The organism is Goodfellowiella coeruleoviolacea (assembly GCF_024171785.1).
GTDB lineage: Bacteria > Actinomycetota > Actinomycetes > Mycobacteriales > Pseudonocardiaceae > Goodfellowiella > Goodfellowiella coeruleoviolacea.
Genome location: NZ_JAMTCK010000005.1, coordinates 434,293 through 478,942 on the forward strand (window position 1 = coordinate 434,293; position 44,650 = coordinate 478,942).

At 68.5% G+C, this 44,650-nt stretch carries 52 protein-coding genes (1 of these 52 cut by a window edge); 5 read left to right on the plus strand and 47 right to left on the minus strand.

All coding sequences use genetic code 11. The features are described from left to right. The 3 genes from LX83_RS13480 to eccB form a co-directional block, all read right to left on the minus strand. Positions 1-356, minus strand: the 5' end (the start) of a protein-coding gene (locus LX83_RS13480) for a WXG100 family type VII secretion target (RefSeq protein ID WP_253770974.1). 1,087 nt of this gene lie to the left of the window's left edge; the window shows 356 of its 1,443 coding nt (coding positions 1-356); it begins with the start codon at positions 354-356; the stop codon falls past the left edge of the window. Between the two features lie 23 nt (positions 357-379). Next, complete coding sequence (locus LX83_RS13485; protein ID WP_253770975.1) at positions 380-763, minus strand: type VII secretion target; 384 nt, start codon at positions 761-763, stop codon at positions 380-382. Between the two features lie 168 nt (positions 764-931). Continuing rightward, positions 932-2,545, minus strand: coding sequence for a type VII secretion protein EccB (gene eccB / locus LX83_RS13490; protein ID WP_253770976.1), 1,614 nt, complete (start codon positions 2,543-2,545; stop codon positions 932-934). Between the two features lie 283 nt (positions 2,546-2,828). Here eccB and eccE point away from each other — a divergent pair, with 283 nt between their 5' ends. The 3 genes from eccE (at position 2,829) to LX83_RS13505 (ending at position 6,498) form a co-directional block, all read left to right on the plus strand. Beyond that, positions 2,829-4,058 carry a type VII secretion protein EccE gene (eccE, locus tag LX83_RS13495; protein ID WP_407649546.1) on the plus strand — a complete coding sequence of 410 codons (1,230 nt, stop codon included), beginning with the start codon at positions 2,829-2,831 and terminating at the stop codon, positions 4,056-4,058. Then, the gene (locus LX83_RS13500) at positions 4,055-4,786 is read left to right on the plus strand and encodes a hypothetical protein (protein ID WP_253770978.1); all 732 of its coding nucleotides are present in this window, start codon (positions 4,055-4,057) and stop codon (positions 4,784-4,786) included. Before eccE ends, LX83_RS13500 begins: the two co-directional genes overlap by 4 nt. A gap of 455 nt (positions 4,787-5,241) precedes the next feature. Continuing rightward, entirely contained in the window at positions 5,242-6,498 is a 1,257-nt protein-coding gene (locus tag LX83_RS13505; protein ID WP_253770979.1) for a S8 family peptidase, read from the plus strand. Positions 6,499-6,851: 353 nt separating this feature from the next. Here LX83_RS13505 and truA read toward each other — a convergent pair whose 3' ends face one another. The 12 genes from truA to LX83_RS13565 all read right to left on the minus strand — a co-directional run bounded on the left by truA (position 6,852) and on the right by LX83_RS13565 (position 15,327). Continuing rightward, complete coding sequence (gene truA / locus LX83_RS13510) at positions 6,852-7,649, minus strand: tRNA pseudouridine(38-40) synthase TruA (RefSeq protein ID WP_253770981.1); 798 nt, start codon at positions 7,647-7,649, stop codon at positions 6,852-6,854. 62 nt (positions 7,650-7,711) lie between these two features. Continuing rightward, positions 7,712-8,293 (minus strand): 50S ribosomal protein L17, encoded by a 582-nt coding sequence (gene rplQ, locus LX83_RS13515; protein ID WP_253770994.1) that lies wholly within the window; start codon positions 8,291-8,293, stop codon positions 7,712-7,714. Between the two features lie 93 nt (positions 8,294-8,386). Continuing rightward, positions 8,387-9,436, minus strand: a complete 1,050-nt coding sequence (locus tag LX83_RS13520; RefSeq protein ID WP_253770996.1) for a DNA-directed RNA polymerase subunit alpha — start codon at positions 9,434-9,436, stop codon at positions 8,387-8,389. A gap of 189 nt (positions 9,437-9,625) precedes the next feature. Further along, the gene (gene rpsD / locus LX83_RS13525) at positions 9,626-10,231 is read right to left on the minus strand and encodes a 30S ribosomal protein S4 (protein ID WP_253770998.1); all 606 of its coding nucleotides are present in this window, start codon (positions 10,229-10,231) and stop codon (positions 9,626-9,628) included. Between the two features lie 23 nt (positions 10,232-10,254). Beyond that, positions 10,255-10,662: a 30S ribosomal protein S11 gene (gene rpsK, locus LX83_RS13530; RefSeq protein ID WP_253771000.1), complete on the minus strand. Its 408-nt coding sequence runs from the start codon at positions 10,660-10,662 to the stop codon at positions 10,255-10,257. A 32-nt stretch (positions 10,663-10,694) separates the two neighbouring features. After that, a complete protein-coding gene (gene rpsM / locus LX83_RS13535; protein ID WP_253771002.1) occupies positions 10,695-11,075 on the minus strand; it encodes a 30S ribosomal protein S13 in 381 nt (126 codons plus the stop codon). A gap of 249 nt (positions 11,076-11,324) precedes the next feature. Continuing rightward, positions 11,325-11,438: a 50S ribosomal protein L36 gene (gene rpmJ / locus LX83_RS13540; RefSeq protein ID WP_010148647.1), complete on the minus strand. Its 114-nt coding sequence runs from the start codon at positions 11,436-11,438 to the stop codon at positions 11,325-11,327. Positions 11,439-11,496: 58 nt separating this feature from the next. Beyond that, positions 11,497-11,718, minus strand: coding sequence for a translation initiation factor IF-1 (gene infA, locus LX83_RS13545; RefSeq protein ID WP_009948665.1), 222 nt, complete (start codon positions 11,716-11,718; stop codon positions 11,497-11,499). A gap of 299 nt (positions 11,719-12,017) precedes the next feature. Continuing rightward, entirely contained in the window at positions 12,018-12,812 is a 795-nt protein-coding gene (gene map, locus LX83_RS13550; protein WP_308203964.1) for a type I methionyl aminopeptidase, read from the minus strand. Between the two features lie 43 nt (positions 12,813-12,855). Continuing rightward, positions 12,856-13,413, minus strand: coding sequence for an adenylate kinase (locus LX83_RS13555; RefSeq protein ID WP_253771005.1), 558 nt, complete (start codon positions 13,411-13,413; stop codon positions 12,856-12,858). Further along, positions 13,413-14,723: a preprotein translocase subunit SecY gene (secY, locus tag LX83_RS13560; RefSeq protein WP_253771007.1), complete on the minus strand. Its 1,311-nt coding sequence runs from the start codon at positions 14,721-14,723 to the stop codon at positions 13,413-13,415. The genes LX83_RS13555 and secY overlap by 1 nt, the downstream gene beginning before the upstream one ends. A gap of 364 nt (positions 14,724-15,087) precedes the next feature. Further along, entirely contained in the window at positions 15,088-15,327 is a 240-nt protein-coding gene (locus LX83_RS13565) for a hypothetical protein (RefSeq protein WP_253771009.1), read from the minus strand. Positions 15,328-15,483: 156 nt separating this feature from the next. On the opposite strand from LX83_RS13565, the gene LX83_RS13570 reads away from it, so the two are divergent. Both LX83_RS13570 and LX83_RS13575 read left to right on the plus strand, forming a co-directional pair. After that, positions 15,484-16,353: a helix-turn-helix domain-containing protein gene (locus tag LX83_RS13570; protein WP_253771011.1), complete on the plus strand. Its 870-nt coding sequence runs from the start codon at positions 15,484-15,486 to the stop codon at positions 16,351-16,353. 4 nt (positions 16,354-16,357) lie between these two features. Next, entirely contained in the window at positions 16,358-16,552 is a 195-nt protein-coding gene (locus tag LX83_RS13575) for a DUF397 domain-containing protein (RefSeq protein WP_253771013.1), read from the plus strand. An 81-nt stretch (positions 16,553-16,633) separates the two neighbouring features. Here the strand turns inward: LX83_RS13575 and LX83_RS13580 are convergent, their stop codons facing one another. From LX83_RS13580 to LX83_RS13735, 32 genes are all read right to left on the minus strand, one after another. Next, positions 16,634-16,981 (minus strand): AbrB/MazE/SpoVT family DNA-binding domain-containing protein, encoded by a 348-nt coding sequence (locus tag LX83_RS13580; RefSeq protein ID WP_253771015.1) that lies wholly within the window; start codon positions 16,979-16,981, stop codon positions 16,634-16,636. 459 nt (positions 16,982-17,440) lie between these two features. Then, positions 17,441-17,737 (minus strand): AbrB/MazE/SpoVT family DNA-binding domain-containing protein, encoded by a 297-nt coding sequence (locus LX83_RS13585; protein ID WP_407649555.1) that lies wholly within the window; start codon positions 17,735-17,737, stop codon positions 17,441-17,443. 176 nt (positions 17,738-17,913) lie between these two features. Further along, a complete protein-coding gene (gene rplO, locus LX83_RS13590; RefSeq protein WP_253771019.1) occupies positions 17,914-18,357 on the minus strand; it encodes a 50S ribosomal protein L15 in 444 nt (147 codons plus the stop codon). A 1-nt stretch (position 18,358) separates the two neighbouring features. Then, positions 18,359-18,541 carry a 50S ribosomal protein L30 gene (gene rpmD, locus LX83_RS13595; protein ID WP_253771021.1) on the minus strand — a complete coding sequence of 61 codons (183 nt, stop codon included), beginning with the start codon at positions 18,539-18,541 and terminating at the stop codon, positions 18,359-18,361. Positions 18,542-18,546: 5 nt separating this feature from the next. Further along, complete coding sequence (gene rpsE / locus LX83_RS13600) at positions 18,547-19,149, minus strand: 30S ribosomal protein S5 (protein WP_253771023.1); 603 nt, start codon at positions 19,147-19,149, stop codon at positions 18,547-18,549. A gap of 49 nt (positions 19,150-19,198) precedes the next feature. Then, positions 19,199-19,606: a 50S ribosomal protein L18 gene (rplR, locus tag LX83_RS13605; RefSeq protein ID WP_301328125.1), complete on the minus strand. Its 408-nt coding sequence runs from the start codon at positions 19,604-19,606 to the stop codon at positions 19,199-19,201. Positions 19,607-19,608: 2 nt separating this feature from the next. Further along, positions 19,609-20,148 carry a 50S ribosomal protein L6 gene (rplF, locus tag LX83_RS13610; RefSeq protein WP_253771027.1) on the minus strand — a complete coding sequence of 180 codons (540 nt, stop codon included), beginning with the start codon at positions 20,146-20,148 and terminating at the stop codon, positions 19,609-19,611. A 17-nt stretch (positions 20,149-20,165) separates the two neighbouring features. After that, complete coding sequence (rpsH, locus tag LX83_RS13615) at positions 20,166-20,564, minus strand: 30S ribosomal protein S8 (RefSeq protein WP_253771029.1); 399 nt, start codon at positions 20,562-20,564, stop codon at positions 20,166-20,168. A gap of 139 nt (positions 20,565-20,703) precedes the next feature. After that, positions 20,704-20,889 (minus strand): type Z 30S ribosomal protein S14, encoded by a 186-nt coding sequence (locus tag LX83_RS13620; protein ID WP_253771031.1) that lies wholly within the window; start codon positions 20,887-20,889, stop codon positions 20,704-20,706. Between the two features lie 35 nt (positions 20,890-20,924). Next, positions 20,925-21,488, minus strand: coding sequence for a 50S ribosomal protein L5 (rplE, locus tag LX83_RS13625; protein WP_407649557.1), 564 nt, complete (start codon positions 21,486-21,488; stop codon positions 20,925-20,927). 11 nt (positions 21,489-21,499) lie between these two features. Continuing rightward, a complete protein-coding gene (gene rplX / locus LX83_RS13630; protein WP_253771035.1) occupies positions 21,500-21,814 on the minus strand; it encodes a 50S ribosomal protein L24 in 315 nt (104 codons plus the stop codon). After that, on the minus strand, positions 21,814-22,182 hold the full coding sequence (gene rplN, locus LX83_RS13635) for a 50S ribosomal protein L14 (protein WP_253771037.1): 369 nt from the start codon (positions 22,180-22,182) through the stop codon (positions 21,814-21,816). Before rplN ends, rplX begins: the two co-directional genes overlap by 1 nt. 170 nt (positions 22,183-22,352) lie before the next feature. Continuing rightward, positions 22,353-22,628 carry a 30S ribosomal protein S17 gene (gene rpsQ, locus LX83_RS13640; protein WP_308203965.1) on the minus strand — a complete coding sequence of 92 codons (276 nt, stop codon included), beginning with the start codon at positions 22,626-22,628 and terminating at the stop codon, positions 22,353-22,355. Beyond that, the gene (gene rpmC / locus LX83_RS13645; RefSeq protein ID WP_253771039.1) at positions 22,625-22,873 is read right to left on the minus strand and encodes a 50S ribosomal protein L29; all 249 of its coding nucleotides are present in this window, start codon (positions 22,871-22,873) and stop codon (positions 22,625-22,627) included. Before rpmC ends, rpsQ begins: the two co-directional genes overlap by 4 nt. Then, on the minus strand, positions 22,873-23,292 hold the full coding sequence (gene rplP / locus LX83_RS13650; protein ID WP_253771041.1) for a 50S ribosomal protein L16: 420 nt from the start codon (positions 23,290-23,292) through the stop codon (positions 22,873-22,875). The genes rpmC and rplP overlap by 1 nt, the downstream gene beginning before the upstream one ends. A 3-nt stretch (positions 23,293-23,295) precedes the next feature. After that, on the minus strand, positions 23,296-24,150 hold the full coding sequence (gene rpsC / locus LX83_RS13655) for a 30S ribosomal protein S3 (RefSeq protein WP_253771043.1): 855 nt from the start codon (positions 24,148-24,150) through the stop codon (positions 23,296-23,298). Continuing rightward, positions 24,150-24,581 carry a 50S ribosomal protein L22 gene (gene rplV / locus LX83_RS13660; RefSeq protein ID WP_253771045.1) on the minus strand — a complete coding sequence of 144 codons (432 nt, stop codon included), beginning with the start codon at positions 24,579-24,581 and terminating at the stop codon, positions 24,150-24,152. The genes rpsC and rplV overlap by 1 nt, the downstream gene beginning before the upstream one ends. A 38-nt stretch (positions 24,582-24,619) precedes the next feature. Then, positions 24,620-24,901 (minus strand): 30S ribosomal protein S19, encoded by a 282-nt coding sequence (gene rpsS / locus LX83_RS13665; RefSeq protein WP_093155222.1) that lies wholly within the window; start codon positions 24,899-24,901, stop codon positions 24,620-24,622. An 18-nt stretch (positions 24,902-24,919) separates the two neighbouring features. Continuing rightward, positions 24,920-25,753 (minus strand): 50S ribosomal protein L2, encoded by an 834-nt coding sequence (rplB, locus tag LX83_RS13670; protein WP_253771047.1) that lies wholly within the window; start codon positions 25,751-25,753, stop codon positions 24,920-24,922. A gap of 43 nt (positions 25,754-25,796) precedes the next feature. Then, on the minus strand, positions 25,797-26,096 hold the full coding sequence (rplW, locus tag LX83_RS13675) for a 50S ribosomal protein L23 (RefSeq protein WP_253771048.1): 300 nt from the start codon (positions 26,094-26,096) through the stop codon (positions 25,797-25,799). After that, complete coding sequence (gene rplD, locus LX83_RS13680) at positions 26,093-26,824, minus strand: 50S ribosomal protein L4 (protein ID WP_253771050.1); 732 nt, start codon at positions 26,822-26,824, stop codon at positions 26,093-26,095. The genes rplW and rplD overlap by 4 nt, the downstream gene beginning before the upstream one ends. Further along, positions 26,824-27,474 (minus strand): 50S ribosomal protein L3, encoded by a 651-nt coding sequence (gene rplC / locus LX83_RS13685; RefSeq protein WP_253771052.1) that lies wholly within the window; start codon positions 27,472-27,474, stop codon positions 26,824-26,826. Before rplC ends, rplD begins: the two co-directional genes overlap by 1 nt. 53 nt (positions 27,475-27,527) lie before the next feature. Next, a complete protein-coding gene (rpsJ, locus tag LX83_RS13690; protein WP_003938093.1) occupies positions 27,528-27,833 on the minus strand; it encodes a 30S ribosomal protein S10 in 306 nt (101 codons plus the stop codon). Positions 27,834-28,380: 547 nt separating this feature from the next. Next, the gene (gene tuf / locus LX83_RS13695; protein WP_253771054.1) at positions 28,381-29,574 is read right to left on the minus strand and encodes an elongation factor Tu; all 1,194 of its coding nucleotides are present in this window, start codon (positions 29,572-29,574) and stop codon (positions 28,381-28,383) included. A gap of 188 nt (positions 29,575-29,762) precedes the next feature. Further along, positions 29,763-31,865, minus strand: coding sequence for an elongation factor G (gene fusA, locus LX83_RS13700; RefSeq protein WP_253771056.1), 2,103 nt, complete (start codon positions 31,863-31,865; stop codon positions 29,763-29,765). 80 nt (positions 31,866-31,945) lie between these two features. Further along, complete coding sequence (rpsG, locus tag LX83_RS13705; protein ID WP_253771085.1) at positions 31,946-32,416, minus strand: 30S ribosomal protein S7; 471 nt, start codon at positions 32,414-32,416, stop codon at positions 31,946-31,948. Next, a complete protein-coding gene (gene rpsL / locus LX83_RS13710) occupies positions 32,416-32,790 on the minus strand; it encodes a 30S ribosomal protein S12 (RefSeq protein WP_253771087.1) in 375 nt (124 codons plus the stop codon). Before rpsL ends, rpsG begins: the two co-directional genes overlap by 1 nt. A 719-nt stretch (positions 32,791-33,509) precedes the next feature. Further along, positions 33,510-37,406, minus strand: a complete 3,897-nt coding sequence (locus tag LX83_RS13715; RefSeq protein ID WP_253771089.1) for a DNA-directed RNA polymerase subunit beta' — start codon at positions 37,404-37,406, stop codon at positions 33,510-33,512. A gap of 94 nt (positions 37,407-37,500) precedes the next feature. Next, positions 37,501-41,010, minus strand: a complete 3,510-nt coding sequence (rpoB, locus tag LX83_RS13720; RefSeq protein ID WP_253771091.1) for a DNA-directed RNA polymerase subunit beta — start codon at positions 41,008-41,010, stop codon at positions 37,501-37,503. 478 nt (positions 41,011-41,488) lie between these two features. Beyond that, on the minus strand, positions 41,489-42,466 hold the full coding sequence (locus LX83_RS13725; protein WP_253771093.1) for a hypothetical protein: 978 nt from the start codon (positions 42,464-42,466) through the stop codon (positions 41,489-41,491). 326 nt (positions 42,467-42,792) lie between these two features. Beyond that, positions 42,793-43,365 carry a hypothetical protein gene (locus LX83_RS13730; protein WP_253771095.1) on the minus strand — a complete coding sequence of 191 codons (573 nt, stop codon included), beginning with the start codon at positions 43,363-43,365 and terminating at the stop codon, positions 42,793-42,795. Between the two features lie 36 nt (positions 43,366-43,401). Then, positions 43,402-44,649: an MCE family protein gene (locus tag LX83_RS13735; RefSeq protein ID WP_253771097.1), complete on the minus strand. Its 1,248-nt coding sequence runs from the start codon at positions 44,647-44,649 to the stop codon at positions 43,402-43,404. Between the last annotated feature and the right edge of the window lies 1 nt (position 44,650).

Sequence of the window (44,650 nt, forward strand, 5' to 3'; positions counted from 1 at the left end):
GCCACCGCGGGCCGCACCGCCGCCGATCCAGCCACGAGGGACTGCCCGGCAGGCGGCCCACCGTCCACAGCGGACCCGCCGACCAGTGGCTCGCCCACCGGTGGCCGCCCGGTCAGCGGCTCCTCGCCCAGCCGCTGGTCGACCAGGGACCTGTCGTCGGGAAACGGCCGGCCGTCGAACCGCTGCCCGGCCAGGGACTCGTTGCCGATCACCGCCTGGCCGAGCACGGACTGACCGACCACCGGCTGACCGACCACCGGCTGGTCGAGCACCGAGTCGGCACCCACCGAGTCAGCACCGAACAACCGGTCGGCCACGGACCGGGGAGTCTGATCGGGGTTGGCCTGGGATCTCATGACGCCCTCCTACCTCGCCCTGATCAGCGGTGGTCAGACTTGGCGATGACAGCGGCGCTGTCCTGGTCGTGGCCCTGGTAATGGGTGACCACGTCACGCAGACCGGTGGCCGCCGCGGCCAGCACCTCGCTGGCCCGGTCGAGCTGCTCGCGCAGCACCTGCGCGGCTCGCTGGTAGGCGGCGCCGGACTGGATGGACCGGCCCAGCTCGCCGAAGCTGTCCGCGGTCAGCGGTGTCTCGTTGAGCGCGCCACGGGCGCTGTTGAGTTCCTCGGCCGCGTCGTCGACCCGGTCGGCGTAGTCCAGCAGCCAGTCCGGGTCGATCTCGACCCGGCCGGTGGAGGTGCGGGGCGCCGCCGTCGCCGGCCGGACCGGCTGGCCGCGCAGGACACCGCTCGTCCCGCTCATCGGCGAGTTCACCACTCGTCCTCCTCACGCCAACCGCTGTGTCCGGTCTGACGGTGGCCGCCCCCACATGGTTCCGGACGAACTACCCGAAAACCAGCGACGCCGCCCAGCGGATGCCCACTGGGCGGCGCGCGCCGCTGGTCGCTCCGACCGCTGGTTGCCCGACCGCTAGTTGCCCTGACCGCCCGGCTGGACGCTCGGGTAGGTGCCGTTGAGGTCGGCCGAGGACACGCCGTCGTAGCTCATCTGCGCGTCGTTGCGGTTGAGCTGCGCGCCCGAGGGCAGCAGCCGCACGATCGACTCGGGCGCCGGCACGTAGTCCTTGCCCAGGCCGAGTGCGGTGGCCGTGGTCGGGTCCGGGACGCCGTACTTCACGCCCCGCTCGGAGATCAGCTGGATCGGGCCGGTCTTGAAGTCCTCGGGCGAGGCCGCGCTGCGCACCACACCGCTCTTGCCCGGCGGCATGTAGAACTCGTCGACCACCTCGCCGGTGGCGCCGGTCTGGTTGAGCTTGACCGTGGTCTGCCCGGTCGGCACCGGAACCCGGCTGCCGTAGGTGACCGAGGTCTTCTCGGTGCTCTCGTCGCTGGCCGTCCAGGACAGGCAGGTCACCGGGTGCTGCGCGGCCTCCAGGATCTCCGGCACCATGTCCGGGAAGTCCCGCACGTCGACCTGCTTGTCGCTGGGCGCGGTCGGCGCCTGGTTGAACTCCTCGACGTTGACCTTCTTGAAGTCGTTCTCGTCGTTGGAGAACTTGATCAGGTCGGCGACCGCCCTGGTGACCTCCTGCAGGCCGTCCTTCAGCACGAGGTGGTAGCTGGCCGTGCCGGCCCGGCTGACCTCGACCACGTCCCCGACCTTGATGCCGGAGCCGGACAGGTAGCTGGCGGCGCTGCCCTTGCCGGCCACGTCCGGCGCGCTGATCTTCTTGCCCTCGGGGATCGCGCTGAGCAGGCCCGCGGTGACCGCCCTGGGCGTCTTGCCGCTGAGCTTGAACGCGGCGGCCACGCCCGCGTCGGTCAGGTCGATCTCGGCCCGCAGCGCCGAGGCGTTGGTCTGGTTGGCGTTCTTGGGGCGCTTGTAGACCAGGTAGGTCTTGTTGGTCGGGGCCTTGACCAGCAGCGCGGTGTTGTCGGCCAGTTCCTGCCCGGCGGTGCCGCCGGCCAGGCCGGCCAGCACGGTGGTGGTCACGCCGCCAACGCTGGTCGGGTCCCTGCGGTCCCGGTCCAGGGTGACGTTGTCACACACCATCCAGTCCGAGCCGATCCGCTGTTCCGGCTTCTCCGGCAGGGACTGCGGCGCGTCGATGATGCCGGTGAGCCGGTCCTTGCTGACCGTGCCCAACGCGGCCTCGTCAACGACCGTGGCCTGGGCGGCCTGGTCGCTGACCGGCGCACCCGCCGCGGCCTCGCTGCCGGCCGCGCCCTGCGCCGCGCCCCGGTCCGGGTTCTGCTGCGCCAGCAGGTACAGCCGGGCGGACGCCAGGTTGGTCATGGGGATCAGACGCTTGGGGTCCTGGCGCATCACGTACACCGCGCCCGTCTGCTTGCTGATCACGATGCCCGAGTCGGGGAGTTTCGGCGCGGGCGAGAAGAGCCCCCACACGACGAACCCCAGCAAGCCAAGGCAGGCGAGGATCACGCCGACACCTGTGGCACGCGAGTGAGTGCGCATCGGATCGTGCAGCATCACAGCGTCGCGTCGAACCAGTGCGGACTGCATGCGACGCAGGACGAAGCGATATGCCTGGACCTGTGACTTGGTGGTAGGTGTTGATGCCATTCTCGGCCTGCTGCTCTCCCAGTCGCGGTACGGTTCGGCAGGATAGCCGCACAAGGGGGGCTCCCGGGGCTGGTTCCGCAAGACCCGTTCCACCCCTCTTCCACGCAGCATCCTCCACGCCCACCCGAGGAGCACCAACCACCGAGGGGAAGAGACCGAACAGATGGCCGTGACCACACCACCTCCGGCGCCGCCAAGGCCGGGCCCGCCGGGTGGCGCTCCCGTGGGGCCGCCGGGGAGGCCGGTCGGTGGCCCACCACAGCAGGCACCGCGGCGGGTCAGTGTGAACGCCCGCCGCAGAACGATCGGCGCGAGCCTGGGCGCGCTTCCGGTCGCGAACCTGGTCGTCATCGAGGTTGGCCTCGCCATCGCCCTGGTGCTGCTGGCGACCAGCCCGTCGATGCGCTACGTCGGCGCCGGCGTCCTGGTCGTGGCGCTGATCCTGGCGTTCACGCGGTCCCGGGGCCGCTGGCTGACCCAGTGGATCGCGCTGACCACCCAGTACACCTTCCGCTCGCACGGCAGGGTGGCCGACCGCAGCGAGCCCACCGAGGTCAAGCCGCCGTCGGAGGAGGAGTCCTCGGTCATCGGGCCGGACGACTCCCGGGTCGCGCTGCTCCGCCTGGTCGTGCCCGACCTGGTGGTGGCCCAGACCATGGACCACGAGCGGCGCCCGGTCGGCCTGGCCTGGCACGAGGGCAGCTGGACCGCGGTGCTGCTGGTCGACCCGGCGCCCCCGCTGATCACCCCGGTGGGCAGCGCGCCGAACCTGCCGCTGGGCGCGCTCGCCCCCTGTCTTGAGGACCGGGGCGTGGTGCTGGACGCCATCCAGGTCATCTGGCACTGCTACCCGGGCAGCGCCGCGCTGCCGCCGTCGGCGCCGGCGCTGGCCTCGTACATGGAGGTGCTCGGCCCGCTGCCGGCCGCGGCCCGGCGCACCACGTGGATCGCGGTGCGGCTGGACCCGAAGCGCTGCCCCGCGGCCATCCGCGAGCGCGGCGGCGGCGTCGTCGGCGCGCACCGGGCGATGATCGGCGCGCTGTCGCGCATCCGCAACGCCCTGGACACCCGGGGCGTGCCGATCCGCCCGCTGGACCCGGACGAGCTGCTGCGGGCCGGGATCTCCGCGGCCGAGCTGACCTCGGTGGCCGGCCGCAACACCCGGGTCAGCCTGCGGGAGCGGTGGAGCGGGGTCACCGCCGGCGGTGTCGGCCACGCCAGCTACGCGATCACCGGCTGGCCGCACAAGGGCATGACCAACAACCTGAACGCGCTCACCGGGGTGCGGGCGCTGTCCTCCACCCTGGCCATGTCCATCTCCCCGGGCGCGGAGGAGGGCCAGGTCGGGCTGCGCAGCATGGTCCGGGTGAGCGCGCGCACGCCCAGTGAGCTGGAGCGGGCTGACACGCGGCTGCTCGCGCTCGGCAACGAGCTGGGCATCACGCTCACGCCGCTGCGCGGCCTGCAGCTGTCCGGGCTGGCCGCGACGATGCCGTTCGGGGGTGCGGTGTGAGCGCCACCAGTCGGCTGGCCGACAACCAGGGCAAGGCCGCGGGCATCGCGCCGGAGTTCCTGATCTCGCCCGAGGTGCTGGACTCGATCAGCCCCTCGGGTGATCGGGGCGGCATGGTGCTGGGCTCGGGCATGCAGGGTGAGCCGCTGACCATCTCGGTGCTGCGGCCGGCGCCCACCAGGGTCGCGGTGATCGGCGGGCTGTACCTGGCCCGCCAGGTGGCGCTGCGGGCCATGGCCACCGGCGCGTGGATCGTGATCGGCACCGGTCGGCCGGCGGCCTGGCAGATGATCGCCAGGGCCGCGGGCGAGGGACCGGACGGGCGCCCCTCACCGCTGGTGCAGCTGCGTCGGCTGAGCCCGGTGGAGCTGCCCCGGCCGTCCGAGGACGGGCCGCTGCTGGTGGTGCACGACGGTGGGCACGTGCCGCAGGAGCTGTTCCCGCCGCGCTCGCCCTGGCAGACCACCATGTACGTGCTGCCCTACCTGCACCCGCAGGCCGGCGGCCTGGTCAACACGGCCGACCTGGTGCTGCTGCAGCGGCTGCCGATCGGCCAGGCCCAGTTGGCCGGCCGGATCTGGCGGCTGCCGCCGCCCATGGTCCAGCAGCTGACCACGCTGAAGGACGACCAGGTGATCGCGCTGGGCCGCAACCTGTGGCGGCCGCTGCGGTTGATCACCACCCCGGGCGAGCAGCAGATCCTGGGCCCGGTCCGGCGGGGTGACTGACCGCCGGCCACCGAGGTGGTCGAACCGGGTGGTCATCCCTGAATCAGCCGGTCACCGATCCGCCGGGTACACCTGACCCGAATTCCCGGATCGGGACGCCGGATTCACCCGGGGCCCGTAAGTACCGCTTACGGGCCCCGGTCTTTTTCGGTCTTTTTCCCTCATCACCTGGTGGCCGACAACGACCGTGTCCACCCGACCGGCGGCGCGTCGACTACGCCTGGTAGCCGTATTCATGCCGCTGAACAGGCGCTTCCAGCCCTGCCGAAGAAAACTGTGGACAAGCAACCAGGTGATTCCGTTACCGTTTCTTGCCCTTCCGCTGTTCTGGCATAACTCTGGAAGGCAGTTCGCGCGAACCCCGTATTTCTCCTGGCGCTGGCAGCGGAACACCCCCGGCGGATCCCCTCGGGGCTCGGCTGTCCTGCGCGCCCCTGCACTGAGGAGATTCCGCGATGGGAGAAGTTCGTGCCCCCCGGTCCGCTGGCTGGCCCCGACGAACGACCTGGCTCGGTCTGACCGCGGCAGCGGCCGCCTGCGTACTCACCAGCACGGTGGCCACACCGGTGTCCGCGGCGGCCGAGGGCGACGTCCTCGGCACCGGCACCATCACCGCGATTCCAGGCAGTTACCTGGTCGTGTTGAAGAACGACGACGGCCTGCTCAGCGGCGGCACCCCGCTCGACCAGGCCGTGAGCCTGCTCGCCGAGTCACTGGGTGACCAGTACGGCGCCCAGGTCAGGCGCACGTACCACTCGGCGCTGACAGGTTTCTCGGCCTGGACGTCGGACACGGCCGCGCGGCGACTGGCCGCCGACCCCCGGGTGAAGTTCGTGGCGCAGAACCAGATGCTGACCGTCCAGGACGTGGGCTCGTGGGGCCTTGACCGGGTCGACCAGCGGACGCTGCCGTTGGACGCCGCCTACGTGCCGGCGAACAGCGGTGCCGGGGTCAACGCCTACGTCATCGACACCGGCATCCGGGTCGACCACCAGAGCTTCGGTGGCCGGGCGGTCAGCGAGTACGACGCGGTGGACAACGACACGAACGCCGACGACTGCCACGGCCACGGCACGCACGTGGCCGGCACGATCGGCGGCAACGAGTGGGGTGTGGCGCGCTCGGTGCGGCTGCACGCCGTGCGCGTGCTCGACTGCGACGGCTCGGGCACCACCGAGGAGGTGGTCGACGGCATCGACTGGGTCACCGAGCACGCCCAGCTGCCCGCGGTGGCCAACCTGAGCCTGGGCGGCGGCGCCGACCCGGCGCTGGACGAGGCGGTCCGCGGGTCGATCAACGCGGGCGTGGTCTACTCGGTGGCGGCCGGCAACGGCGACATCTTCGGTTTCCCGCAGAACGCGTGCGCTGCCTCACCGGCCCGGGTGACCGAGGCGATCACGGTCAGCGCGACCAACCGGTCGGACATGCGGGCGATGTGGGCGAACTACGGCCCGTGCGTGGACGTGTTCGCGCCGGGCGTGGACATCACCTCGGCGTGGATCGACAGCGACACCGACTCGACCACGCTCAGCGGCACGTCCATGGCGGCACCGCACGCGACCGGAGCAGCCGCGATCTACCTGTCGGAGCACCCAACGGCCACCCCGGCCGAGGTGTCCGCCGAACTGGCCGCGGCGGCCACGCCCAACGTGGTCGGCAACGCCGGTCTCGGCAGCCTCAACCGACTGCTCTACGTGGGCCCTCAGGCCTGATCAGCACGACACCGCGGCAGCCGTGGTGGGCACGCCGCGCTGGCGTGCCCACCGTGCCGTCCGCACGCCCCGCACCCCCCGCGCCAGCCCACACATCCCCCGGCAAAGCCCCGCCAAGCCAGCCCCCGCCCTCCCTGGGGGGCGACCCCTTGGCCAGCCTACCCAGCCCCCACCTGCGGAAACAGTCCTGCGGCGTCGCCTGTGGACAACCCCTGTGCCTGTGGACAACTGTCGCCACGATCGGGTGAATCTGGCTCCACCGACGCGACCCGCTGGGACAATCCTGCGCCGCAGGGCGAACGCCACACCGGTCGCCCCAGCACGCCGTCGGGCCACCCAGACGGGTGATCAGCTCACCGGGACAGCGTCCGCACGTTCCGGGTGATCGCCGCCCGGTCGGCCAACTCGTCCACCCCCGGGTAGTCGACCCGCACCAGGGTCAACCCGTGCGCCGGAGCCACGGTGATCGTGCTGGTCCGCTCCGTCGCGCTGAGCAGCGACGCCGGCCACTCCACCGGCTTGCGCCCCTCGCCCACCGCCAGCAGCGCGCCCACCAGGCTGCGCACCATCGAGTGGCAGAACGCGTCCGCGGACACGTGCGCCACCAGCACCCCGTCCGCGCCCCGCACCCAGTCCAGCCGCTGCAGCTCCCGGATGGTGGTGGCACCGTCGCGCCGCCGGCAGAACCCGACGAAGTCGTGCTCGCCGAGCAGCAGCGCGGACGCCTGGTTCATCGCGGTCTCGTCCAGCGCGGCGGGCCAGGCCAGGGTGTCCAGCCGGCGCAGCGGGTGCGCGCCGAACGCCGCGTCGGTCACCCGGTACTCGTAGTGCCGGCACAGGGCCGAGAAGCGCGCGTCGAACTCACCGGGCACCCGCTCAACACCGAACACCCGCACATCCGCTGGCAGCACCCGGGCCAGCCGCCGGACCAGCGTGGCCGGCGGGTGCTCGGCCAGCACCCGCTCGGGCAGGTCGGTGTGCGCCACCTGGCCGGTGGCGTGCACCCCGGCGTCAGTCCGACCGGCGACGGTCAGCCGCACGTCCTCCCGCAGGACCAGCGACAGCGTGTCCTCCAGCACCCCGCACACCGTGCGGCGGCTGGGCTGTCGGGCCCACCCGGAGAAGTCCGTGCCGTCGTAGCCGATGTCCAACCGAACGCGGACGAGCCCGCCGTCCCGGTGCGGGACGGCGGGCTCGCCAACAGCACGAGTTGTCAGGACTCGTCCTTCTTGTCCTCGGCCTTCTCGGCCAGGTCGGCCTCGACGGTCTCCACCGAACCCTCGGCCTGCTCCTGAGCGGAAGCGGCCTCGGTGGTCTTCGGCGCCTCGGCGTCGGTGTCCTCGGCAGCGGCCTCAGCAGCCTGCGCCGGGGCCTCGGCCTTCTTCTCGTCCTTGGCGAAGCGGGTCTTGCGCGCCGCCTCGGCCTCGGCCGTCACGGTCTTCTCCGTGATCAGCTCGATGACGGCCATCGGAGCGTTGTCGCCCTTGCGCGGCAGCGTCTTGATGATCCGCGTGTACCCGCCGTTGCGGTCCACGAAGAACGGGCCGATCTCGGCCAGCAGCTTGTGCACGACGTCCTTGTCGCGGATCACCTTCATGATCTCGCGACGGTTGTGCAGGTCGCCGCGCTTGGCCTTGCTGATCAGCCGCTCAGCGTAGGGACGCAGCCGCTTGGCCTTGGCCTGGGTCGTGGTGATCCGACCGTGCTCGAACAGCGCGGTGGCCAGGTTGGCCAGCATGAGCCGCTCGTGGGCCGGCGAGCCCCCGAGACGGGGTCCCTTGGTAGGGGTGGGCATCGATTGCTCCTCTTGCGATTCTCAGCTCCGGCCCGTCTCCAACGTCCACTGCGGACGTCCGGTGTGGACGTCCACAGTGAACCGCGGAGAACCTCAGAGCTGCTCAGTCTCTGCGTAGTCCTGGCCGTCGTCGTGGTTGTCCGCAACGCTCTCGGACCAGCCCTCGGCCGGGTAGTCCGACGCCGCAGCCGACGGGTCGAATCCGGGCGGGCTGTCCTTCAGCGCCAGGCCGAGGCCGACGAGCTTCATCTTGACCTCGTCGATCGACTTGGCGCCGAAGTTGCGGATGTCCAGCAGGTCGGCCTCGCTGCGCGAGACGAGCTCGCCGACCGTGTGGATGCCCTCCCGCTTGAGGCAGTTGTAGGAGCGCACGGTGAGGTCGAGGTCCTCGATCGGCATGGCGAAGGCGGCGATGGTGTCCGCCTCGGCCGGCGAAGGCCCGATCTCGATGCCCTCCGCGTCCACGTTCAGCTCGCGGGCCAGGCCGAACAGCTCAACCAGCGTCTTGCCGGCCGACGCGACCGCGTCCCTGGGCGTGATCGACGGCTTGGTCTCCACGTCCAGGATCAGCTTGTCGAAGTCGGTCCGCTGCTCGACACGGGTGGCCTCGACCTTGTAGGTCACCTTCAGCACCGGCGAGTAGATCGAGTCGACCGGGATCCGGCCGATCTCGGCGCCGGCCTGCTTGTTCTGCACGGCGGGGACGTAGCCGCGGCCGCGCTCGACGACCAGCTCGATCTCCAGCTTGCCCTTGCCGTTCAGCGTGGCGATGTGCAGATCCGGGTTGTGCACGGTGACGCCGGCCGGCGGCACGATGTCACCCGCGGTGACCGCACCCGGCCCCTGCTTGCGCAGGTACATGGTCACCGGCTCGTCCTCCTCGGAGCTGACCACCAGCTCCTTGAGGTTCAGGATGATGTCGGTGACGTCTTCCTTCACCCCGGGGACGGTGGTGAACTCGTGCAGCACGCCGTCGATGCGGATGCTGGTCACGGCCGCACCCGGGATCGAGGACAGCAGCGTGCGCCGCAGCGAGTTGCCGAGGGTGTAGCCGAAGCCCGGCTCCAACGGCTCGATCACGAACCGCGAGCGGGTCTCGTTGACGGACTCCTCGACGAGCGAGGGTCGCTGTGAGATAAGCACTGTCTTTCTTTCCTTTCCTGCCGGCGCCCGCCATATGACGCCGAAAGGGTGGCGAGCCCGGCGCCGTCCACCGGTGGAACGCGACCGTCCCGGGTGGACTCGTCCGGGCACTGCGGCGACACACCCTGCGTGCCACCACGCTGAACCGGTGACCGGGGCGGCCACCAGCGGTGGCCGCCCCGGTGCGGGTCACTTCGAGTAGAACTCGACGATCAGCTGCTCCTGGACGGGCGTGTCGATCTGCGCCCGCTCCGGGAGCTGGTGCACGAGCACCCGCAGCGTCGACGGCACGACCTGCAGCCAGGCCGGCACCGGACGGTCGCCGAAGGTCTCCTTGGCGACCACGAACGGCAGCGTCGGCAGCGACTTCGGCCGCACGTCGATGATGTCGAACTTGGACACCTGGTAGCTGGGGATGTTCACCTTCTGGCCGTTGACCAGGAAGTGGCCGTGGCTGACCAGCTGGCGGGCCTGCCGCCGGGTGCGGGCCAGGCCGGCGCGGTACACCACGTTGTCCAGCCGGGCCTCCAGCAGCTGGAGCAGGTTCTCGCCGGTCTTGCCCTGACGACGAACAGCCTCGTCGTAGTAGCGGCGGAACTGCTTCTCCAGGACGCCGTAGGTGAAGCGGGCCTTCTGCTTCTCCTGCAGCTGCAGCAGGTACTCGCTCTCCTTGACCCGGCCGCGGCCGTGCTGGCCGGGCGGGTAGGGGCGACGCTCGAACGCCTGGTCACCGCCGACGAGGTCGACCTTGAGCCGGCGCGACTTGCGCGTAACAGGGCCGGTGTAACGAGCCATCTGTGCTTACTCCTCCCCGTGCCTCAGACCCGGCGCCGCTTGGGCGGGCGGCAGCCGTTGTGGGGCTGCGGGGTCACGTCCTGGATGGTGCCGACCTCGAGGCCGGCGGCCTGCAGCGAGCGGATCGCGGTCTCCCGGCCGGAACCGGGGCCCTTCACGAACACGTCAACACGACGCATGCCGTGCTCGGCGGCCTTGCGGGCGGCGTTCTCAGCGGCCATCTGCGCGGCGAACGGCGTGGACTTGCGCGAGCCCTTGAAGCCCACGTGCCCGGCGGAGGCCCAGCTGATCACGTTGCCGGTCGGGTCCGTGATGGACACGATCGTGTTGTTGAACGTGCTCTTGATGTGCGCGTGACCGTGCGAGACGTTCTTCTTCTCCTTGCGCCGGACCTTCTTGACCCCGGCGCCAGCACGACTCTTGGGTGGCATGTCTTCAGTGATCTCCTAGCTAGCGCGAGGTCTTACTTCCGCCCGGCCTTCTTCTTGCCGGCGACCGTCTTCTTCGGGCCCTTGCGGGTGCGCGCGTTGGTCTTGGTCCGCTGGCCACGCACCGGCAGGTTGCGGCGGTGCCGCAGACCCTCGTAGCAGCCGATCTCGACCTTGCGGCGGATGTCGGCCTGCACCTCGCGGCGGAGGTCACCCTCGACCTTGAAGTTGTTCTCGATGTAGTCGCGCAGCTTGACGAGGTCGTCGTCGCTGAGATCCCTGACGCGCAGGTCCGGGCTGATGCCCGTCGCGGTCAGCAGCTCCTTGGAGCGGGTACGGCCGATGCCGTAGATGTAGGTCAGCGCGATCTCCATCCGCTTTTCGCGGGGGAGGTCAACGCCAGCGAGTCGTGCCATAGTGGCGGTTGCTCCTCACTGTCTGTCTCCAGGTCTTCTCCTCGCCCATCCCGGGACCGACTCGCTTGTCGCCGTTCCTGGCGCTCTCGCGCCAGGACGTCCCGGCCCCGGCCTGGAGCCCGGGGGTGAACCGAGCGGCACGCATCGCATGTCCCTCGGCAGGTACGAAGAGGCTTCTGGTTGTGGTCATCGTGAACCGCGACAAGCGCGGTGACACTGCGACCATCCCCGCGCGGATGGCGGGGATGGTCAGCCCTGGCGCTGCTTGTGGCGCAGGTTCTCGCAGATCACCATGACCCGGCCGTGACGCCGGATCACCTTGCACTTGTCGCAGATCTTCTTGACGCTCGGCTGGACCTTCACGGTCGTGCTCTCCTGCTCGGCCGCGTGCCCGGTGACACTGTCCCGGACACCGTGGAGGTCACTTGTAGCGGTAGACGATGCGGCCGCGGGACAGGTCGTAGGGCGACAGCTCCACGACAACCCGGTCCTCTGGCAGGATGCGGATGTAGTGCTGTCGCATCTTGCCGCTGATGTGCGCCAGGACCTTGTGACCGTTCTCCAGCTCGACGCGGAACATCGCGTTGGGTAGCGGCTCGATCACACGGCCTTCGACTTCAATGGCCCCGTCCTTCTTGCCCATGTCCTCCGCGTTTCGTGACGGTGTTGGTTCTCCTGCACCGGGCGCCTGATCTGCGGGCGCTCGGCCGGGCACACGCCACCTCGACTCCGAGGGCCCACCAACACGGGAACGCGGCAGTTCAGCAGCACAGCGTGTCGCTCCTGCTACCACGGGCACGACGGAACCGGCGTGACGAGTACGCCGATGTGACAGTCTACGTGCTGCTGTGCTATTGCCCAAATCCGGGGGTGCCCCACGCCCACTCGCAGCGGATCCGGGGCCCGCGGGCCCCGGATGAGCCGGTGGATCGCGGACTCAGCTCAGTCCTCGTCCAGGGCGGTGAGGATCCACGGCCCGTCCTCGGTCACCGCGACGCTGTGCTCCCAGTGCGCGGCGCGCGAGCCGTCCTCGGTGATGACCGTCCAGCCGTCGTCCAGCTCCACGGTCTGGTCGCCGCCCAGCGTCAGCATGGGCTCCACGGCCAGGGCCATGCCCGCCTTCAGCTTGGGCCCCTTGCCCGGCTTGCCGTAATTGGGCAGGAACGGCTCCATGTGCATCTGGGTGCCGATGCCGTGCCCGCCGTAGTCGGCCACGATGCCGTAGTCGATGCCGTTGGCCTCGCCGGCCGCCACGGCCGCGGACTCCACCGCGAACGAGATGTCGGTCAGCCGACCGCCCACCCGAATCGCCTCGATGCCGGCGAACATGGCCTTGCGGCACGCCTCGGACAGGGCCGCGTCGGCCGGGCTGATCTGCCCGACGCCGATGGTGACGGCCGAGTCGCCGTGCCAGCCGTCCAGGATGGCCCCGCAGTCCACGGACAGCAGGTCACCCTCGGCGAGCACCTGGGAACGCGCGGGGATGCCGTGCACGACCTGCTCGTTGACCGAGGCGCAGATGCTGGCCGGGAAGCCGTGGTAGCCCTTGAACGAGGGGATGGCCCCGGAGTCCCGGATGTTCTGCTCGGCCAGCTCGTCCAGCTCGGCGGTGCTCACCCCGGGCTTGGCGTGCTCGGTCACCAGCGCCAGGGTGCGGGCCACCACCAGGCCGGCGGCCCGCATGGCCTCCAGCTCGCCACGGCTCTTGATCTCGATCTTGCGATTGCTTGCCAACACGTCTCTCAGTCGTTCGACCAGGCCACGGCCTGTCGGGGACACGTCACGAAACGCCGCGGTCGCGCAGGGCGGTCAGCGCGCGCTCGGTGACCTCCTCCACGTCACCGACGGCGTCGATGGTGAGCAGGATGTCCCGGTAGTAGTCCAGCAACGGTGCGGTCTCCGAGCGGTAGATCTGCTGCCGCCGCCGGATGACCTCCTCGGTGTCGTCGGTGCGGCCCCTGGCCAGCAGCCGTTCGACCACCACGTCCTCGTCCACGGCGAACTCCAGGACGGCGTCCAGCGCCTGCCCCTTCTCGGCGAGGATCTTGCCCAGCACGTCGGCCTGGGCCACGTTGCGCGGGAACCCGTCGAGCAGGCAACCAGGCTCGGCGTCGGGCTCGCGGAGCCGCTGGCGGACCATCTCGTTGGTCACCGCGTCCGGCACCAGCTCGCCCGCGTCCAGGTAGCGCTGTGCTTCCTTGCCCAGGTCAGTCTGCTGCGCCACGTTCGCCCGGAACAGGTCGCCGGTCGAGATGTGCGGGATGCTGAGCTTCGTGCTCAACACGGCCGCCTGGGTACCCTTGCCCGCTCCTGGCGGGCCAATGAGGACGAGTCGCACTACCGGAGGAACCCTTCGTAATTGCGCTGCATCAGCTGGCTCTCGATCTGCTTCACCGTGTCAAGGCCGACACCGACCATGATCAGCACCGCGGTGCCGCCGAACGGGAAGTTCTGGTTCTGCCCCTGACCGGTGATGTCCAGGAACAGATTCGGCAGGATCGCGATGATGCCGAGGTAGATCGAGCCCGGAAGGGTGATCCGACCCAGGACGAAGCGCAGGTACTCGGCGGTGGGGCGACCGGGGCGGATGCCCGGGATGAACCCGCCGAACTTCTTCATCTCGTCAGCACGCTCGTCCGGGTTGAACGTGATGCTCACGTAGAAGTACGTGAAGAAGATGATGAGCAGGAAGTACAGCGAGATGTGCACCCAGCTCGACTGGCTCACCAGGTACTGCGCCACCCACTGCTGCCACCCCGAGGGCTCGGAGGTGGTGCTGGTGGTCAGCCGGGAGATCAGGTCGGGCAGGTAGAGCAGCGAGGACGCGAAGATGACCGGGATGACGCCGGCCTGGTTCACCTTCAGCGGCAGGTAGGTCGAGGTGCCGCCGTACATGCGGCGACCGATCATGCGCTTGGCGTACTGCACCGGCACGCGGCGCTGGCCCTGCTCCACGAAGACGACGCTGCAGATGATGGCCAGGCCGAACACGCAGACCACGAAGAAGACCAGGCCGCCCTGACTGTTCAGGATGTTGCCGCCCTCGGCCGGGATGCGGGCCGCGATGCCGGTGAAGATCAGCAGCGACATGCCGTTGCCGATGCCGCGCTCGGTGATCAGCTCGCCCAGCCACATGATGACCGAGGTGCCCGCGGTCATCGTGATCACGACGACGATCAGGTTGAACACGCTCTGGTCCGGGATCACCGGGTCGGTGCAGCCGGCGAACAGCTGTCCGCGCACGGCCAGCGCCACGATGCCGGTGGCCTGGAGGATGGCCAGGGCGATGGTCAGGTAGCGGGTGTACTGGGTCAGCTTGGCCTGACCCGACTGCCCCTCCTTGCGCAGCTGCTCGAACCGGGGAATCACCACGGTGAGCAGCTGGATGATGATGCTGGAGGTGATGTAGGGCATGATGCCCAGCGCGAAGACCGACAGCTGGAGCAGCGCGCCACCGCTGAACAGGTTGATCAGCGAGTAAATACCCTGCTGGTCAACCTGGTCGTAGCACTTCTGCACGTTCACGTAGGACACGCCCGGCGAAGGCAGCGTGGTACCGAAGCGGTACAGCACCAGGATGCCGAGTGTGAACAGGATCTTGCGACGCAGGTCCGGCGTCGCAAGAGCCGAGCGGAAGGCGCCGAGCACGCGAGACCTCCTGAGCGTCGCCGACCCCACGGAGGCCGGCGTCCTGCGGGTACCGGACTGGAACCGGCACTGGCCTTACCACCGACGTTTGCCGGTGGCTCTGTTGGTTCTTCGGGTGGGTGCCCGAAACGTACCCGGCACAGCCGGGTACAGCCAGCGACTCTAACAGCAGTGCGCCACTCTGCCGTAGTCGCCGGTGATCCGAAGTTCGCCTAGCCACTTCGCGCTATCCGACAGGTAGCCCGAACGGCGGCAGCAACATCACCCAATAGTCCGAGAAACCGCAGTATAAGCCGGCCCCAGCCCGATGCGCACCCGCAGCGACACCCGACCGCACTACCCCCGACCGGGTGAAGCCAGGCCTTCAGCCCTCAGCAGAATCCGCCGACGCGGCCCGCACCGCCGCCATCTCCGCCAGCGCCCGGTCGAGCAGGTCCCGACAGCGCCGCGCCGCCGCCTCGGACATCCCCAGGGTCACGTCCACCGCCCCACCGAAGGTGACGTCGGCGAACTCCCCGCCGTCCTCGATCTTGTACTTGATCCACTCCGCGTCGACCGCCCCGATCCACATCCCGCCCACCGTCACCGGCTGCCCCTGACTCATCCCCACGGTTTCCTCCCATCACTCCGGATCGAAACTGACGACGCCGAAGCTATCTTACGTATGTAACTTCCACAGCTAACCGAAAGAGTGAATGCCGGTACGTAGCCAAGGTGGAACACTGGGTGCGGCTTTCGGGTGACTGGTGGGAGGTTCGACGTGGGCGGCAAGCAGGCACCGAAGATCGAGCACGTGCAGGTGGCGGCAACCCTGCGCCGAATGCGCGAGGAGGCCGGTATCAGCCGTGAGCGCGCGGCGGACATGCTCGCCTGCACGGTCTCGAAGATCAGCGACCTGGAGACCGGACGCTCCAAACCGAAGCCGGTCGAGTTGGAGAAGCTGCTCAACGAGTACGGGGTCGCCCCGGAGGAACAGGCTGACCTGATCGAGTTCGCCAGGACCTCACGAGGCAGGCGTCCGCGTGGCCCCTTCAGCGCTCCTGCCCTGCCAGGGCACCATCGACGAGCCGCTGACCTGGAGGCGCAGGCGACATCGATCGTCTTCTACTCGTCGGAGATCATTCCCGGCATCCTCCAGGTCCGGCCGTACGCCGAGGCGATGGTCAGCTGGGGCAAGGAAGGCCGGTCCGACGAGGTGAGCAACCTGGTGACCACGCGGATGCAGCGCGCCGCGGCCCTTTCCCGCACCAACCGTGCTCCGCTGCGCTACTGGTGCGTTCTGGGCGAGGCAGCGCTGTGGACCAACATCGGCGGGCCAAAGGTCATGTGCGAGCAGCTCGCGCACCTGATCCAGCTCAACCTCACCATGGAGAACGTGGTCATCCAGATCCTGCCACTGGGCTCGGGCCCACACGCCTTCCTCGGCATCACGGCGACCCTCTACCAGCTACCTGACCCCGCCCCGGACATCCTCATGATGGACACCCATTCCCGAATGGTCTTCCAGGATCGATCGTCAGATGTCGAACTGGCCAAACACCACCTTGAGCTGATCAAAGCCAAGGCTCTCGGGCGCGAGGACAGCACCGAGTTCATGCAGCAACGCCACCAGGAACTGCAAGTAGGGTGACCTCATGCCGCTGAAGACGAACGAGTGGTTCACCCCGCGCCGCAGCTACAACGGCACGCACTGCGTGGAAACCAAGTTCACGTCGGACGCGGTGTACGTGCGGAACAACCAGCGGCCCGAGGCCGGCACCGCCGTCTTCACCCACGAGGAGTGGGCGGTCTTCGTCGCGAGCGTCAAGGACGGCGACTACGACGTCTGAGCCCTGGCCGTCCGAGCCTGGCGGGACGGCTGGTGAGCCCGCTGGCCGCCCACCGCCGGCATGGACGGCTCGTCGGGCCGGTCAGTGCTGGGGTGCCTCAGCGGCGGGGCTGGTGGCCGACTGGGCCTGTTCCTTCAGGCGTTCCAGGTCTTCCAGGTAGCGGAACAGGTCCTCGTCGGTGTCCAGGCAGGACGGGTCGGGCAGCGCGGGCTGCTTGGTGTTCTCGTCCTTCTCGACCCGCCACTCCGGCTTGCAGAACCACCGCTTCTCCGTGGCGTCGTCGGTCATCGTGTGCAGGACGACCTTGCCGTAGTCGGTGACGGTGAACTCGATCTCGTCGCCCTCGACGATCCGCAGGGCCTGGCGGATCGGGGCCGGCAGCATCAGCTGGCCGCCGTGCCCCAGTTTGGCCCGGTACTGCGCTGCCATGGTCACGCCCCCTTGCCGGGCTGATACAGCCGAAAAAGATCTCCTACTGGGGGCTTCGGCATGAACGACAGAACCTTGACTACCCGATCGGGTAAACGTTCCAGAAAAGAACACGACGGCCGACAGGGGTGTCCCAGCCGGCCGCCTGCGGTCACGTCATGGCGGACCAGGGTCGAAAATCGAGTGATCACCGACCCTACGCCAAACGACGTGCGGGCTTCCCCGCTGTCGTTCCGGGCCGTACTCCCAGGTTGCCCGTCCGTCGGGGGCCCACGTCATCTCATAGACACCAGGAGCGCTCTGCACGCGCTTCACTCGAAGCCCAGGACGAAACCGGCCCGCGTCCAGATCGGGTACGAACTCCTGTTTCACCACTCGCTCGAAGCGCTCCCTGAGCTGAGGAGACAGCTTGTGGTAGTCACGCTGAAAGCGTGGTGTCGTCTCGAAGGTTGGCACGTCCTACTGCTCACTGCCCCGCTTGAGATAGTCGAACATCTCGTCAACGTTCTCGTGAAACGTCACGTCGCCGGCCGCGATCTGTTCGCTGGCCTCCCGCTCGCCCGCCTGCCATTCGGGTGTCCAGAACCAGCGCTGGTCAGCCGGGATGGTCGTCAGTCCGCGCAGCAGCACGTCACCAGAGTCAGTGATGGTGAACTCGACCTCGTCATCCTCGGTCACGTGCAACGCCTGCCGAACGGGGCCAGGCAACGTCAGCTGTCCCTTGTTCCGCAGCTTTGCCCGGTGCTGGCTCGCCATGGTGATCACGCCTCCTTGCCTCCCCTCCAGTATGAGTCCGAAAATCTCACTTTCCAACTGTCGGCGAGTGAAGCAGTCACCTTGCTCACCTGATTGAGCGAAAAGCGTCCAGACAGAACACGACGGCCGGCAGGGGGTGTCCCTGCCGGCCGTCGTGGTGTTCGGTTGTGCTCAGGTCACAGCGTGGTGGTGGTGCCACCCGCCGCGGCGATCTTCTCGGCCGCGCTGCCCGAGAAGGCGTGCGCGGTGACGTCCAGCTTGACGCCGCCGAGGTCGCCGTTGCCGAGGACCTTGACCAGCTGGCCCTTGCGGACCGCGCCGGCCTCGACCAGCTGCTCCGGGGCGATGGCGCCGCCCTGGGGGAACAGCCGGGCCAGGTCACCGACGTTCACGACCTGGTACTCGGTGCGGAAGCGGTTCTTGAAGCCCTTCAGCTTCGGGAGCCGCATGTGGATCGGCATCTGGCCGCCCTCGAAGCCCGCCGGCACGTTCTTCCGGGCCTTGCTGCCCTTGGTACCGCGGCCGGCGGTCTTGCCCTTGGAGCCCTCACCGCGACCCACGCGGGTCTTCTCGGTCTTGGCGCCGGGGGCAGGACGCAGGTGGTGGATCTTGATGGTCACGTCAGTCGACCTCCTCGACAGCCACCAGGTGGCGGACGGTGTGGATCAGGCCGCGGACCTGGGGGGTGTCCTCGCGCACCACAGCCTGGCGGATCTTGCGCAGGCCAAGGGTGCGCAACGAGTCACGCTGGTTCTTCTTGGTGCCGATGGTGCTCTTGACCTGGGTCACCTTGAGCTGTGCCATGGTCGTCACACCCCCTGCCCAGCGCGCGCCCGCAGCATGCCGGCGGGGGCCACGTCCTCCAGCGGCAGACCGCGGCGAGCGGCCACCTCCTCGGGACGCTGCAGCGACTTCAGCGCCGTCACCGTGGCGTGCACGATGTTGATGGCGTTGTCGCTGCCGAGCGACTTGCTCAGCACGTCCTGGACACCGGCGCACTCCAGCACGGCGCGCACCGGGCCACCGGCGATCACACCGGTACCGGCGCTGGCCGGGCGGAGCAGCACCACACCAGCGGCCTCCTCACCCTGGATCGGGTGCGGGATGGTGCCGGCGATCAGAGGCACGCGGAAGAAGTTCTTCTTCGCCTCCTCAACGCCCTTGGCGATGGCGGCCGGCACCTCCTTGGCCTTGCCGTAGCCAACGCCGACCATCCCGTCGCCGTCGCCGACGACCACCAGCGCGGTGAAACTGAACCGGCGGCCACCCTTGACGACCTTGGAGACGCGGTTGATCGCGACAACCTTCTCGAGATGCGGGGTCTTCTCCTGGGCCGCCCCGCCGCGGCCACCGTCCCGGCGGTCGCGGCGTTCGCCGCGCTCCCCGCCGTCACGACGCGTGCGTCCTGGCATCAGGCGTCCCTCTCGTTCGTCTTCGTGCTGTACATCGCGTACATGTCTCTCAGAACTCCAGCCCCGCCTCGCGTGCCGCATCGGCCAACGCGGCGACTCGGCCGTGGTAGTCGTAACCGCCCCGGTCGAAGACGGCCTTGGCAATGCCGGCCTGCTTCGCCCGGGCGGCGACCAGCTCGCCGACCTTGGCGGCGCGTGCCTTCTTGTCCCCGTCCAGCGCCCGCACGTCCGCCTCCAGGCTGGAGGCCGACGCGATGGTGTGCCCGGCCAGGTCGTCGACCAGCTGCGCCACGATGTGCCGCGAGGACCGGTTGACCACCAGGCGGGGACGCTCCGGGGTTCCGCTGACCTTCTTGCGGATCCGGAAGTGACGACGTGCACGGGCGATGCGACGCGTGGTGGAGACGTCCTTGCCGACCGTGCGGCGCTTGGTAGCGGTAGCAGTGGACTCGCTCATGCTCACTTACCCGTCTTCCCGACCTTGCGGCGGATCTTCTCGCCCGCGTAGCGCACGCCCTTGCCCTTGTACGGGTCCGGCTTGCGCAACTTGCGGATGTTGGCCGCGACCTCGCCAACCCGCTGCTTGTCGATGCCGACGACGGAGAACCGGGTGGGGGTCTCCACGACGAAGGTGATGCCCTCCGGCGGAACGACCTTCACCGGGTGGCTGTAGCCGAGCGCGAACTCCAGGTCGGAACCCTTGAGCTGCACGCGGTAGCCGACCCCGTGGATCTCCATCTTCTTCTCGTAGCCCTCGGTCACCCCGACGACCATGTTGTGCACCAGGGTGCGGGACAGCCCGTGCAGAGCCCGGTTGCGGCGCTCGTCGTCCGGGCGCTTCACCTCAAGGGCGCCGTCCTCGGCCCGCTCGATGGTGATCGGCTCCGCGAGGGTGTGCGCCAGGGTGCCCTTGGGCCCCTTGACGCTGACGGTCTGGCCGTCGATGTTGACGTCGACCCCGGAAGGAACGGAGATCGGCAGCTTTCCAATGCGCGACATGCCCTAATCCCCCTTCCTCACCACACGTAGGCGAGGACTTCCCCGCCCACACCCTGCTTGCTGGCCTGCTTGTCAGTGAGCAGCCCGGACGACGTCGAGATGATCGCCACCCCAAGGCCGCCGAGCACCTTCGGCAGGTTGGTCGACTTCGCGTACACCCGAAGACCGGGCTTGGACACGCGCCGCAGACCCGCGATGCTGCGCTCGCGGTTCGGCCCGTACTTCAGCTCCACGACCAGGTTCTTGCTGACATCGCCCTCTTCGCTGCGGAAACCAGCGATGTAACCCTCGCGCTGGAGGATCTGGGCGATGTTGGCCTTCAACTTGGAGTGCGGCATCACGACCTCGTCGTGGTATGCCGAGTTCGCATTCCGCAGACGCGTCAACATGTCTGCGATGGGATCGGTCATCGTCATGGTGACCTAACAACCTTTCTCGCCCCGGTTCCACCCGGATCCTCGAGGTCCTGTCCTCTGATCTGCCGGGCGGCCTGTGGCGAAGTGGGGGTCAGCAGGGTGGGGCTGGCCGGGGTGCGTCAGCCGGTGGACTGGTGGGTCACCAGCTGGACTTGCTCACTCCGGGCAGCTCACCGCGGTGTGCCATCTCACGCAGGCACACCCGGCACAGGCCGAACTTGCGGAACACCGAGTGCGGGCGTCCGCACCGCTGGCAGCGGGTGTAGGCCCGCACCTTGAACTTCGGCTTGCGCGCGGCCTTCTCGATCAGCGCCTTCTTGGCCATGCTTCGTTCTCCTTAGGACCACCGCTGGTCGGTGGTCACTGCTCCTTGAACGGGAAGCCGAGCAGCTTGAGCAGCGTACGGCCTTCCTCGTCGTTGGTGGCGGTGGTGACCACGGTGATGTCCATGCCGCGCGGGCGGTCGATCGAGTCCGGGTTGATCTCGTGGAACATCGACTGCTCGTTCAGGCCGAACGTGTAGTTGCCGTTGCCGTCGAACTGCTTGCCCGACAGGCCGCGGAAGTCGCGGATACGGGGCAGCGCGATGGTCAGCAGCCGGTCCAGGAACTCCCACATGCGGTCGCCGCGCAGCGTGACGCGCGCGCCGATCGGCATGCCCTCGCGCAGCTTGAACTGCGCGATGGACTTGCGGGCCCGCCGCACCTCGGGGCGCTGGCCGGTGATGACCGACAGGTCGCGCACGGCGCCCTCGATCAGCTTGCTGTCGCGAGCGGCGTCGCCGACGCCCATGTTCACGACAACCTTGACCACGCCGGGCACCTGCATGGGGTTGGCGTAGCTGTACTGCTTCTTCAGCGCGTCGACGATTTCCTCGCGGTAGCGGGTCTTCAGCCGAGGCACGATCTTCTCGGTGCTCTCCACGGTGGTCATGCTCAGATGTCCTTACCGTTGCGGCGGGACACCCGGACCCGGCGCCCCTCGTCGTTCGTGCGGTACCCAACCCTGGCCGGCTTGCCATCGGAGTCGACGACCATCACGTTGCTCACGTGGATCGGCGCCTCCTGCGTGACGATGCCGCCGGACTGCGCGCCCCGCTGGGTCTGGGTGACCCGCGTGTGCTTCTTGATCCGGTTGACACCCTCGACCAGGACCCGCTGCTTGTCCGGGTACGCCTGGATCACCTTGCCCTTGGCGCCCTTGTCCTTGCCGGCGATGACGACGACCGTGTCGCCCTTCTTCACCTTCATCACAACACCTCCGGCGCGAGCGAGATGATCTTCATGAACTTCTTGTCGCGCAGCTCCCGGCCGACCGGGCCGAAGATGCGGGTGCCGCGCGGCTCGTTGTCGTTCTTGATGAGCACTGCGGCGTTCTCGTCGAACCGGATGTAGGAACCGTCAGGACGGCGGCGCTCCTTGGCGGTGCGCACGACGACGGCCTTGACCACGTCGCCCTTTTTCACGCCGGCACCGGGGATCGCGTCCTTGACGGTGGCGACGATGATGTCGCCGATTCCCGCGTAGCGCCGCCCCGAACCACCGAGCACCCGGATGCAGAGGATTTCCTTCGCACCGGTGTTGTCGGCGACGCGCAGCCGCGACTCCTGCTGGATCACTTCAACTCCTGACCCTTGCTGGCACGCCAGATTTCCGACCTGACGCGCGCGGTCGTTTGGTGGGAGATTCGGGTCGCCCGGTGTCCGGTGGCACGGTGTCCCGCGCCAGCCGTGTCCCGTGTGGACGGTTCACGGCGCACCGTTCCACCGGGCGGCCCCGGCCTCTCCAACTACTTGGCCTTCTCCAGGATCTCCACCAGCCGCCAGCGCTTGGTCGCCGACAGCGGACGGGTCTCCATCAGCAGTACGCGGTCGCCGACGCCAGCGGTGTTCTGGTCGTCGTGCGCCTTCACCTTGGTGGTGGTGCGCAGGACCTTGCCGTACAGCGAGTGCTTCTTGCGGTCCTCAAGCTCGACCACGATCGTCTTGTCCATCTTGTCGGACACGACGTAGCCCTCGCGGACCTTGCGGTAGTTACGCGTGGTGGCGTTCTGGCTCTCGCTCACGCCGCACCCTCCCCACTAGGAACCTGATCGGGGGACACGGACAAACCGAGCTCCCGCTCACGCATCACGGTGTAGATCCGGGCGATGTCGTGCCGGACCGTGCGCAGTCGCCGGTTGTTGTCGAGCTGACCGGTGGCCATCTGGAACCGGAGGTTGAACAGCTCCTCCTTGGCCTCCTTCAGGCGCAGCACCAGCTCCTCGTCGGTGAGCTCACGCAGCTCTGCCGCGGTGGTACCCGCCGCCATCAGAAGTCACCACCCTCACGCGTGACGATCCGGCACTTCATCGGGAGCTTGTGGATCGCCCGGCGAAGCGCCTCCCGAGCCACGGCCTCGTTCGGGAAGCTCATCTCGAACAGCACCCGGCCCGGCTTGACGTTGGCCACCCAGTACTCCGGCGAACCCTTACCGGAACCCATGCGGGTCTCGGCCGGCTTCTTGGTGAGCGGGCGGTCCGGGAAAATGTTGATCCAGACCTTGCCGCCACGGCGGATGTGCCTGGTGATGGCGATACGAGCGGACTCGATCTGCCGGTTGGTCACGTAAGCCGGCTCCAGAGCCTGGATGCCGAGCTCACCGAAGGTGACCCGGGTACCGCCCTTGGCAGCACCGGACCGCTGCGGCGAGTGCTGCTTGCGGTGCTTGACCTTGCGCGGGATGAGCACTACTCAGCCCTCCGTCTTCTCTGCGGCGGCCGGCGTGCTGACCGCCGGTGCGCTGTCCACCGCCGCGTCGCTCACACTCTGGTCGGACTGGCCCTCAGCGGCCGCCCGGCCGGCGTCGGTGCTCGCCGGGGTGGTCCCGGAGGAACCCGACCGGCGAGGCCGGCTCGGCCGCTCGCGGCGCGGCGGACGGGACTCCGCGGTGGTCTCCCGCTCGCGCTTGGCGCTCAGGCCACCGACCACGTCGCCCTTGTAGATCCACACCTTGACGCCGATGCGACCGAAGGTGGTGCGAGCCTCGAAGAAGCCGTAGTCGATGTCCGCGCGCAGCGTGTGCAGCGGCACGCGGCCGTCGCGGTAGTGCTCGGAGCGGGACATCTCAGCCCCACCCAGGCGGCCACCGCACTGCACCCGGATGCCCTTGACCTGCGGGGAACGCATGGCCGACTGGATGGCCTTGCGCATCGCGCGGCGGAAGGAGACCCGGTTGGACAGCTGCTCGGCCACGCCCTGGGCGACCAGCTGCGCGTCCGACTCGGCGTTCTTGACCTCGAGGATGTTCAGCTGGACCTGCTTGGCGGTCAGCTTCTCCAGCTCGCCGCGGATCCGGTCGGCCTCGGCGCCACGGCGGCCGATGACGATGCCCGGACGGGCGGTGTGGATGTCGACGCGGACCCGGTCGCGGGTGCGCTCGATCTCCACCTTGGAGATGCCGGCACGCTCCATGCCCTTGGAGAGCATGCGGCGGATCTTGACGTCCTCCGCCACGTACTCGGCGTACTGCTTGTCCGCGTACCAGCGGGACTTCCAGTCGGTGGTGATCCCCAGCCGGAAGCCGTGCGGGTTGATCTTCTGACCCACTACCGGGCACTCCCCTTCGACTTGCTCTGGCGACCCTTGCCGCCCTTGCGGTCGTCCGCCGGCCTGGACTCAACCTCAACGGTGATGTGGCTGGTCCGCTTGTTGATCCGGTACGCACGACCCTGGGCACGCGGCCGGAATCGCTTGAGCGTCGGCCCCTCGTCCACGTACGCCGCGCTCACCCACAGGGTGTCGGGGTCGAGGGAGAGGTTGTTCTCGGCGTTGGCCACGGCGCTGGCGAGCACCTTCGCCACCGGACCGCTGGCGGCCTGCGGCGCGAACTGGAGCACGGCCAGGGCCTCGCTGGCGCTACGGCCCCTGATGAGCTCGACCACCCGCCGCGCCTTCATCGGCGTGGTGCGGACGTAGCGAGCCCGAGCCACAGCGCGCGGAAGCTGTTCCGCGGTCGCGGCGTTGTTGCGGGCGTTCATCGCTGCTACCCCTTGACTCTTCCTAGTTCGTCACCCGCTCAGCGGCGGCGCGACTTCCGGTCTTCCTTGACGTGGCCCTTGAAGGTGCGGGTCGGGGCGAACTCGCCCAGCTTGTGCCCGACCATCGCCTCGGTGACGAACACCGGGACGTGCTTGCGGCCGTCGTGCACCGCGAAGGTGTGGCCCAGCATGTCCGGGATGATCGTCGACCGGCGGGACCAGGTCTTGATCACGGTCTTCTTGCCCGACTCGTTGAGGGCGTCCACCTTCTTGAGCAGGTGGTCGTCCACGAAGGGGCCCTTCTTGAGGCTACGCGGCATCCTTCACTCCCTCCCTGCTCAGCGCTTCTTACCGGCGCGGCGACGCCGGACGATGAGCCGGTCACTTTCCTTGCGGCGGCGGGTACGACCCTCGGGCTTACCAGCCGGGTTCACCGGGTGGCGACCACCGGAGGTCTTGCCCTCACCACCACCGTGCGGGTGGTCCACCGGGTTCATGGCCACACCGCGGACGGTCGGGCGCTTGCCCTTCCACCGCATGCGGCCGGCCTTGCCCCAGTTGATGTTGGCGTGCTCGGAGTTGCCGACCGAGCCCACCGTGGCGCGGCAGCGCACGTCCACGTTGCGGATCTCGCCCGAGGGCATCCGCAGCTGGGCGAACGCGCCCTCCTTGGCCACCAGCTGCACGCTGGCACCGGCCGAGCGGGCGATCTTGGCGCCACCACCGGGCCGCAGCTCGATCGCGTGCACCACGGTGCCCAGCGGGATGTTGCGCAGCGGCAGGTTGTTGCCCGGCTTGATGTCCGCCTTGGGGCCGTTCTCCACCTGGTCGCCCTGGCGCAGCTTGTCCGGGGCGAGGATGTAGCGCTTCTCGCCGTCGGCGTAGTGCAGCAGCGCGATGCGCGCGGTGCGGTTCGGGTCGTACTCGATGTGCGCGACCTTGGCCGGCACGCCGTCCTTGTCCACCCGGCGGAAGTCGATCAGGCGGTAGGCGCGCTTGTGCCCGCCGCCCTTGTGCCGCGTGGTGATCTTGCCGTGCGCGTTGCGGCCGCCACGGCCGTGCAGCGGGCGAACCAGCGACTTCTCCGGCGTCGACCGAGTGATCTCGGCGAAGTCGGACACGCTCGCGCCACGACGTCCCGGCGTCGTCGGCTTGTACTTGCGAATGCCCATCTCTTAAGCAGTCCTCGTCCTGTCAGCAGTCCTGCCGGCGCCGTCAGGCGGCCGGGCCGCCGAAGATCTCGATCGGCTTGCTTTCCGGCGACAGCGTGACGACGGCGCGCTTGGTGTCCTTGCGCTTGCCGTAGCCGGTCCTGGTCCGCTTCCGCTTGCCCTGGCGGTTGATCGTGTTCACGCTCACGACCTTCACGCCGAAGACCTTCTCGACCGCGATCTTGATCTCGGTCTTGTTCGCGCCCGGGGACACCAGGAAGGTGTACTTGTGCTCTTCGAGCAGCCCGTAGGACTTCTCGGAGATCACGGGCGCGAGCAGGATGTCGCGCGGGTCGGGGATCACTTGTCACCCTCCTCAGCGGCCACCGAGGACTTGGCCTTCGCCTTGGCGGCGATCGGGCCGGCCAGGAACAGCTCCAGGGCGTCCTTGGTGAACACCACGTCGTCGTTGACCAGCACGTCGTAGGTGTTGAGCTGGTCCGGGCCGAGCACGTGCACCGAGTCCAGGTTGCGCAGGCTCAGCCAGGCGAGCTCGTCGGTCCGGCTCACCACGGCCAGCACTCGCCTGGCCTGGCTGACGTGCCCGAGCGTCTTCTTGGCCTGCTTGGTGGACGGCGCCTCGCCGGTGACGACACCGGTGACCACGTGGATCTGGTTGGCGCGCGCCCGGTCGGACAGCGCTCCGCGCAGCGCGGCGGCCTTCATCTTCTTGGGGGTCCGCTGCGTGTAGTCGCGCGGCGTGGGCCCGTGCACCGTGCCACCGCCGGTGAACTGCGGGGCGCGGGTCGAACCCTGGCGGGCCCGGCCGGTGCCCTTCTGCCGGTACGGCTTCTTGCCGCCACCGGAGACCTCACCGCGGGTCTTGGTGTCGTGGGTGCCCTGGCGGGCCGCGGCCTGCTGGGCCACCACGACCTGGTGCATCAGCGCGATGTTCGCCTGGACGTCGAAGACCTCGGCGGGCAGCTCGACGGTGCCGTCGGTGGTGCCCTCGGGGGTGTAGACGTCAACGGTGCGGACCGTGGTGCCCACGGCGGTGATCTCCTCGGCGTTCGCCTGAGTGTTCTCGCTCATCACGCACCACCCTTCGCGGCGCTACGAACGAACACCAGGCCGTTCTTCGGGCCGGGGACGGCGCCCTTGATGAGCAGCAGCCCGGCCTCGGCGTCAACCCGGTGCACGGTCAGGTTCTGCGTGGTCACGCGCTCGTGGCCCATGCGGCCGGCCATGCGCACGCCCTTGAACACGCGGCCGGGCGTGGCGCAGCCGCCGATCGAGCCAGGCGAGCGGTGCTTGCGCTGGGTGCCGTGGCTGGCGCTGAGGCCCTTGAAGCCGTGCCGCTTCATGACACCGGCGGTGCCCTTGCCCTTGCTGGTGCCGGTCACGTCCACCACCGCGCCGGCCTCGAACACCTCGGCGGTGATCTCCTGGCCGACCTCGTACTCGCTGGCGTCCGTGGTCCGCAGCTCGGCCAGGTGGCGCCGGGGCGTCACACCCGCCTTGCTGAAGTGCCCGGTCACCGGCTTGTTGACCTTGCGGGGGTCGATGGCCCCGTAGGCCAACTGAACGGCCGCGTAGCCGTCTTTCTCCTCGGTGCGGACCTGGGTGACCACGTTCGGCTCGGCCCTGACGACGGTCACCGGCACGATGCGGTTGTTGTCGTCGAAGACCTGGGTCATGCCGAGTTTGGTGCCCAGAATCCCCTTGATCTGCCTGTCAGACATGGGTCTCGTTACTCTCCGCCGCTGAAGTCGACGCTCGATGACGCGCCCAACGCTTACTGGATGTTGACGTCGACGCTTGCCGGCAGGTCGATGCGCATGAGCGCGTCCACCGTCTTCGGCGTCGGGTCGAGGATGTCGATCAGACGCTTGTGCGTGCGCATCTCGAAGTGCTCGCGCGAGTCCTTGTACTTGTGCGGCGAGCGGATGACGCAGTAAACGTTCTTCTCGGTGGGCAGCGGCACCGGCCCAACGACCCGGGCGCCGGTGCGCGTCACGGTCTCGACGATCTTCCGCGCTGAAGCATCAATCGCCTCGTGGTCGTAGGCCTTGAGCCGAATGCGGATCTTCTGTCCCGCCATGATGGCTTGCCGTTCCTCTTCTCGCCGTTATGGAGCCCGGCCGCACCGCTGTGGAGCCCGGCCGTAGAGACCGGGGAGTACTGCTCCCGCTCCCCTATTCACAAGTCAATAGTCAGGTGGTGCTGCGGTATCCGGTCCACGCGGTCGGGCGTGTCGCCGCCGCTTCGCATACCGGTCCCATTGACTTTTGTCTTTGGGATGGGCCTTCCGACCCCGGTCCTGGTGTGGCCCTGTTCCGGTCCGCCAAGACCCCCCGGGTCATGCCCACACGGGTACGACCCAAGGTATGTCATTGTCTCGGCCAGACCGGGGTCCGACGGACCCCAGGACGCCGACCACTCGTGCCGGGGCGGTCGGTCGGTACTACACGGGGAACTCCCCGTACGAACACCGCACCGACCGCCCCATGACGAGCAACCCGTTCAGCATGCCACACCCTGGCGTGGCCGGCCAAATCGGGGTCCGCTGGTGCGGCCCGGATAACAACTCCGATGTCACCCGGACCAGGGCCGGCCGGCGAGCACGGGGCTCACCGGCCGGCACCCAATCACTTGTTGATCTTCAGCACGTGGCCGGCGCCGACGGTGCGGCCACCCTCACGGATAGCGAACCGCAGGCCCTCGTCCATCGCGACCGGCTGGATGAGCTGCACCGACATGGTGGTGTTGTCACCCGGCATGACCATCTCGGTGCCCTCGGGCAGGGTCACCACACCGGTCACGTCGGTCGTGCGGAAGTAGAACTGCGGCCGGTAGTTGTTGAAGAACGGCGTGTGCCGGCCACCCTCGTCCTTGGACAGGATGTAGACCTGCGCCTCGAACTCGGTGTGCGGGGTGGTGGTGCCCGGCTTCACGACGACCTGGCCGCGCTCCACGTCCTCGCGCTTGATGCCGCGCAGCAGCAGACCGACGTTGTCACCGGCCTGGCCCTGGTCGAGCAGCTTGCGGAACATCTCAACGCCGGTGACGGTGGTCTTCATCGACTTCTCCTTGATGCCGACGATCTCCACCTCCTCGTTGACGTTGATGACGCCACGCTCGATGCGGCCGGTCACCACGGTGCCACGACCGGTGATGGTGAACACGTCCTCGATCGGCATCAGGAACGGCTTCTCGATCTCACGCACCGGGTCCGGCACGTTCTCGTCCACCGCGTCCAGCAGGTCGAGCACGGACTGCGTCCACTCCGGGTCGCCCTCCAGGGCCTTCAGGCCGGAGACCTTGACCACCGGAGCGTCGTCGCCCGGGAAGTCCTGGGACGACAGCAGCTCACGAACCTCCAGCTCGACGAGCTCCAGGATCTCCTCGTCGTCCACCATGTCGGCCTTGTTCAGGGCCACCACGATGTAGGGCACGCCGACCTGCTTGGCCAGCAGCACGTGCTCGCGGGTCTGCGGCATCGGGCCGTCGGTGGCGGCCACCACCAGGATGGCGCCGTCCATCTGCGCCGCACCGGTGATCATGTTCTTGATGTAGTCGGCGTGACCAGGAGCGTCGACGTGCGCGTAGTGGCGCTTCTCCGTCTGGTACTCGACGTGCGAGATGTTGATCGTGATCCCGCGCTGCTTCTCTTCCGGAGCCTTGTCGATCTCGTCGAAGGCCGAGGCCTTGTTCAGGTCCGGGTACTTGTCGTGCAGGACCTTGGTGATCGCCGCGGTCAGAGTGGTCTTGCCGTGGTCGACGTGACCAATCGTGCCGATGTTGACGTGCGGCTTGGTCCGCTCGAACTTCGCCTTCGCCACTGGATTGTCCTCCTGGACTTCTTTACTTTCCGCTGGGCCGTCAAACCGGTCTCGGCCCAGCGACTCGTCAGGGTCGGTTGTGCGGACCCCGGGGAGTGTCCCCCCGGAGAGCCCGCACTAGTGTGCGGTGCTCCGGTTAGGGGTCACTCCCCCGTCGCCTTCGCGATGCTCACTGCCTGGCTCCGAGTTCACTCGCCCGTGGCCTTGGCAATGATCTCCTTCGCGACGTTCGTCGGAACCTCCGCGTAGGAGTCGAACTGCATGGAGTAGTTCGCCCGGCCCTGGGTCTTGGACCGCAGGTCACCGACGTAGCCGAACATCTCCGACAGCGGCACCAGCGCCTTGACGACGCGGGCCCCACTGCGCTCCTCCATCGCCTGGATCTGCCCGCGACGGGAGTTGAGGTCACCGATGACGTCACCCATGTAGTCCTCGGGCGTGGTCACCTCGACCGCCATCATCGGTTCGAGCAGCACCGGGTTGGCCTTGCGCGCCGCCTCCTTGAGTGCCATGGAGCCGGCGATCTTGAAGGCCATCTCGGAGGAGTCGACCTCGTGGTAGGCACCGTCGAGCAGGGTCACCTTCAGGCCGACCAGCGGGTAGCCGGCGAGCACGCCGTACTGCATGGCGTCCTGGGCGCCCGCGTCCACCGACGGGATGTACTCCCTGGGCACGCGGCCACCGGTGACCTTGTTCTCGAACTCGTAGAACGCACCGTCGGCGGTCTTCTCCAGCGGCGACAGGGCGATGATCACCCGCGCGAACTGGCCGGAACCACCGGTCTGCTTCTTGTGCGTGTACTCGAACTTCTCCACCGTGCGGCGGATGGTCTCCCGGTAGGCGACCTGCGGCTTGCCGATGTTCGCCTCGACCTTGAAGTCGGACTTCATCCGGTTGACCAGCACCTCGAGGTGGAGTTCGCCCATGCCCTCGATGATCGTCTGGCCGGTCTCCTCGTCCTGGCTGACCCGGAAGGTCGGGTCCTCCTCGGCGAGCTTCTGGATGGCCGTGCTCAGCTTCTCCTGGTCGGCCTTGGTCTTCGGCTCAACCGCGACCTTGATGACCGGCTCGGGGAAGGTCATCGACTCCAGCACGATCGGCGCCTGCGGGTCGCTCAGGGTGTCACCGGTGGTGGTGTCCTTGAGGCCGATGCACGCGTAGATGTGGCCGGCGCGCGCCTCCTCGACCGGGTTCTCCTTGTTGGAGTGCATCTGGAAGAGCTTCCCGATGCGCTCCTTGCGGTCCTTGGTCGAGTTGATGACCTGGGTGCCCGACACGATCCGACCCGAGTAGACCCGGATGTAGGTCAGCTTCCCGAAGAACGGGTGGGTCATGATCTTGAACGCCAGCGCCGAGAACGGCTCGTCCACGCTGGGCTTGCGGAAGGCCGGCGTCTCGCCGTCCTGCAGCGTGCCCTCGACCTGCGGGATGTCCAGCGGCGACGGCAGGTAGTCGATCACCGCGTCGAGCATGGGCTGCACGCCCTTGTTCTTGAACGCGGAGCCGCACAGCACCGGGTAGGCCTCCCGGTTGACCGTGACCTTGCGGATGCCCGCCTTGATCTGCTCGACGGACAGCTCCTCGCCGGCGAGGTACAGCTCCATGAGCTCGTCGTCGGACTCGGCGATCGTCTCGATGAGCTTCTCGCGGTACTCCGCGGCCTTGTCAGCGAGGTCGGCCGGGATCTCCTCGACGACGTAGTCCTCGCCCTTCTGCACCTCACCGCGCCAGACCAGCGCCCGGTTCTCGACCAGGTCGATGCACCCGATGAAGTCGTTCTCCGCGCCGATGGGCAGCTGGATCACCAGCGGCTTGGCGTTGAGCCGCTCCTCGATGGTGCGGACGGTGAAGTAGAAGTCCGCGCCCAGCTTGTCCATCTTGTTGACGAAGCAGATGCGCGGGACGTTGTACTTGGTCGCCTGCCGCCAAACCTGCTCAGACTGCGGTTCGACACCTTCCTTGCCGTCGAACACAGCGACCGCGCCGTCGAGAACCCGCAGGTTGCGCTCCACCTCGACGGTGAAGTCGACGTGGCCAGGCGTATCGATGAGGTTGATCTGGTGGTCGTCCCAGAAGCAGGTGGTCGCGGCGGAGGTGATGGTGATGCCGCGCTTCTGCTCCTCCTCCATCCAGTCCATCGTCGCGGCGCCGTCGTGCACCTCGCCGATCTTGTAGTTGATCCCCGTGTAGAAGAGGATCCGCTCGGTCGTGGTGGTCTTGCCCGCGTCGATGTGGGCCATGATCCCGATGTTGCGGACCTTGGCCAGATCTGTCAGCACGTCGCGTGCCACGAGTGTCGTCCCCTGTCTTGAGCAGCAAATTCGCGCTCACTAGGGCTGGCGTTGCACCGGTCGGGCAGACCGGTGGTCGATCACCAGCGGTAGTGGGCGAAGGCCTTGTTCGACTCGGCCATCTTGTGCGTGTCCTCGCGGCGCTTCACGCTCGCCCCGAGACCGTTGCTCGCATCGAGCAGCTCGTTCATCAGACGCTCGACCATGGTCTTCTCCCGGCGCTGCCGCGAGAAGTTGACCAGCCAGCGGAGTGCGAGCGTGGTCGAGCGGCCCGGCCGCACCTCGACCGGGACCTGGTAGGTGGCGCCACCAACCCGGCGGCTGCGCACCTCCAGGGTCGGCTTCACGTTGTCCAGCGCGCGCTTGAGCGTGACCACCGGGTCGGTGCCGGTCTTCTCGCGGGCACCTTCCAGGGCGCCGTAGACGATCCGCTCGGCGACCGAGCGCTTGCCGTCGACCAGCACCTTGTTGATCAGCTGAGTGACCAGCGGGGAGCTGTAAACCGGATCGGAGATCAGCGGCCGCTTCGGGGCCGGTCCCTTGCGGGGCATCAGCTCTTCTCCTTCTTCGCACCGTAACGGCTGCGAGCCTGCTTGCGGTTCTTCACACCCTGGGTGTCGAGCGAACCGCGGATGATCTTGTAGCGGACGCCAGGGAGGTCCTTCACACGGCCGCCACGGACGAGCACCATCGAGTGCTCCTGCAGGTTGTGGCCCTCACCCGGAATGTACGCCGTGACCTCAATCCCACTGGTGAGCTTCACACGCGCGACCTTGCGCAGGGCGGAGTTCGGCTTCTTGGGAGTGGTGGTGTAGACGCGGGTGCACACGCCGCGCCGCTGCGGGCTCCCCTTGAGAGCCGCGCTCTTGGTCTTGACGACCTTGTCCTGGCGGCCCTTGCGGACCAGCTGCTGGATCGTTGGCATAGACCGGCTTTCTTCGCGTTCGCGTCTCGTCCGTGCGAGCTCTGTGTACTTGGTGTCTGTCTGGGTCTGTTTCTGGCGCGTCCCCGTATCCCGAGGTCGGGCGTGTCGGCCCAGCCTCAGACCCGTGAGCGACAGACCGTGTAGTCCTGTGGCGTCCCACTGGGATTCAAGAGGACTACCGCGCACCCCCGGTAACAGCCGTCTTAAGTCAAATTTGACATCTGTCAACTTGACATCAGAACAACCGCCACCGCTCACGGGCACGCGGAGCGGCCCGACATAGGTCGGGCACAAGTAGCAAAGATACCTGGCTCCGCCCGTACGGGTCAAAACGGGGGGGCCCACGTCACCTGCGATCCAGCTCTGTTGTCGCTGGCTCGCCAGGCCGCCGGGCTACCTCTCCCCACCATGCCCGCCAACACGCCAACCCGCCACCCAAAACCACCCGAACGGGGGAGAGAAGACCGCACACACCGCCGTGGAGGACGCAGCCGCGCGTGCCTCCACCGGCGCCGTGCCCGATGCGGTCCCGTCGGTGTGGCTGGCGTGCGCACGCGACCCGGAGTTGGCCGCGGCCGCGCCCCTGGACCACGCCATGGCCCGCCGGCGGTCTGGCCCCTCCTGTGGTGACCCCAGCAGGCGTCAGGCCGTCCAGAAAACGGGACGGGCCCCGGGCGCTGGGGTGCGCTCGGGGCCCGCCACGGGTGAGTGACTCGACGTCAGCGGTAGTCGCGGCCGAAGTCGTAGTCGTCCAGCGGCACCGCCGCGCCAGTGCCCGTGCCGAACACGTCCGGCGTGTAGTAGCCGTCGTCGTAGGACGGGATGGCGTAGGCCGCGGCCCGCGCCTCCTCGGTCGGCTGGACCTGGATGTTGCGGTACCGGTTGATGCCCGTACCAGCCGGGATCAACTTACCGATGATCACGTTCTCCTTCAGGCCGATCAGCTTGTCGCTCCGGCCGTTGATCGCGGCATCGGTGAGGACTCGCGTGGTCTCCTGGAAGGAGGCGGCCGACAGCCACGAGTCCGTGGCCAGCGACGCCTTGGTGATACCCATCAGCACCGGGCGACCGGAGGCCGGCTCGCCGCCCTCGGCGACGACCCGCCGGTTCTGCGACTCGAACTCCGCCCGCTCGACCAGCGAGCCGGGCAGGAACTCGGTCGAGCCCGAGTCGATGATCGTGACCCGGCGCAGCATCTGCCGGACGATCACCTCGATGTGCTTGTCGTGGATGGCCACACCCTGGGAGCGGTAGACCTTCTGGACCTCCTCCACCAGGTGCAGCTGGGCCTCGCGCGGGCCCATCACGCGCAGCACCTCGTGCGGGTCGGGCGTGCCCTCCAGCAGCAGCTGCCCCACGGAGACGTGGTCGCCGTCGGCCAGCGGCCCGTTCGGGGTGTTGGCCAGCCGCTGCCGCTTGGACAGCTTGTCGAAGACGATCTCCTCGCTCCCGTCGTCCGGGATGAGGGTGATCTTCCAGAACCGCTCGCCGTCCTCGATGCGCACCCGGCCGTCGACGTCCGCGATCGGCGCCTTGCCCTTGGGCACCCGGGCCTCGAACAGCTCGGCCACGCGCGGCAGACCCTTGGTGATGTCGTCACCGGCGACACCACCCTGGTGGAAGGTACGCATGGTCAGCTGGGTACCCGGCTCACCGATGGACTGGGCGGCCACGATGCCGACGGCCTCGCCGACGTCCACCAGCTTGCCGCTGGCCATCGACCGGCCGTAGCACTGGGCGCACACGCCCACGGCCGACTCGCAGGTCAGCACGCTGCGCACCTTGACGCTGGTGACACCCAGGCTGGCCAGCTTTTCGATGGCCGGGTCACCCAGGTCGTCGCCCCGGTTGAGCAGCACGTTGCCGTCGGCGTCGGCCACGTCCTCGGCGAGGGTGCGGGCGTAGACGCTGGTCTTGACGTGCTCGTCCAGGCTGTAGCGACCGTCGACCGCGTCGGCGACCTTCATGGTCACGCCGCGGTTGGTGCCGCAGTCGATCTCGCGGACGATGACGTCCTGGGAGACGTCCACCAGACGACGGGTCAGGTAACCCGAGTCGGCGGTCCGCATGGCGGTGTCGGCCAGACCCTTGCGGGCACCGTGCGTGGAGATGAAGTACTCCACCACGGTCAGGCCCTCGCGGAAGTTCGCCTTGATCGGGCGGGGGATGTACTCACCCTTCGGGTTCGACACCAGACCACGCATACCGGCCAGCTGCACGACCTGGGTCATGTTTCCAGCCGCACCGGACTTCACGATGGTCGGGATCGGGTTGTCCTCGGGGAAGTTCGCCTCCATCGCCGCGGCGACCTCGTCCTTGGCCTGGTTCCAGACGTTGACGAGTTCGCTGTTGCGCTCCGCGTAGGACAGCTGGCCGCGCTGGTAGCGCTTCTCCACCACGTCGGCCTGCTTCTCGTACCGGTCGAGGATCTCCTGCTTGTTCTCCGGCACGACCACGTCGGAGATGGCGATGGTGACCCCGGACCGGGTGGCCCAGTAGAAGCCGGCGTCCTTGAGCTTGTCCAGCGTGCGGGCCACGGTGACCATCGGGTACCGCTCGGCCAGGTCGTTCACCACGTCCGACTGCCGCTTCTTGGGCATCGGCTCGTTGATGTACGGGTAGTCCGCGGGCAGCAGCTCGTTGAACAGCACCCGGCCCAGCGTGGTCTCGGCCAGCCACGCCTGACCCGGCTCCCAGCCCTCGGGCTCCTGGCCGCGCGGTGGCATCCGGTCGGTGATCCGGATCTTGACCGGCGCCTGCAGGTCGATCACGTGCCGGTCGAAGGCCATGATCGCCTCGGCCGGCGAGGAGAACGCCCGCCCGGCGCCCTTGCCGTCGGCCTTGAGCCTGGTCAGGTGGAACAGCCCGGTGACCATGTCCAGACGCGGCATGGCCAGCGGCCGGCCGGAGGCCGGCGACAGGATGTTGTTGCTGGACAGCATCAGGATGCGGGCCTCGGCCTGCGCCTCGGCCGACAGCGGCAGGTGCACCGCCATCTGGTCACCGTCGAAGTCCGCGTTGAACGCCTCGCAGACCAGCGGGTGCAGCTGGATGGCCTTGCCCTCGACCAGCTGCGGCTCGAAGGCCTGGATGCCCAGCCGGTGCAGGGTCGGCGCCCGGTTCAGCAGCACGGGGTGCTCGGTGATGACCTCTTCCAGCACGTCCCACACCTGCGGGCGCTGGCGCTCCACCATCCGCTTGGCGGACTTGATGTTCTGCGCGTGGTTGAGGTCCACCAGCCGCTTCATCACGAACGGCTTGAACAGCTCCAGCGCCATCTGCTTGGGCAGACCGCACTGGTGCAGCTTCAGCTGCGGGCCGACCACGATGACCGAACGGCCGGAGTAGTCGACGCGCTTGCCCAGCAGGTTCTGGCGGAACCGGCCCTGCTTGCCCTTGAGCAGGTCGGACAGGGACTTCAGCGGCCGGTTGCCCGGGCCGGTGACCGGACGCCCGCGGCGGCCGTTGTCGAACAGCGCGTCCACGGCCTCCTGGAGCATCCGCTTCTCGTTGTTGACGATGATCTCGGGCGCGCCGAGGTCGATCAGTCGCTTGAGGCGGTTGTTCCGGTTGATCACGCGGCGGTACAGGTCGTTCAGGTCGGAGGTGGCGAACCGGCCACCGTCGAGCTGGACCATGGGCCGCAGGTCCGGCGGGATCACCGGGATGCAGTCCAGCACCATGCCCTGCGGGCTGTTGCCGGTGGCCTGGAACGGGGCCACCACCTTCAGCCGCTTGAGGGCGCGCAGCTTCTTCTGCCCCTTGCCGGTGCGGATCGTCTCGCGCAGGGACTCGGCCTCGGCGTTGACGTCGTAGTCGGCCAGCAGCCGCTGGATGGACTCCGCGCCCATGGCACCGGTGAAGTACTCGCCGTAGCGGTCGTACAGCTCCCGGTACAGCAGCTCGTCGGCGATGAGCTGCTTGGGCTCCAGCTTGGTGAAGGTGCTCCAGATCTCGTCGAGCTTGTCCAGCTCCCGCTGGGCGCGGTCGCGGATCTGGCGCATCTCGCGCTCGCCGCTCTCCTTGACCTTGCGGCGCACGTCGCTCTTGGCGCCCTCGGCCTCCAGCTCGGCGAGGTCGGCCTCCAGCTTCTGGGCCCGCGCCTCGATGTCGGCGTCGCGCTTGTTCTCCACGCGCTTGCGCTCGACCTGCATCTCGTTCTCGAGGGTGGGCAGGTCGGTGTGCCGCAGCTCGGTGTTGACCGAGGTGATCACGTAGGCGGCGAAGTAGATGATCTTTTCCAGATCCTTCGGCGCCAGGTCGAGCAGGTAGCCCAGCCGGCTGGGCACACCCTTGAAGTACCAGATGTGGGTGACCGGGGCGGCCAGTTCGATGTGGCCCATCCGCTCACGGCGCACCTTGGCGCGGGTCACCTCGACGCCACAGCGCTCACAGATGATGCCCTTGAAGCGGACGCGCTTGTACTTGCCGCAGTAGCACTCCCAGTCCCGGGTGGGACCGAAGATCTTCTCGCAGAACAAGCCGTCCTTCTCCGGCTTGAGCGTGCGGTAGTTGATCGTCTCGGGCTTCTTGACCTCGCCGTACGACCACTGGCGGATGTCGTCGGCCGTGGCGAGGCCGATGCGAAGCTCGTCGAAGAAGTTGACGTCGAGCACGTCGGTTCTTCTCCCCTGATAGTTGGTTCAGGCCTGGAGGGGTCGAGCCGGGCGGGTCGGCGGCGCTGGGCCGCGCCCCCGCCCGGCGGCGAGGTCAGTTCACGACGTCGTCAACAGAGGGTGCCTCGTCTCGGGACAGGTTGATGCCGAGGTTGGCCGCGGCGCGCTCCAGGTCCTCGTCGTCACCGTCACGCATTTCGATGGCCGCACCGTCGCTGGAGAGCACCTCGACGTTCAGGCACAGCGACTGCAGCTCCTTGAGCAACACCTTGAAGGACTCCGGGATGCCCGGCTCCGGGATGTTCTCGCCCTTGACGATCGCCTCGTACACCTTGACGCGGCCGAGGACGTCGTCGGACTTGATGGTGAGCAGCTCCTGGAGGGTGTAGGCGGCGCCGTAGGCCTGCATGGCCCAGCACTCCATCTCACCGAACCGCTGACCACCGAACTGCGCCTTACCACCCAGCGGCTGCTGGGTGATCATCGAGTACGGGCCGGTGGAGCGGGCGTGGATCTTGTCGTCCACCAGGTGCAGCAGCTTCAGGATGTACATGTAGCCGACCGCGACCGGGTAGGGGTACGGCTCACCGCTGCGCCCGTCGAACAGCTGCGCCTTGCCGTCCGAGCCGACCATGCGCTCGCCGTCCCGGTTGGGCAGGGTCGAGCCGAGCAGGCCGGTGATCTCGTCCTCGCGGGCACCGTCGAACACCGGCGTGGCCGTGTTCGTGCCCGGCTCGACGTGGTACAGCTCCTCGGGCAGCTTGCTGGCCCACTCCGGGTTGCCCTCGATGCTCCAGCCCTGCTTGGCGATCCACCCGAGGTGGGTCTCCAGCACCTGGCCGATGTTCATTCGACGCGGCACGCCGTGGGTGTTCAGCACGATGTCGACCGGGGTGCCGTCCGGCAGGAACGGCATGTCCTCGACCGGCAGGATCTTGCCGATGACGCCCTTGTTGCCGTGGCGGCCGGCGAGCTTGTCACCGTCCTGGATCTTGCGCTTCTGCGCCACGTAGACCCGGACCAGCTCGTTCACGCCGGGGGGCAGCTCGTCGTCGTCCTCGCGGCTGAACACGCGGATGCCGATGACCTTGCCGTTCTCGCCGTGCGGGACCTTCAGCGAGGTGTCGCGGACCTCCCGGGCCTTCTCACCGAAGATGGCGCGCAGCAGGCGCTCCTCCGGGGTCAGCTCGGTCTCACCCTTCGGGGTGACCTTGCCGACCAGGATGTCGCCGTCGCGGACCTCGGCACCGATCCGGATGATGCCGCGCTCGTCGAGGTCGGCGAGCACGTCCTCGGAGACGTTCGGGATGTCCCGGGTGATCTCCTCGGCGCCGAGCTTGGTGTCCCGGGCGTCGATCTCGTGCTCCTCGATGTGGATCGAGGTGAGCACGTCGTCCTGCACCAGGCGCTGGGACAGGATGATCGCGTCCTCGTAGTTGTGGCCCTCCCACGGCATGATCGCGACCAGCAGGTTCTTGCCGAGCGCCATCTCGCCGTTCTGCGTGCACGGGCCGTCGGCGATGACCTGGCCGACCTCGATCCGGTCGCCCTCGTTGACGATCGGCTTCTGGTTGATGCAGGTGCCCTGGTTGGACCGGCGGAACTTGTGCATCCCGTAGGTCTGCCGGGTGCCGTCGTCGGCCATGATCGTGACGTAGTCGGCGGACAGCTCCTCGACCACGCCGGCCTTCTTGGCCACCACCACGTCACCGGCGTCGACCGCGGCGCGCAGCTCCATGCCCGTGCCGACCAGCGGCGACTCGCTGCGCAGCAGCGGCACGGCCTGGCGCTGCATGTTCGCGCCCATCAGGGCGCGGTTGGCGTCGTCGTGCTCCAGGAACGGGATCATGGCCGTGGCCACGGAGACCATCTGGCGCGGCGAGACGTCGATGTAGTCGACATCCTTCGGCGCGATCTGCTCGATCTCGCCGCCCTTCTTGCGGACCAGCACGCGGTCCTCGAGGAAGTTGCCGTCCTCGTCGATGGGCGTGTTGGCCTGCGCCTTGACGTAGCGGTCCTCCTCGTCCGCGGTCAGGTAGTCGATCTGGTCGGTGACCCGGCCGTCGATGACCTTGCGGTACGGGGTCTCGATGAACCCGAACGGGTTCACCCTGGCGTAGGAGGACAGCGAGCCGATCAGACCGATGTTCGGGCCTTCCGGCGTCTCGATCGGGCACATCCGGCCGTAGTGCGAGGGGTGCACGTCGCGGACGTCCATGCTGGCGCGCTCACGGGAGATACCACCCGGGCCGAGCGCGTTCAGGCGGCGCTTGTGCGTCAGCCCGGCGATCGGGTTGGTCTGGTCCATGAACTGCGACAGCTGGGAGGTTCCGAAGAACTCCTTGATCGCGGCGACCACGGGGCGGATGTTGATCAGGGTCTGCGGCGTGATGGCCTCGACGTCCTGGGTGGTCATCCGCTCCCGGACGACCCGCTCCATCCTGGACAGGCCGACCCGGATCTGGTTCTGGATCAGCTCGCCGACGGTGCGGATGCGGCGGTTGCCGAAGTGGTCGATGTCGTCCACCTCGACCGGGATGACGGCGGGCTGGCCGTCCGGGCCCAGCTCACCGTTGCGCACGGCCATCGAGGTCTCGCCGGCGTGCAGCCGGACCAGGTACTCGATGGTGGTGACGATGTCGTCCTCGGTGAGCACGCCCTGGTTGATCGGGACGTTCAGGCCGAGCTTCTTGTTGGCCTTGTAGCGGCCGACCTTGGCCAGGTCGTAGCGCTTGTCCTTGAAGAACAGCGTCTCCAGCAGGGCCTGCGCGCTCTCCTTGGTCGGGGGCTCGCCGGGGCGCAGCTTCCGGTAGATGTCGAGCAGGGCCTCGTCCGTGCCGGCCGTGTGGTCCTTCTCCAGGGTGGCCAGCAGCGTCTCGCTGAACGAGAACCGCTCGCGGATCTGCTCCGCCGTCCAGCCGAGGGCCTTCAGCAGCACGGTGACCGGCTGACGACGCTTGCGGTCAATGCGGACACCTACGGTGTCGCGCTTGTCGACGTCGAACTCGAGCCAGGCACCCCGGCTCGGGATGATCTTGACGCTGAAGACGTCCTTGTCCGTGGTCTTGTCGACCGCCTGGTCGAAGTAGACCCCTGGGGACCGCACGAGCTGGGACACCACAACCCGCTCCGTGCCGTTGATGATGAAGGTCCCCTTGTCCGTCATCATCGGGAAGTCACCCATGAACACCGTCTGGCTCTTGATCTCGCCAGTGGTGTGGTTGGTGAACTCGGCGGTGACGAACAACGGTGCCGCGTACGTCATGTCCTTGTCCTTGCACTCCTCGACGGAGGCCTTCACCTCGTCGAAACGAGGGTCGGAGAAGGACAGGGACATGGAGCCGGAGAAGTCCTCGATCGGCGAGATCTCGTTGAGGACCTCTTCGAGGCCGCCAACGGGATTCTCATCGCCGGCATCGACGCGACGCTGGAACCAACTCTCGTCGCCGGTGAGCCATTCGAACGACTGAATCTGCAGGTCGAGCAGGTTGGGCGCCTTGAGCGGCTCGCGGATCTTCGCGAACGAGACCCGCTTGGGCGCTCCGGGGATCCCCGACGTGGAGTTGGTCGCAGCAGTGGCCGTGGTCGCGCGGGAGACTGCCAAGATGCGTCCTTCCAGGGACTCAAGCGAGCTAGCGCTGCCAATAGCGTGCGCTAGCACGGCTGTCAAGGGTGCGGTGGTGCCCAAAATCGTAGCTCTCGGCGAAGGGCATACGAAAGGAGGGCAGCGCAAAGGGGCAGTCTAGCCACCAACACGGCAGCTGTCGAGAGGGCCCGGCAAGAACCGGTCACATCCGCACCGACAGAGTGACCTGCGCGGGCCCGTGAGTCAAGACGCCACGCTGCGATCACCCCGTCGGCGGAACCGGTTCTCACTCGACGTGACCGTCCTGACCAGCCGAAACACAGACAGTTCACATTGTGAGTGCACACGACGACACCCAGTGGTGATCAGCAACAGCAGTGCGCAGTCGCGCCAATCACCCCAAACTGTGACTCTGGTCACATCGGCTAAACTGGTCTTTTCGGACACCAACTCGGCGAAAACCGGTCGCCACAAGTATTCGATCCGACGCGTCATGTTACCGGCCGCCGGCCGGGGGTGAGGACGCAGGTGTGCCCGACCCGGCGGCCCCGTCCTGTTGCGGTGCGGAGCCGTTCGGCTGCGCTGCGCTGCTCTGCTGTGCGGCGCTGGTCTGCTGTTGGGCGCCGCTCTGTTGCTGGGCGTTGTTCTGCTGGCCGAGCATGTCGAAGCCGGCGATCCGCCAGCGCCCGTCGACGCGCTCGGCGCGCACGCTGAACATCGACCCGCTGGCACTGGACTCGTTCTTGTCCGCCCTGGTGGCGATCTGGTCCAGGAACACCAGGACCACGGCCCGGTCCCCCTCCAGCGCCTTGACCCCGGTGGTCACCACGCGGGCCGAGAGCACCAGTTTCTGCGTGGCGGCGTTCTGCTTCACCTGGGCGAACAACTGGTTGTACTCGTCGATGGCCTGGCCGGTCAGATAGGTCCTGGCGTTCTGCTCGGCCTCGTCGGTCCGGTCGTAGGAGAACGACAGCACCTTCTCCAGCGCCTCGGTGACCTGGCCGCTGACCTCGGTGGTGCGCCCGGTGTCCACCAGCGCCTGGTTGGTGGCGGCGTTGCTGCTGGCCAGCCCGACCTGCTCGGCCCGGAACCAGATTGCCAGGCCGGTGCAGACCAGCAGCGCGGCGAGGGCGACCGGCAGCGCCAGCCGTTGTCGTGCCGACCGGCCGCCCCCGGTCCGCTCCCGCGCGCGGTCACCCTCGGCGGTGGACTCCTGGTCGGTGGTGGACTCCTGGTCGGCGGTGGAGCCGGCCTCGGCCGCTGGGTCGGTCCCGGTCCGGTCGGCCTCGGCTGAGCCCTCCGGCCCCCCGACGGCACCAGTGGCCTCGCCGGCGCCGTCCGCCTCGCCGGCATCGTCGCTGCCAGCGGCCCGCCCAGTGTCGGCGGCCCGCCCGGTGTCGGCGGCACCTGCCTCCCCCGGGGCATCGCCTGCCGCACCGGCCTCTGCCGCCTCGGCAGCCGCTGGGGTGTCCACAGGCGCGGTGGTCGCACCGGCGTCAGCGCGCGGGCTGGCGACGGTCGGCCGCTCGGCCGCCGCAACCGCCTCAACCGCCTCGGCCGATTCGGTCCCCCTGGCTGGTTCGGCCGGCCTGGCTGGTTCGACCAGTGGGGTTGGACCAACCGGTGCGGCCGGTTCGGGCGCCTGGGCCGCTGCTGCCGGCCGCGTGCCCTCGGCGGTGCGGTTGCGCGTGCGCGTGCCGGCGACCTTGGGACGGCGCGGCTGCGGGGTTGGGCGGCGACGGGTGGGTGGCACGGTGTGAGTCCCTTCGGCCTTGGCTGCGCGTTGCGGTCCGGACGGGCTCAGACCGCGCCGGTGTCGATCTTGGCGATGGCGCTGAGCTTCCACCCGCCGTCGGTGCGGGTCAGCTCGGCCTGGAGCCGCTGTCGGTCGACGTAGGGCTCCCCGCCGTCCGGTGTCACCACGGTCTGCACCGCGGCCATCACCTTGGCCTTGCCGGCCCGGTCGTCCAGTTCGACCACGGAGGCGTCGAGCACCTCGGCCTTGGTGGTGCGCTTGGTGTCCTCGAACAGCTTCTTGTTCTGGTCCCGCATCGTCGCGGTCTCGTCGTGCAGCGGGCCGGTGGAGGAGTCCAGCCAGAGGGCGAACGCGTCGTCGGGCTTGCGGAAGTCGAAGGTGTTGAAGTTGACGATGCCCTGCTGGCCGACGCGCAGCACCTCGTCCCTGGTCTGGGCGTAGCGCAGCGAGTCGTTGGTTGCGGTTGTCCACCACAGCACCCCGAACACCGCCATCAGCACGAACGCCACCGCGGCGAGCAGCGCGACCACCCGCGGTGCGATGTCGCGGGCTGAGCGGTCGGCACCGGCCAGGCGGGCCAGGCCGGCGGGGAGGCGCAACAGCGACCGGTTCGCCATGATCTCTCCAGGGGGGTAGTCGTTGCCGCCGCGCGGTCATCCGGGTAACCCGAGCAGTTGCCCCAGGCTGGTGGCCCCGCCCCGGCTGGCCGGCGCGGGTGTGCTCTGCTGGCCGGTCGGGCCCTGCGGTGTCCCACCCTGCGGCGCCGAGCCCTGGGCTGTCCCGCCCGGTGTCGTCGCGTCCCGGGTGGTGCTGACCGGGCCGGGCTGACCGCCGTAGGGCGCGTTCTGGGCGCCCCGCACGGTGCTGTTGCTGCCCCGGCCCAGCGCGCAGTACGCCTGGGTGTTGGGCGGGGCCGGGCTGGTGTCCGTGCCAGCACGGATGGTGGTCCGCTCGTAGCCCTGGGTGCAGGGCAACGGGTCGAACACGTTCAGGGCCAGGCCGAAGTGGGCGGTGCCGTCGTCGGGCGCCACGGTGAAGCCACCCACCAGCACCGCCGGATAGGTGACCAGCACCTGCTCGACGCCGTCCAGCCTGGGCAGCACCACGGTCGCGGTGGTGAGCAGGTTGGCCGCGAGCACGCCCAGGTTGCGCCCGCTGTCGGCGAGCAGGCCGCTCAGCTGCGCGGCGGCCGGTGGCGCGGCCGAGATCAGCCGGCGCAGGTCGCTGTCCGAGTTCTTCAGCTGCTCGGTGAGCAGCCGCAGGTCGCCGCTGAACGACCGGATGGCGTCGGCCTGGTCGTTCTGGGTGGCCAGCACGGTGTGCCCGTCGGTGAGCAGGCCGGTGGTCTGCGGCAGGTGCGCGCTGGCCGTGCCGGTGACGTCCCTGGTCGCGTCCAGCAGCACCGCCAGATCCGGGCCGGTGCCGCTGAACGCGGTGTCCAGCTCGTCCACCACCGTGCGCAGCGCGTCCGCCGGCACCGACGCGGCCAGCGCGTCCACGTCGGCCAGCAGCGTCTCCACCGGCAGCGGCGTGCGGGTGTCGGCCTGCTCGATCACCGCGCCCTCGGCCAGGAACGGCCCGCCGTCACGGCGCGGCCGCAGGTCCACGTACTGCTCGCCCACGGCCGACCGGTTGGCCACCACCGCCTCGACGTCGTCGGGGATGGCCGGCGCCGAGGAGTCGATGGCCAGGTCCACCTCCACCCCGTGCTCGGTCAGCCGCAGCGGCCCCACCCGGCCCACCCCCACCCCGCGGTAGGTGACCTCGGCGTCGCTGAAGATCCCACCCGAGTCGGCCAACCGCACCCGCACCACGTACCCGCCGCCGCCCCACACCCGGTCCAGCCCCGCGTACCGCGCGCTGACATAGCTGATGCCCAGCAGCGCGACCACCACGAACACC

What these genes read in the sequence shown, in the direction of transcription:
- LX83_RS13485 (WP_253770975.1), bottom strand. Translation starts at nt 763, where the DNA reads ATGAGCGGGACGAGCGGTGTCCTGCGCGGCCAGCCGGTCCGGCCGGCG.
- eccB (WP_253770976.1), bottom strand. Translation starts at nt 2,545, where the DNA reads ATGGCATCAACACCTACCACCAAGTCACAGGTCCAGGCATATCGCTTC.
- LX83_RS13505 (WP_253770979.1), top strand. Translation starts at nt 5,242, where the DNA reads ATGGGAGAAGTTCGTGCCCCCCGGTCCGCTGGCTGGCCCCGACGAACG.
- rplQ (WP_253770994.1), bottom strand. Translation starts at nt 8,293, where the DNA reads ATGCCCACCCCTACCAAGGGACCCCGTCTCGGGGGCTCGCCGGCCCAC.
- rpsD (WP_253770998.1), bottom strand. Translation starts at nt 10,231, where the DNA reads ATGGCTCGTTACACCGGCCCTGTTACGCGCAAGTCGCGCCGGCTCAAG.
- rpsK (WP_253771000.1), bottom strand. Translation starts at nt 10,662, where the DNA reads ATGCCACCCAAGAGTCGTGCTGGCGCCGGGGTCAAGAAGGTCCGGCGC.
- rpsM (WP_253771002.1), bottom strand. Translation starts at nt 11,075, where the DNA reads ATGGCACGACTCGCTGGCGTTGACCTCCCCCGCGAAAAGCGGATGGAG.
- infA (WP_009948665.1), bottom strand. Translation starts at nt 11,718, where the DNA reads ATGGGCAAGAAGGACGGGGCCATTGAAGTCGAAGGCCGTGTGATCGAG.
- LX83_RS13565 (WP_253771009.1), bottom strand. Translation starts at nt 15,327, where the DNA reads ATGAGTCAGGGGCAGCCGGTGACGGTGGGCGGGATGTGGATCGGGGCG.
- LX83_RS13575 (WP_253771013.1), top strand. Translation starts at nt 16,358, where the DNA reads ATGCCGCTGAAGACGAACGAGTGGTTCACCCCGCGCCGCAGCTACAAC.
- LX83_RS13580 (WP_253771015.1), bottom strand. Translation starts at nt 16,981, where the DNA reads ATGGCAGCGCAGTACCGGGCCAAACTGGGGCACGGCGGCCAGCTGATG.
- LX83_RS13585 (WP_407649555.1), bottom strand. Translation starts at nt 17,737, where the DNA reads ATGGCGAGCCAGCACCGGGCAAAGCTGCGGAACAAGGGACAGCTGACG.
- rpmD (WP_253771021.1), bottom strand. Translation starts at nt 18,541, where the DNA reads ATGGCACAGCTCAAGGTGACCCAGGTCAAGAGCACCATCGGCACCAAG.
- rpsE (WP_253771023.1), bottom strand. Translation starts at nt 19,149, where the DNA reads ATGCCAGGACGCACGCGTCGTGACGGCGGGGAGCGCGGCGAACGCCGC.
- rplR (WP_301328125.1), bottom strand. Translation starts at nt 19,606, where the DNA reads ATGAGCGAGTCCACTGCTACCGCTACCAAGCGCCGCACGGTCGGCAAG.
- rplF (WP_253771027.1), bottom strand. Translation starts at nt 20,148, where the DNA reads ATGTCGCGCATTGGAAAGCTGCCGATCTCCGTTCCTTCCGGGGTCGAC.
- rpsH (WP_253771029.1), bottom strand. Translation starts at nt 20,564, where the DNA reads ATGACGATGACCGATCCCATCGCAGACATGTTGACGCGTCTGCGGAAT.
- LX83_RS13620 (WP_253771031.1), bottom strand. Translation starts at nt 20,889, where the DNA reads ATGGCCAAGAAGGCGCTGATCGAGAAGGCCGCGCGCAAGCCGAAGTTC.
- rplX (WP_253771035.1), bottom strand. Translation starts at nt 21,814, where the DNA reads ATGAAGGTGAAGAAGGGCGACACGGTCGTCGTCATCGCCGGCAAGGAC.
- rpmC (WP_253771039.1), bottom strand. Translation starts at nt 22,873, where the DNA reads ATGGCGGCGGGTACCACCGCGGCAGAGCTGCGTGAGCTCACCGACGAG.
- rplV (WP_253771045.1), bottom strand. Translation starts at nt 24,581, where the DNA reads ATGAACGCCCGCAACAACGCCGCGACCGCGGAACAGCTTCCGCGCGCT.
- rpsS (WP_093155222.1), bottom strand. Translation starts at nt 24,901, where the DNA reads ATGCCGCGTAGCCTCAAGAAGGGCCCCTTCGTGGACGACCACCTGCTC.
- rplB (WP_253771047.1), bottom strand. Translation starts at nt 25,753, where the DNA reads ATGGGCATTCGCAAGTACAAGCCGACGACGCCGGGACGTCGTGGCGCG.
- rplD (WP_253771050.1), bottom strand. Translation starts at nt 26,824, where the DNA reads ATGAGCGAGAACACTCAGGCGAACGCCGAGGAGATCACCGCCGTGGGC.
- rplC (WP_253771052.1), bottom strand. Translation starts at nt 27,474, where the DNA reads ATGTCTGACAGGCAGATCAAGGGGATTCTGGGCACCAAACTCGGCATG.
- rpsJ (WP_003938093.1), bottom strand. Translation starts at nt 27,833, where the DNA reads ATGGCGGGACAGAAGATCCGCATTCGGCTCAAGGCCTACGACCACGAG.
- rpsG (WP_253771085.1), bottom strand. Translation starts at nt 32,416, where the DNA reads ATGCCCCGCAAGGGACCGGCCCCGAAGCGGCCGCTGATCTCCGATCCG.
- rpsL (WP_253771087.1), bottom strand. Translation starts at nt 32,790, where the DNA reads ATGCCAACGATCCAGCAGCTGGTCCGCAAGGGCCGCCAGGACAAGGTC.
- LX83_RS13730 (WP_253771095.1), bottom strand. Translation starts at nt 43,365, where the DNA reads ATGGCGAACCGGTCGCTGTTGCGCCTCCCCGCCGGCCTGGCCCGCCTG.